Below are 50,815 nucleotides of genomic sequence, written 5' to 3'. Positions count from 1 at the left end.
AGTGGCGCAGCCACGTCTAGCTACTGAGACTCCAGACGCGACTGCGTCGCTTGCCAGATAAAGCGGGTAAAGAGCGGTCAGATCTTACATGTTGCAAAGCTGCACAATTACAGACCTGGCGCTAAGCACTCCCTCTGTGTTCTCGGTGTCCTTAGCATGTCCCCGGGGTACTGCGGTGAATCGCTTTTTCTAACTACTGCAAGTGGCGCAGCCACGTCTAGCTACTGAGACTCCAGACGCGACTGCGTCGCTTGCCAGATAAAGCGGGTAAAGAGCGGTCAGATCTTACATGTTGCAAAGCTGCACAATTACAGACCTGGCGCTAAGCTCTCCCTCTGTGTTCTCGGTGTCCTTAGCATGCCCCCTGGGTACTGTGGTGAGTCGCTTTTTCTAACTACTAGCAAGTGGCGCAGCCATGTCTAGCTACTGAGACTCCAGACGCGACTACGTCGCTTGCCAGATAAAAGCCGTGGCTCGTTGTTCGTCGCTCGAAACAGCAAAAAGGCTGCCGGGTTGTTGCCTTTAAGAATGCATTAAATACCAGAAAGCTCAGTATCACTACCGGGCTTTTCGCTTTTTCTAACTACTAGCAAGTGGCGCAGCCACGTCTAACGGCTAATCTTTTCCCCCTTGTAGCAAAACCCACAACAGCCCGGATCGATCAAATACTATCAATGTAGGCTTTCCAACAAACGCTGGAAATAGTCAGACATACATAATTTTTACCTATATTTATCAATTACTTATTTTTATAAAAATCATGGTACGTTAACTGCAATATTCCTCCTACCCACTTTTAATCAGCACTGTATACCTGTGCGTTGTGATGCGGTTTATCACGCACTTTAGTGCAAAAGGAGATTGATATGTCACGTATTGGTTTGTTTTTCGGCACCGACACCGGCAAGACACGTAAAGTAGCCAAGATGATCAAAAAGAAGTTTGACGATGAGGTAATGGCAAGCCCGTTAAACGTAAACCGTACAGATGCCTCTGCTTTTGCTGAGTATGAGTATCTGATTATCGGTTCCCCGACGCTGGGCGAAGGCTTGCTGCCAGGTCTGTCTGCAGACTGCGAAAATGAAAGCTGGGAAGAGTTTCTGCCAGAGATCGACGATATCGATCTGACAGGTAAAACCGTTGCCATTTTCGGTCTGGGCGATCAGGTAGGCTATCCTGATGAGTTTGTCGATGCCATGGGTGAACTGTACGATTTTGTCACCGAACGTGGCGCTAAAGTTGTGGGCTCATGGCCTACCGATGGTTACGAGTTCAACCACTCTGAAGCGGTGGGTGAGGATGGCAAGTTCGTCGGTCTGGCACTGGACCTGGATAACCAGTCCAATCTCACAGAAGAGCGACTTAATGCCTGGTTAGGTCAGATTGCGCCAGACTTTGATCTGCCACTCTGAACTCAGAACGGACTGCATTCATAGTTTCCTATTAGTTACGGTATTCCCTGCCGTACGCCTTTTATGCGTAGCTCTCAGGGCTACGCTTTTTTTTCGTCAGACAGCCTGATGAGCTGGCCTGCGTGTTCATGTGAGGTATTGCGATGATCAATCCCAACGGTTCCGGAACTGACATACTCAATGCGCTTGTCCCGATGGTGGTGGAACAATCCGCCAAGGGCGAGCGCGCCTACGATATCTATTCACGATTGTTAAAGGAGCGGGTCATTTTTCTGATCGGCCCGGTCGAAGACCACATGGCCAATCTGGTTGTTGCCCAACTGCTGTTTCTGGAAGCGGAAAACCCAGGCAAAGATATCCACCTCTACATCAACTCTCCGGGCGGCTCGGTCACCGCCGGGATGTCTATTTATGACACCATGCAGTTTATTAAACCGAATGTCAGCACGATGTGTATGGGTCAGGCCGCCAGCATGGGCGCGTTTCTGCTGGCCGGAGGTACCCGGGGTAAACGCTTTGCCCTGCCCAACGCCCGGGTAATGATCCACCAGCCGTTGGGCGGCTATCAGGGGCAGGCCTCTGATATTGAGATCCATACCAAAGAGATTCTCAGCATCCGCCACAAACTCAACAGTCTGCTGGCAAAACACACCGGGCAACCCCTGGAAACCATCAACCGGGATACCGACCGGGATAATTTTATGACCGCAGAGACGGCCAAAGCCTATGGTCTGATTGATGAAGTCCTGATTCAGCGGGGCTGACAGGGATGGCAGATCTTCACAAATATAACCGTTTTTATCTCAGTTACAGTGGCATCAGACTGCCGCTGAAGCTGGTCGGGCCGTTAGAACCATCTGAGATCGAAAACCGGAACACTTTTTTCGCCTCGAAAGAGGATGATCAGGGCCGGGTGACCGAGATCGCCAAAGTGGTTTACAACGAAATCGGGTTGCACCATCACTATCGCTATCACGATGATGACCAGAGTCTGGTTGAGGCGGTCATCACGACGGATGGGGAAACCCATACCATTCAGTATTGAGATCAGGGGAAGTCCTGTTTCATAACGGTGAAGATTCAAGACCACCGTTAATTACCGGAGATAAGATCATGCTTGAATCAGACTTTTTTGAAGTGTCCGATGAGTTTATCAACCTTGCCAATGATCTCGGCAACGAGTGGGCTCAGCCGATGCTCAGTGCATCGATAATGCATGCGGCGGCACGTTTTAATGCGTTCCACCTGATGTCTCAGAATGATACCGGGGATATCAATACCGCCATCGATTTTCTCACCACACAATACAAACAGATGCTGATAGAAAATCTGCGGGAACTGAAAAGCGGTCAGCCGGATATGCTCAATCATAGCTGATCACCTTTTTATCTTTAAAACCTGATATTCGTTACTTTTTGAAGGGGGGCTATTTTTCAGCCCACAGAGATCACTATCAGTGTCTTCGCCCCCCTTTCAACTAATACAAAAATTTAATCACATACTGAGTGATATTTGCACCACCACTATAGGTATCAATAAGCTTTGAACCGGAGTACAAGCGGATATCACATCCAGTGATCACTTTTCCAGAAGTCTCCCGGTAAAATTCAAATTCTGCCCGCAGCTTTGCATTCTCTTCAGGCTTAATATCCAGACTAGCCCCACAGCTACTGTCAAAACCATATCCGCCCTGCATCACATTCAGCACCATTTTCACATTTTTTTTCGCGGGAATGACGAATGTTTTTTCAGGCTCTCCTTGCTTTAAAACATAATTACCCCCCCAGGCGCCATCATTGCTGGACAGTTCAACCCACAGGTTTTCAATGTTGCTGACGATTGAGCGGTCTGGCGAAAAATTCACACCCACCACATCCAGATTTGCCACTGGGCCTTTGTCAGGTTTTGGCACCGATGCCGAACAACCATAGAGCCCTAGCATTAGCAGTATTGAGAATAGCTTCAGACAAAATTTCACGACGTTTTCCTTAACAGATCAGAGAGGAGTTAAATAAGAAAATCCGTAAGATTAATATCAAACATTGAATCAGTTTTCCATGTTAATAAACCAATTACACGCTGATTGAGTAACCTCGGGCAAAACAGGTGATCATTAACGAAGTCAACTTTTTTTCGACACATAATAGGCGATCAGACCGATACACAGGCCCCAGAATGCGCTGCTGATCCCCAGCAGGTTTAACCCGGATACAGTGACTAAAAAAGTCAGTAGCGCTGCTTCTCTGTCACCGGGATCAGCCAGTGCCGCCGACAGACTATTACCGATGGTACTCAACAGCGCCAGCCCGGCGATCGCCATCACCAGCGCCGTTGGAAACGCGGTAAACAGCGAAGCGATGGTCGAGCCAAACAGACCGGTTAACAGATAAAAGCCCCCGGCCCATACTGAAGCCATATAGCGTTTTGACCGATCCTGCCCGGCCTCATCGCCCATACAGATCGCCGCCGTGATCGCCGCCAGATTGTATGAGAACCCGCCAAAGGGTGCCAGCATCACCCCGGCAAAACCGGTCCAGGTGAGTAGCGGCGAAACCGGCGTTTCATAACCATTAGCCCGCAGCACAGCGACACCCGGTACATTCTGCGAGGCCATGGTGATAATGAACAGCGGTACCCCTACCCCAATCATGGTCTGCAGATTAAAGGTGGGCGTGACCCAGAGCGGCGTCGACAACTGCCAGTTAAGCACCTCAACATTCAGTTGCCCCTGAAACAACGCCGTGGCAGTACCCGCTAACAGTACAATGGGGATGGTATATCGCGGAAACAGACGTTTAACGGCGATAAAAACCGCTAACATCAGACCCACCAGCAGCAGACTGGATTGCATCACCTTAAACAGATCGATGCCAAACTGCAGCAGAACCCCTGCCAGCATCGCCCCGGCAAGTGGCATCGGCACGTGATGCATTATCTTTTCAAACCAGCCGGTAAGACCACACAACAGAATCAGCCCTGAGCTGAAAATAAAGATGCCGATCGCCTCATTGACCGGCACACCGGACAGCGCCGTTACCAGCAGCGCCGCCCCCGGTGTTGACCAGGCTGTCAGTACCGGAGTACGAAAGTAGAGGGACAAACCGGCACTGGTCAGCCCCATACCGATACCCAGTGCCCACAACCAGGAGCTGATTTCCGCTGTTGATGCCCCGGCAGCCGCGGCCGCCTGAAAGATAATCACCGCCGAACTGGTATAACCAACCAGTACGGCAACAAAGCCCGCAGACAGATGTGACAGGTTGAATAAACCTGCTATGCCCGGTCGGCTCTTTATTGATCCCATGCTACCAACTCCATACACCCGAAAACATTTTGTGCGTTATAACGCCCAAGCACAGCAAGCGTATCATTGTGCGTTATAGCGTACAATGATAATTTAAGACCTCTCTTCTAACCGGAAACCCCAATGCAGGAAATAAATCTTTATCTCGCCACCACATTGAAACAGCTCAGACAGGCAAAAGGCTGGAGCCTTGACCGTGCCGCCAGCGAAACCGGCGTCAGCAAAGCGATGCTGGGGCAGATTGAACGAGGCGAATCCAGCCCCACCATTGCAACGATGTGGAAGATATCAAAAGGGTTTCATAAATCGTTATCCAGCCTGTTAGAGCCGTCAGCAGACAACAACAGTCAAACCGTGATCCGCCCGCCAAATAAGCAATCCAAAGTGCTGGACAGCAACAACAGTCCGATTGCACCGATATTTCCCTATGAGGAACAGTTTGGATTCGAAATGTTTGAGTTAACGCTGTTGCCGGGCTATGAGCGGATATCTGAACCCCACATTGATGGTGTCACGGAACATGTGATTGTCATCAGTGGAGAGATGGAACTCCTGATTAATGGTGAATGGATTAAACTGACTCAGGGATCATCGGTGCGGTTTGCCGGTGACACGCTTCATGGATACCGGAACAGCAGCGCCAGCCCCGCTGTTTTTCACAACATTCTTCACTATGCCCATGATGTTTCTGAATAAATAAGTTTCAAAGTAAGCTGGGTTCTGAATAAAGGGGCAAAGATAACCACTGCATTAACAATCGCCCACCCTCCTGCCATTTTTAGACTACGCTTAATCTGAACTCGATAATGGCCTGAAGGGATGGGAAGTAGCATGTCTGATCACCACACATACCGGAAAACAGAGATAGTAGGTTCATCACCTATCAGCAGTGACGAAGCGATTCGTAATGCACTGGCTGAATGCAGTAAAACGATCAGAAATATGGAGTGGTTTGAGGTAGTAGAAACCCGGGGACATATTGTCAACGGTCAGGTGGGCCACTTTCAGGTCACACTGAAAGTGGGCTTCAGGGTCGAAAGCAGCTGATACTTGCCGGCTCACATTCAAAGACAAGAGCTCAGGCATAACTCCCGGTGCTTATGCCAGACAAGCTGATTAATCAGCTAACCTCTTTGATTAGCTGATTAAACTTATCCGGATCTACAGCTTTAAGGGTCATCAGCGATGATTTCAGCGAGTTGATATTCGCTGACAGATGCTGTCGTTTAACCTGCTCTATATCTTCAGCTATCTTTTGCAGCTGATCTATGGATTCACTGGTCTGATGCTTTGTCAGCTCCAATAACACATCGGTAATCACACCCAGTTGCTTACCATAGCTGGCCACATCCCGGACCACGGCGGTTTCGATAGGCCGGTTACCCGCAAAATTAACCTCAACCTGGGGAGACCACCAACTGGTAACGGGGGAGATATCCTGGGTCAGATCACCACTGAAAGGCGGCTTGAACATCCCCAGCCAGGGATTCATCCATAGGTTCATACTCAGTCTCTCCTCTGAATTCAGTCAATACCCATATCAAAACTCAGATCAGTATAGACAGATTTTCAGCGAACAACGCCTTGTATTACCTCGTCAGCCACTCAGCGACGCCGGGGTTTTCTGGCACTCCTGCCCGATTTACCTCGAGGACTTTCGCCGGATTTGGGGGAATAAGATGACGCGCCACCGGATCTGGATTTCTGTGAACCACGCTGCGATCCGCTCTTTTTATTTTGCCCGCCGGATTTTTTACTCTGACCACCGCCAGATCGTTTTTTCTGCCCAGCAGGTGCTTCCGATGACGAGGCGGCCGCCGCTTTTAAGATCTGCTTCAGTTCGTCCTCTGTCAGATCCCGCCACTCACCCACCGGCAAGCCTTTGAGATCGACATTCATGATCCGCACCCGCTCCAGTTTTGTCACTTCATAACTGAAGTGTTCACACATCCGGCGAATCTGGCGGTTTAACCCCTGAATCAGGGTGATACGAAACACCTTCGGTGCCTCTTTGGTGATCTTACATTTCTTGGTGATCACACCGAGCATCGGCACCCCGGCACTCATCCCGGCAATAAATTCATCGGTGATCGGCTTGTTCACCGTTACCAGATACTCTTTCTCATGCTTATTACCGGCGCGCAGAATCTTATTCACCAGGTCGCCATTGTTAGTGAGAAAAATCAGCCCCTGAGAGTCTTTATCCAAGCGGCCAATAGGAAAGATCCGGGTACTGTGATTGACAAAATCGACGATATTATTGCGTTCACTCCCCTCGGTGGTGCTGACAACGCCCACCGGTTTATTCAACGCAATAAACACAAGATCTTCCGCTTCTTCAGGATCAATCGCCTGACCGTTCACCTTCACCAGATCCCCCGGGAAAACCCGGTCACCGATAGCGGCGCGCTTACCATTGATAAACACATTACCCTGCTCAATAAACCGGTCAGCCTCTCTGCGGGAACAGATACCACTGTCACTGATATATTTATTCAAACGGGTTGATGTGTCACTCAACATAGATTGATGTCTCAAAAATGGGGGCTGAAATGGCTTATCAGATGAAATCTGAAGCGGGTAGCATCTGAATTATGCGTATTCTTGACCAAATGACCGGCAGGCGCCAGTCCTGTCGTAAAATTAAGAGGGAAATTAAGCGTTAAATTGAAAGGGATATTAAAGCTGAAACAGGTTTAGACCGTTTCTGCCATCTGCCTGAGTTTATTGATAGTGTTGAGATTCCTTCCCGTGGCGGGCACACCCAAACACTTTTCCAGACCAGCGACCAGTTTTGACCGGCCGATCCCATCCGGCGCCTGTAGATAGAAAACCTTGCCTTTTATCTCAAAACGCTCAGTTTCAGAGGCCAGCGCCATCAGTTTTGCCCTATCAGGCTGAGGCTCGTGCTGTAAAAAGTAAAAGTGAACCGATTTACCATCAGCCAGGTCATAGGGGTTATGTTCCACCGCCGCATCAAACTCATCCTCGCCCAGCACGATCATTTCAGGCCGGAAACCAAACCCCGCTTCAATCTCACGTATTACACTCTCTCCGGGTTTCGTTTTTCCCTTTAAAATAACATTGCCACTCTGAATATAGGTTTGCACCGCATCAAAGCCGTTCTGTTGCAACAGTAAACGCAGATCCGCCATTGGCAGGATATTTCGCCCGCCCACGTTAATGCCTCTGAACAGTAAAATATAGGTTTTCATCGTATTACAGAGTTCCCTTCAGCAAGAGAGCAGCCTGTTAACACCGCTCTCCCCTGATTGCTCCTGGACGAGCCTTAGTGATCAGGTTTACTCGGCCCTGGCGTCGGCCCCATGTTCAGATAACTGCGCACCAAACCAGCGATGAATCGCAGTTAACAGATGAAGATCGGTGGTTTCAAAACGGATCTGAGCCCCTGTCGTGAGGGGTGAGTAGGTGACCGCTATTCCCGCTGACCCGGCCTGAAGTTCTTTAAGTCCCGGCATCATGGCACCATGTAACATTGCCGGATCGGAATAGTCACCCTGCTGGAAACGTTCAGCCTCATGCCTGAGGTGTTGCTGAATCATAGCGATCTGATCATGCGCCGCGGCATCTTTAGCAACGACCTTTTGCACCCCTCCGAATTCGGTCATGGTGAACACATGCATAGTCTCCGACATTGTAAAGGGCATCACATGGTGAGACATCTGATGCACCTGCTCCTGGGTGGTTTGAGCGGATGCCGAAGCAACGCTTATCAGCAGCAGAAGCACAGCGGTTTGCAGGGCCTTTGCAATACAGCACACAGACTGTTTCATATCATCTCCGTCTTATTCAGGTGAGGAACAACAGCAAAGCAGCAGATCTGTCGGTCAGGCATCACTTATCCATTGAGCTTAAACCTATAAGCCTGCCATTAAAACGATTTAATCCTTACAAAACAGTGTTGCGAACAGCTGCGTTGATTCTTTCAAACCCGCTTCTGTCAGCACAACCGATTTAGTCTTGTTAACCGGATCATGAATATACCCCTTTTCATGCAACCGGTTCATGACCTCAAAATCCATCCCTTTCCAGGCACGAACTTCATCATGAAGCGTCAGCTGTAATAGCGCTAAAACGGTTTGGTCAATTTTATCTTCATCAATATTCATAGGGCCCCTCCATGATAGCGGCTAATGTCTCACAGGCGCATCGGATACTACGGGACTGGATTGTAGCCCGCTACGGCTACTTAGTGGCACCCGTGAAGAAGAGTATAGCCCGAATAAACCCGCCCCTCCGGACGCGGGACCGCTGAATGAAGATAATCGTTCGTCCGGTCGTTGAACAGCCCCCTGAACAGAGGCTGGAGTTAACCTGCTTGCACACCAGGTGAATGATTAGAGGGTACAGGCTCCGACATCACAGGTATCCATGTTGTCAGTGGCAGAGTTAAGAACCGATCGCTTACCTTTAAGGAGGAGATAATCCCCTCCTTTCCGGTCGTGAAAAATTGAGATCCAGGATCCTCCCCCCAGACTGCTCCTGCTTTTTCGAGCCATGAACAACAAGCCACGGTTTTTCCTTTACCCATCCACTGCTTCAGCCGATGCAGTATCCTCTTCTGAAGGGTCCAGCAACACCTCTCTGACGATCAGTTCGCTGGCGTCATCAACCCCGTCACGATCCACAATCACCTGTTTCAGCTGCGGATTGGATGGCATCTCGTACATACTTTTACGCAGCACCGATTCCATAATCGAGCGCAGCCCCCGGGCACCACTGCCCCGGGCGCAGGCCAGTTCGGCAATGCGGGTCAGCGCCTCATCGGTAAATACCAGATCAACCCCCTGATAGGCGTACAACTGGCGATACTGCTTCTGCAGTGAGTTTTTCGGCTCGGTCAGCACCCTAACCAGCGCTTCGGCGTCCAGCTCATGGAGAAAGGTGACCACCGGAAAACGCCCGACAAACTCAGGAATCAGACCAAACTTCTGCAGGTCTTCCGGTTTCAGTTCGGCCAGCAGTTCATCGTGGGTGTGCTCTTTATCGGCGACAAAGTCAGCCTGGAAACCGATGCCAACCCCATCGGGCCGCAACCGCCCTTTAACGTGCTCCTCCAGACCGGGGAAAGCGCCGCCGACAATAAACAGGATATTGGTGGTATTGATCATCTCATCACCGCTATCTCCGCGACGACCACTCTTCGGCAGTTTAACATCATGGCCTTCAACCATTTTCAGTAATGCCTGCTGTACACCTTCGCCGGAGACATCCCGGGTGGAAGCCGCCCCACCACTTTTGTCCGCCAGTTTGTCCACCTCATCAATATAGACAATACCCCACTGGGCCCGCTGTATATCTCCATCTGCGGCATCCACCAGCCGGCGCATAATGACATCAACATCTTCGCCGACATAACCGGCCTGGGTCAGGGTGGTAGCATCGGCCACCACAAAGGGCACACCGATCACCCGTGCCAGACTTTTCACCAGCAGTGTTTTACCGGTACCGGACGGGCCAACCATCAGGACATTGGATTTTTCCAGCTCGACGCCACCGTCAATATCGGTAATCGAATCGTTGCTGTTGAGATTCAGCAGCCGCTGATAGTGATTATAGATGGCGATGGAGAGAATCTCTTTGGCACCCTCCTGGTCGATCACGTACTGGTCCAGATGCGCTTTGGTCTCTTTTGGCGTCATCAGTGATTCCGAGAGGTCATGCTGCTGCGCCTTCTGCCCCCAGCTACTGGAGACTTTATAGGCCAGTTCGACACAGGCCGAGCAGATAAACCCCTCGTTACCGGATATCAGTGGCACTTCTGCAGATTGCTGAACACCACAAAATGAACATTTGATTTTCTCATTTTCACTCATGAATTCACCGCCTGTGGCATCTCAGTCTGATGCTTAAGTTGTTCTTTAATCCACTGCCGCTGATAGATAGATTGCTGTCGATCACGCAGTGAGGCCTTTAGCCTGGGCAGGACCTCTTCAAGGGGAAGCTTGCGCGGCTGTTCGATCGCTGTGCAGTACAGCAGATGGTAACCAATCGAGGAGAGCACCGGCTCACTGACCTCCCCGGCCTGCATAGCAAACAGCACCTCATCCAGTTCCGGATAGAGCTGTCCCCGTTCGACGTTGCCGATCATGCCGCCATGCAGCGCCGTGGGGCATTCGGAATGCTTCTGCGCCTGCTCGTTAAAACGGGTTTTCTTTTTCAGAATCCGTTCGCGGATCTCATTGATTCTGGCCAGTGCCCGGTCCGCCCGGTTCTCGTCATAGTCATCGTTGACCGTTATCAGAATATGGTGGGCGGTACGCCGCTCGGTGACGGAAAACTTATCCGGGTGAAAGTAGTAAAACAGTTCTGCTTCGGCGTCGGAGACCTCTGGAGTGCTGGCCGAGACCCGGTCTAGGGTGGCTTCCACCAGAAGATCGCGGCGAATCCCCTCTCTCAGCAGCGCCAGGGTCAGATCAGCCTGCTCCAGCGCCTGCTCAAATGCAGCCACGTTCTCATAGCGCTCGATAATCTCTTCCAGGGATTTTTTAACCTGTCCCTCGGAGATCACCACGCCCTGGCTTTGATCCGAACTGAGAATCACCCGTTCAATCTCCAGCTGATTGGCAATCAGGCTGGCGGCTTCACTTCTCTGTCGGGCATCCAGCTGATCCGGGGCACATTCAAACTGACTCCATGACAGCTTGAACAGCGCATAGATCGCTTCTGGGCTATCACCGTGGTTAACCATAATCACCTCCACGTGCCATTTGCGGGTCTGCGGTTGCTGCAGCAGGTTCCAGTGCCCGCTCCGGGATACAGATGCTCTGGCCATTGATATACAGGTTGTACTGAATATCGCTCTGGTCATCCCGCAGAACACCCTCGATCTCCCCCTGATCGCCTTTGCTGGCAATCAGTTGCCCCTCCATTCGCAGATCACAAAGAATCCGTACCTTATCCCTGAACTCGAAACGGTTCTGAATCCATTCGGCATCCGCCGGGATCAACTCCTCCTCGCGGCAGCCAACGGTGCGACCAGCCTCTAAAAAATGAACCCGGTAGATCAGTTGGTCCTGCAGATATGTTCCGACATCGTAAACGCAGCCCACCTCACCCCGTCGCATCAGCAGTTCGCCCACCTCTGTTCCGGGATAGGTGCCATCATTACGCACATTCCTGATCAGCCTGACTTCGCTTCCGTATTCATATTTTGGCCGCATAGGACATCACTCCAGAATCTGGTCCAGGGGGACAAAGGTGGTTTGCGGGCCTTTCATATGAAATACCCGGAACACCTTTTCAGTCAGCGCATCAGAATGCACAAAATCTTCATACGCTTGCTTCAGCAGCTCTTTATAGGCCGCTTTGTAACCATCGATATCAGCCACCTGATCGGCATCGGGCAGATCTTTCAGGTAATCATGGAAACGCTGCATGATATGCAAGCGGTTCACCTGAACCACACTCCTGTCGAACTCAATAGCGAAATATTCCAGAAAATCTTCAGCGGAGCTGAGTTCTTCCAGATCATCCATAAATGTCATATCACTCATCGTCTCACCTCATGCGCTCATTCGTTGTTCTAGCGAATAGATCCCTTTCTGGTTGTAAGCCACTTCCAGCAGTGAGCGGGCACCGAGACGATCCGGGCTATCCAGCGCCACGACTTTCTCCAGCCGTTCGATCCCCTCTTCAAGTTCTCCCAGGCGCAGACACAGATAACCACTGCCTTTCAGCGCCAGCAGGTAGAAACGCACCATACCGAACGACTCAACCATACCGTAGGAGAGGTGTTCCAGGGTCATACGCCGCCAGCCCAGATCAAAACCAAACATCTCGCCGGACACCTCAAGAGCGGTCCCGGCAACCTCCAGCGCCTCGGTATAGCGATGCTGGTAGTAATAAAACCGGTACAGTGCCACCAGCACCAGCAGATTCTGTGGCGCCATAAAGCGGGCTTTTATCAGGTAGGGTTCCGCCTGACCACGGCTGTAGGCGTCTGCTGCCTGATTGAGCAAAGCCATCACTTCAGGTGCCAGGGGGGCTTCAAAATAGAGGTCAGCCTCTTCAAAACTGTGCAGGTCCATAATTATTCTCCGTGCGCATGCGCATATCTTTTTCCGTCAGGGCACTCGTTATCGCAGATATCACTGCCGGGTTCACACTGACTGTAAAATTTAAACTGGTAGCCAGACTCAAGCGCACCCTGCTTTTCCAGCTGGGCTTCAAGCTTATCGATCCGCTCCAGCATGCAGGCCATCGCCCGGCCCACCGGGTCCGGGATCATATGATGATTGAGGTTTATTCCAGATGAACCGGTGCTGAGCTTCTGATCGGCAACCACCCGCCCCGGGATGCCAACCACGGTGCCATCTGCCGGTACATTAGCGACAACAACAGAGTTGGCGCCCACCCGGGCATCTGCACCAATTGTGATCGGTCCAAGAATTTTCGCGCCAGCGCCGACCAGCACCCGGTCACCCAGCGTCGGATGACGTTTACCTTTATTCCAGCTGGTGCCACCCAGAGTGACACCGTGATAAAGGGTTACATCATCGCCCAGCTCAGCGGTTTCACCGATAACAACACCGGCACCGTGATCGATAAACAGCCGGGCTCCGATACGGGCGCCAGGATGAATATCGACGTTGGTCAGCAGACGCACCAGGTATGCCAGCATGCGGGCAGTAAAAAACCACTTAGCTTTCCAGAGCTTATGCGACAGTCGATACAACAGGACTGCATGAACCCCGGGATAGGTGAGCAAAATCTCAAAGTAGTTTCGCGCAGCAGGATCACGCTCAAAGACGCAGTTCACATCCTCTTTCCAGGTCGCCCAAAGCCCCACTGGACCGTTGGTTATCATCGGAATAGCCTCCGTTTTCATGTTCATCAGCTTCTCCTTTCAGTCAGTAATAAAGCACAGCGCATGCCAGACTGGAGAGCATGCTTAAAGTGCAACAACTGAAGCTTCATAGATCTCACCTGTGACCGGTAACAGCTCTTCGCTGAGCCGGATCAGTTCCATCGAAGAGAGGGTGTGTTTATTCAGTGTGACCCGCTGACGAATCTCTGACAGTAATATTTCCGCCTGTTCACGACTGAGAGAGATTCCCAGTTCCTGATACACATGTTTCACCGTGTTCGCCCCGGAGTGCTTACCCAGCACCAGTTGATGCGAACGCCCCAGCTTAAGCGGATCAAGCCCCTGATAATTGCGCTGATCTTTTAGCAAGCCATCGGTATGGATACCGGATTCATGGGTAAAGACATGACTGCCAACCACACTTTTCTGACAGTGAACCAGCCGTCCGGATGCCTGTTCAACCATGGTTGAAAGGCTCGGCAGACGGGTGAAATCAACTCCACAATCGATGCCGTACAGCTGCGACAAACCGATCACGACCTCTTCAAGGGCGGCATTTCCAGCCCGTTCTCCCAGGCCGTTAACGGTGGTATTCACATGGGTGGCTCCGGCGCTGATCGCCGCTATGGAATTGGCTGTCGCCAGCCCCAGATCATCGTGGGCATGCATCTCGATCTCAAGATCGGTGGATGCCCTCAGATCGCTGATCACACTGAACAGGGAGAAGGGTTCCATCAACCCCAGGGTGTCAGCATAACGAACCCTTTTAGCGCCCGCCCTGGCGGCCACTTCGTACATCGTTTTAAGGAAATCGGCTTCTGCCCTGGATGAGTCTTCACAGCCGACACTGACACTGAAACCAAGATCTACTGCTGTCTTCACATAGTAATCGATCTGCTTTAACACCCACTCTGGGGTTTTACCCAGCTTATAGCGGATCTGCTGGGCAGAAGCGGCGATAGACAGGTTAAGAGTATCGACACCAGTCTCTTTAGCCGCGGCAATATCGCTGTCACACATCCGGCACCAGACCATCAGTTGAGGGCGCTGAGTCAGGGCAGCGATCGACCGGATCACCTCGCATTCTGCGCGTCCCATTGCCGGAATACCGATCTCAAGTTCAGGCACGCCCGCACGGTGCAGCGCCTGTGCAATCGCAACCTTCTCATCTGCATTGAAAGCCACACCAGCCGTCTGCTCGCCATCACGGAGCGTTGTATCATTGATGGTCACTATTCTGTTTGCAGACATCGGAAACCTCACCGCATCTATGTATCTGACTGAGCTTATTCACGCGCCTGCGTCAATAAACGTTTCTTACTGAGTGTTATTGCAAACTACATTCCAAGTTATAAATACTTAATAAACAGACAGTTACAAATATCGACCAGCGGGTTATCACGACAAAGCAGCCGATTTGTCACAAATGCTACATAGCTTAAAACGGGCAATCAGACAGGTTGTAAGACGCGTCCAGGAAATCATATACGCGGGGTATTGAAGCGACTGCCAGCCTGCAGAAGAGATTGTGGGGGATAAAGACCGGGTCAGCGCGGCGATACAAAATCAGAAACGCCCGGCATAGACTGATGGCAGTAAAACAGTCCCACCGGGCGCCCTGAAAAAGCGGTAAGTTTCGCTGACCAAAAACGCTTATAACGCCAGTTTCAGCAGTTCGGCCAGATGCAGCGTCTGACGATCAGCATAATGCAAGATCTGTGAGCGGCAGGAGAATCCATTCGCCACCACCAGTGCTTCGGGTTCCGCTGCCAAAGCGGGTTGCAGAGCGAGATTGAACATCTTTTCAGAGTCCTGCTGATGCTCTTTCTCGTAGGCAAAACTACCACCCCCGCCACAACAGCTGGCATCGATAAATTCAAACTCCAGTTCAGGTATCAGTTTCAATACCTTACGCATGGATTTCATCGCCCCCACCGCTTTCTGGTGGCAATGCCCATGCACAACGACCTTTTTCCTGATCGGCGTCGACAGTGCCAGCATGAAACGTCCGGCACTGATCTCCCGGGCGATAAACTCTTCAAACAGATAAACCTGTTTAGCCAGATCTGGCGCTTTATCCGTCAGCCCCAATTGCTGATATTCGTCCCTCAGCATCAGTGCAGATGAGGGTTCCAGTCCAATAATCGGCACCTGTTTGTCAATATAGGGGGTAAGATCATCCAGCAAACGGCTGGCTTTCTCCCGGGCTTTATCCAGATATCCAGATGAAAACCAGCTACGCCCTTCCATCGCCCCGCCTTTTGCTCCGATAAAACGAACATCATAACCCGCCCGGGCCAGCACCTCCTGTGCCGCCATAAAGATCTGCGGTGAGAACCCCCGGGACAGACTGTCCGCCAGTATCACCACCGTATTGCTTTTTATCTCTGCCCAACCATTGCTAACGGCAGGCGTCTCTGTCAGTTGATGATCACTGGGCAACGGCAGCGCCACTCTGGCACTGATACCGATAGAGTGCTCCATCCAGCGACGGATAAGCGGACTGCGGTTTCGCAGGGTTAAACTGATACGCAGCAAATGGGGAAACCTGAGCAACAGAGGCAGGTTGGCAAATAGCCGGTCGCGCAGCGAATAGCGGCCCCGGTTATCGGATTGCGACAGATATTCTGAACGAATCGTAGCCAGATCCAGGCCACTTTCACACTCCCGCTTGCACCCCTTACAGCCAACGCAGGCGCGCATCGCATCATCCAGTTGCTGCTTTTCCTCTGCGGAGATCTCACCATTAAGCAGCCGTTTCAGCAACCGGCTGCGGCCACCCGGAGAGTAAGCAGCATCCTGTCGCACCCGAAAACTGGGACACATAACACTCTTTGTCACAGGTCTCAGACATACCAGGCTGTTGATACACACGGATACCGCTTTGGCAAAATTGCCACCAGTTCTGGGGATATCCGCATAGGCATCGCCCAGCCCCGCACTTTCATAATCAGACCAGTCTAAATTGGGTTTCATACTTCGGCTTCTGTCAGGAGTTGATCACTGTTCTTTTGGCAAAACACAGATCAGCAACCTGCAAAACATACGCCAGCAACTAAAAACAGATTAACTGATTGATCTGCATAGCGTTGTCCGATGCGTAACAAAGATAGACCCCAGCCGGTACGTCAGAGGTTTGTCATGTTTATGACAATCACACTTAGCCCGGCTTCTCTTATCAGTGCTTAACGGCGCATCGCTTAACTGATCAGCGTCGAGCTGAGCTTTGCTTCTGTTGTTTGTAGATAGAGCTGATCTGCCAGCGACAGCAAAAATGTTTTCTGATACAGCAGATCAAGCCAGGAGGTTCTGATACCGTTGACACCGTAATATGCCCCGGCGATCTGACCACACACCGCCGCGGTGGTATCTGCATCATCCCCCAGATTAGCCGCCATCAATACCGCATCGTTAAAGCTATCTGTGTGAAAAAAGCACCACAACGCCGCCTCAAGACAATCGATCACATAGCCGCTCCCCCGGATCTCGGCAATCGGTTTTTGCAGAAACTCCTCGGTTGCGATCAGCCTGACCTTCTTACTCTGCGGCAGATAACCGGCAGATGACATCAACATATTTTTATTGGCGCCGCGAATGCAGCGGGCAATGATGGCCGCAAAATAACAGCAGGCATCAATGCACTCAGGCGCCCCATGGGTCGTGCGGGAAGCATCACTGACATACCCCATCAAGCCCGGGTGTTCGCTGTAATAGAGCACCACCGGCGCCAGCCGCATCAGCGAACCATTACCGGCGGACATCGGATGGGTATCACCACTGAAAGGCTCTGCCGATGACTCAAACAGATGCAACGCGTTTGCCACCGTTGCACCGATATCGAAGCAACGTCCGGTGCTACTGTGCCGTCCCTCCTTCCACCAGCGAGTGTAGCGCTGCATCTGATCTCTGGCGTCAAAACCGTTGCACTCAATCAGTGACTCCGCCAGACAGATCGCCATCGAGGTATCATCGGTCCACTGCCCCGGTTGCAGATAAAACGGGCCTCCCCCCAACATATCGTCAATCGGTGTAAAACTGCCAGGCGGTTTAAACTCCAGCGTTGTGCCGATAGCATCGCCCACCGCCAGCCCGAGCAAGCAGCCCTGATAACGCTCATTGAGTGAAACCATTTTCTCTCCTTATTGATTCAGATCAGCCAGCCAGTAACGATCACCCATATAATAGGTGCGAAACATGTCGACGAAGATTTAGCAGCACATGGCAGACTCACCGCTGGAACTGATCCAACATATAGCACCTGGCGAACCGACACTACCCGCTTACGCACGCCTGCCGGTGAACCATTGCAATTACCCTGCCATCATATTGGGCAGCCTGACATTTCAACGTTATCCGGAAGCGATCTTCCTTGATAATGTGGCAACCTTCCATCAACCCCTGTTTAACCGTTTGGATAACATTGAAGCGGCTGCTGACAGAGCAGTAGCGTTTGAGGCATATATGCAGGCGTCCTTCCTGCTTTCCGCCCCCGAAGAGGCGGGCTATCAAGCAACTGAACGGGAGTCCGACACGCTAAACGCTGTTCGACAAAACAACAAAAAAGCACGCCACAAGGCAGATTACCGGCGATTATTACGCGGCTGGCTGTTTGACTCAGACAGTCGTGAAGCGGCCGTTATGAAAGGCTGGGTAGAGTCACGTTTTGGCTTACTGGCCCGCAACCACAAAGGCCCACTGCGGGATTTCGAATCGGATACCTATATAAACTACACCCAGGAACGCAGCGCCGGTCTGTACAACACCAACAGCCTGGAAAGCCAGCTCGATCTGCTGTACAGCTATTGCCAGTATGAACTGCACCGACGATTGCCAAACCAGCGGCACTATCAGCTCTATCGTGCCACCAACCGGCTGAATGAATACGACACCCTGTTTCAGGGGTCAAAATCCAGCTCAGCGGTGATTCTTAACAACCTGACATCCTTCAGCAGCAACCTGGAACAGTGCGACAGTTTTGGCGACACCCTGCTGCAATGCCAGGTTCCCTTCAGCAAGATCCTGTTTTTCCCCGACCTGCTTCCCGGCGCATTCAGATGTGAGAGTGAATATATCGTGCTTGGTGGGTTGTATCAGGTCAGCAGGGTCGCGATTTAAGTTATATTGAACCTGACCTGGTTTGAAATATAAAATTCCTGAAAGGTTGGTTATTACTGTTTATGCGAGAACCGGAGGGACGAGTTCTCATCAGGCATGCAATACCCAGTCTTCCCGCATCATCCGATACAATCGCACCGCTCGGTTATGAAAATCCTGAAGCCTGTAGTTTACGAATCCAGCCTTCTCCGTCACTCTGACAGAGGCAGCATGCTCTGGCTCGATAATAACAACGACCGACTCACACTGTTTTTGCTCGAAAGCATACTGTAGAACCCCTTTAACCGCTTCTGTCGCAAACCCCTGATGCCAGAAACTGCGTGCCAAACGATACCCCAGATTGATCTCTTCTTTGTCTCCAACCCACTCAGGCCCAACACCACAGAAACCAATAAAATCGCCTGACGTTTTCTCGCACAATGCCCATGGCCCGATTCCATGTGATGCGTAACACTCAAGACACCAGTCTATAAATTTTCGGGCAGCTTCCTCATCGCAAACGCCGCGAACGGAAAACTTCATTACTGCCGGGTCGCTTAGAATTTCAGTGAGCGCCTGAACATCCTGATGGGATAACGGTCTTACAATCAACCTGTCTGTTTCAAATAGTTGCACCGGAATCTCCCTGTGCATTACGCCGTGTTAACCCGCAGTCAAAGCGGAGCCTAAGGCTTAGCGTTGGTTGAACACTTTGTTATATTGTGGAACTTTACGTACTCCTCAAAATACGCTTTTACTTCCTCGGAGGTAACCTTAAAGCCCTGACAGTGATCATAGTTGCGCTCAACGGGAGATACACGATTGGCAATAATATGCTGACATCCTCTCCCTATATTTTTACCACGACCCTCTTTTTCACACTGAGCCACCTCTTGCCAGTAGTGGTACGCATCTACCGACCCAGTACAATGACTATGGGACAGTCGCCCTTCGTTAAAAATCTACGAAGGCTATCGATACGTACGGCTAAGTAAGTTAATCCGGCTTTATCAGTATGGATGTTCACTTCATCACCATCCAGGCCAGTGCTAATGCTTAACAGATATTTGTCGTCTGACATTGGGGGCCTTCTAACGCCGCCCGAGCGGTAGCGAGGTCCAGCCCAATGCGTTTTTTCACATTGGGCGATTGTGCTTGGCCTTGCCAGGGCCTTTGCTATATAGTAGTACGGCATTTCCGTACATAATGGTGAACAGATGGATACCATAAGCGTAAACAAGTTTCGAGACAACCTGAAAAGTGTTGTAGAACAGGTGATTACTAGGCATGAACCCGTAAAAGTTACCCGTAGAGCAGGCGAGGCCTTTGTGGTTTTGAGCGCCGAAGACTGGGACCGCGAACAAGAAACGTTGTCTGTTCTGCAAAATCGTGACCTGATGCAGCAAATTGCAGCCTCTCTTGAAACTCACAAAGATGGTCAAGGCTACAAACCGACCAAAGAGCAGATGGATGAGATCACTAGTATTTGAAGGGAACACTTGGGAAGCCTATGAGCAAATGCGGGAAAAAGACAAGAGGCTGCATAAAACTCTGTGCAAACTCCTGAAAGAAATGCTTCGCTCTGAGGACCCGTCTTCAGGTCTAGGTAAGCCTGAACCTTTAAAGCATAATCTATCTGGGCTTTGGTCAAAGCGCTTATCCCAGAAGGATCGATTAATATATAGATTTGATGATAATTCCATTTATATCTTCGCTATTGGTGGGCACTACGACCAGCCCTAACGCCGCGCTCTTCGGAAAACCTGAAGCGCAGCGAAAAATTTGTCCGACAGCAGCGCCAGGTTAGATTTTTCTGGCACGATACTCAACTTCAACAATAAATTTTGTTGCAGCCGCAATTAGAATTGCATCCTGCATATTTATATTTGGACTATCTGTACTTCCATGCCCGGCGAAGGGTGTTTTACTTCGTAGGTTATAAATAGCACCAACGACGCTCTTTATCTCTTCCGGGAGCGCTGATTCATTTTTGTATTTATCAATAAAACTCCCCAGAGTCTGATTGGAAACCTTATCTGAAGCGATTATATCTTTGGCCGTTGTTTATATATCAGCAGGATAGACAGTCTTAAGAGAGGTTTGCCACAGAATTGGAGTATCTGTAGAGGCCGCGTCCCTGCCAACAACTTAACCACCTCATAGTATCCAATCTTATTAAATCACAGGGTTATATCACTACCCCCTGTTCACATTCACGCAACCCCAGCCTGTAACCAAAGCTATTTGTCTATCAACACAGCAGCCTGATGGCTTCAGTACTCTGCGATGGTTTTCCGCGTCAGCTTTATACCCATACTGACAGTTAGTTTATCTTATAAACGTTTACCAAACTAAACAGTTATGATTATATGCATTATTAAATTATAACAATAACAGAGGTTACCATCGGGAGATGTATGATGTCTAAGAGGCTTCTGACTGCTGCGGCAGCGATACTGTTTATCGGTGCATGGTGTTTTCTGGCTTATCGGATTAACAGTGACACGTCGGATAATAGGGGGATAGCAAGCGGGTTTATGCTCAGCTCGGCTGTGTGGGGAGTATCACTGCTTCTTGGTGTTGCAATCTGGTTGAGAGAACGACGCGATTTCCATGCAGAGTCTGGCGTAGAGGCGATGGTCGGACGTCTGGTCAGAAGCGATCTGACACAGGAAAAGATCCAGGACCAGCCCGACAGTGGAACGGCAGCGGATCTGAGCCAGGCTATCGAAAGATTAAAGCATACCCTGACCCAGTTTTCCCACAACAGTGTTCTGCTGGCCCACTCCGCTCAGGGGCTTGACGGTAATCTGAACAACATCGACCGGGCGACCGGTGAGATTGTCCACCAGCTGAGCACCTCGGCATCGGCAAGTGAGGAGTTATCAGCCGCCGCGTCTGAAGTATCTGAAAACTGTAAACGTGCATCCGATAATTCCCACGAAGCCAACGAAGTGGCACTCAGGGGGCAGTCGATCATTCGTCAGACCATCGGCAGCATGCATAAAACCACTGATATTGTCACCGATTCGGCGGCCGTCATCCGCAGCCTGGGTGAGCGTTCCGGCGAAATCGGACAGATTGTCGATCTTATCAGTAGTATCGCCGACCAGACCAACCTGCTAGCGCTGAACGCCGCAATTGAAGCGGCCAGAGCCGGTGATCAGGGACGCGGTTTCGCAGTTGTATCCGGTGAGGTGAGAGAGTTAGCCGAGAAAACCTCTCAGGCAACCGAAAAAATACGCCTGACCGTTGAAACGATGCAGAAGGAGCTGAAACAGGCAACCGGGATGATGGATCAGGGGGTTCTGATCGCCCAGCACGGCACCGAGTCTGCGCAGCAATCTGAAACCGCACTCAACGATATACTCAGCCATATCACCTCTCTGGTGGGAGAGGTCCAGCAGATCGCAGTCGCCTCACGGGAAACCACCGCCACCACCGAAGAGCTATCCAGAAGCCTGCATCAGGTAGCACAACTGATGGATGAAACAGCCGGTAACGTTAACCATAACAGTCTGATTGTGACCAAACTGTCGGAATCGGCCAGAGAGATGAAACACCTGATCGGGCAGTTTCGGCTGGTGAGCAAGGCGGACGCCGAGGCTCTGGTTCATCGAGCCCACGATTATGCCCGGGAACATGGCCGGGACAAAGCGATTGCAGCCTTTAACGATCACGAAGGTGATTTTGTGAAGGGAGAGCTCTACGTGCTGGTGCAGGATTTCAACGGCACCATGCTTGCGCATGGCGGCAACCCTGCACTGATCGGCAAGAATCTAGCCGAGGCCCGGGATGCCAGCGGTCAGCCGCTATGTCCGCCACTGGTAGCGATTGCAAGGGAACAGGGCCAGGGCTGGTATAGCTACGCCTACCTGAATCCACACACCGGTAAAGATGAGCCGAAGCACACCTTTGTGCGTCGGTTTGGTGAGGATTGTTATATCGCTTGCGGTATTTATCAGCCCCAGGCTTGAGAAACTGACAACCCAGAGAAACTAACAAACCTGAGTGGAGGTGATATGACACGTCATATCACCTCCACATCAGTTATAACGACTCTGTCAGCTGAATCCGCCCGATTTACACCCGCTGCTGACGATAGAAACGGCTGAGCACCCGCGCCAGGTTGACCGGGTCATCACTGCCAGCCAGTTCACGAATCGAGTGCATCGCCAGTTGCGGCACACCGATATCAATGGTTTTGACACCTATCTCAGCGGCCGTAATAGGACCGATCGTACTGCCACAGGCCATATCACTACGCACGACAAAGGATTGCAGCGTAACGTCTTCCTGCCGGGCAATATGACGAAACAGTGAAGAGGTTTCACTGTTAGACGCATAGCGCTGATTAGCATTGATCTTTATCACCGCACCGCTATTCATACGCGGGCCATGATTACTATCATGTTTATCGGCAAAGTTGGGATGCACCGCATGAGCGTTATCCACTGACACCATCATGGAGTTGGCAATCATCCGGTTGCGGGCCTCGGGATCGGGTACCAGGCGCTCCAGCAACTGCTTCAGCATCGGTCCCTGCGCCCCTGCGGCACTCATGCTGCCCACCTCTTCATGATCATTACACACCAGCAGGGTGTTCTGATCTGAGTTTGATTCAATCAAAGCCTGCATGCCGATAAAGCAGCTCAGCAGGTTATCGAGTCGCGCTGAGGCGAAAAACTCTTTATTCAGACCGATGTAAGCGGGTTTCTGCACATCATAGAAATACAGCTCATAATCGAGAATTTCAGCAATGTCATCGACATGGTTTGCCAGCAGTTCCTGTTTGAGTATCTCTCGCAGTCCGGCTTTATCATCCCCATGCAGCTGCGCCATCAGCGGCGGCATCTCGGTTTGCGGATTAACATTGCGCCCCTGATTGACTTCACGATCCAGATGGATCGCCAGACTGGGAATCACGGCTACCGGACGCTGAAAGTTCACCAGCTCGCTGCGCAGCCCACCATCGATGGCGACATAATTCACCCGGCCGGCCAGGGACAGATCACGGTCAAACCAGGGATTCAGCAGCGCTCCGCCATAAACCTCGACGCCCAGTCGCATACAGCCCTGACTGATGGTTTCAGGGTTAGGCTTAACCTTCAGGCAGGGGCTGTCAGTATGGGCACCCACCATGCGTATGCCGCTCGTGGCCAGATCTGAACCGGTTGCCATATTCCAGGCAATAATGGAGGATTCATTGCGCACAATAAAGTAGCGCCCACCGGGCCATACATTCCAGGGGTTCTGTTCTTCCAGCTCGATAAAACCGGCTTCCTGCAGTCGCGCCCGCATCTCATATACCGCATGAAAAGGGGTTGGCGATGCCGCCAGAAAATCAAACAGTTGCTCATTAAACTCATGTTTTTGCATTATTGATCAGCCTTTTCCTGAGGCAGGATTTCTAACAACTCAATTTCAAAAATAAGGGCGGAGTTGGCCGGTACCATCCCCCCCGGGCTTCGTGCACCATAGCCCAGCTCTGAGGGCAGATAGACCTTCCAGCGGGCTCCCGGGGACATTTTCAGCAACGCTTCTCGCCAGCCTTTAATCACATCCTTTACGGTAAACACTGGTTGTTTCTCTTTGCCGACTGAACTTTCAAACGGCTCGCCGTCTACGGTCCAGCCAGTGTAACTCACCCGGACCTGACTGAGTACATTTGGCTGGGGCCCCTCGGCTGCCTGTAACACCTCATATTGCAGGCCTGAAGGGGTGACCACAACCCCATCCCTCTGGGCATTTTCCTGCAGAAACTGCATCCCTGCTTTTTTAGTCCCATCGTTCAGTGCTTTATCCAGCAACTGCTGATGAAACTGCTTTTCCTCTTCAGTTTCGCCACAACCGCTGGTGATGGCGACGAACAGCGACAAAACGACAACACTAACAACCCGCATAACCACAATAGCTGTACCTGCTTCAATTAATAAACTGGGATAAGCCGTTGATTTTACATCAGCACGCGACAAGACTACACTCAGATTTTCTGAGTTACGGAACCAAGCTGGTTATTTGTCGGTCTCAGAACCTATCAGTAGTAGCAAAACAGGAACATACAGCTTGATCTACACACGCCACTTACGTCGATTGCTTACCGCGTCTTCACTCATCCTGGGGCTGATGACAGCGCTGCCAGCAAGCGCACTGACCAGCTCTGTTTTGCAACCGGATTCCATCCACAGCCAGACGATCACCGATATTGTCACATCCCTTAACCGGGATCACTATACTAATATCGTACTGAATGATGAACTATCGGGCAAAGTACTAGATCAGTATCTGGATAGTCTCGATCCTTCAAAGGCTTTTTTCTACCGCTCCGACATTGATGAGTTCCAACAATACCGGACAGAGATCGACGATGAGATCAATAGCGGAGATCTCACCGCCGCTTATGCTATCTTCAACCGCTATCAGCAGCGTACTCAGGAACGTTTAAGCAAGCTGATCGCAACCCTCGAAAGCCCCGACTATAAGGTCGACTTCAATCGCGATGAAACCATCATCACCGACCGTGAAACCAGTCAGTGGCCCGCCAGCGAAGCGGAGATGGATGAGTTCTGGCGCAAGCGTCTGAAGAGTGCATTACTGGGACTAAAACTGGCTGACAAGCCGGTTGAGGAAGCCAGAAAACTACTGATAAAACGCTACAAAAGCCAGTTAAACCGCGCATTGCAGACCAACAATGAAGATGTTTTCCAGAGTTTTGCCAACGCACTGACAATGCAGTTTGATCCACATACCCAGTATTTTTCACCCCGTCTGTCGGAAAATTTCAATATCAATATGAGCCTGTCACTGGAGGGTATAGGCGCGGTGTTGCAGAGTGAGAATGACAATACCAAAGTGGTGCGTCTGGTGCCTGCCGGACCCGCCGATAAAGCCGGACAGTTAAAGCCCGCCGACCTGATTGTGGGTGTGGGCCAGGGTGAAGACGGTGAGATTGAAGATGTTGTCGGCTGGCGCCTCGATGAAGTGGTGGCACTGATCCGCGGGCCGAAAGACACCGTGGTGCGCCTGGATATTATTCCCGCCGATGGAGATGACAGCCAGCACAAAATTATTAAGATCACCCGCAACAAGGTGAAGCTTGAAGAGCAGGCCGCTCAGAGCAAGGTGATCGAGATCGAACACCAGGGTAAGCCATACAAACTGGGGGTCATCAGTATTCCGGCTTTCTATATCGATTTTGCCGCCCTGCAGCGCGGCGAACGCGACTATAAGAGCACCACCCGTGATACCGCCCGTCTGATCAAAGAACTGACCAATGAAGGTATCGACGGACTGATCATCGATCTGCGCAACAATGGTGGTGGCTCACTGCGTGAAGCCAATGAGCTGGTCGGACTGTTTATCAGTCGCGGGCCGACAGTTCAGATAAGAGACCCTCAGGGCCGGGTCAATATTCAGGGGGATGCCGATCCTAAAGTCGCCTATAGCGGCCCGATGGCGGTTCTGGTGAACCGGCTCAGCGCTTCGGCTTCAGAGATCTTTGCCGGGGCCATTCAGGATTATCAGCGCGGTCTGATTGTCGGTAGTCAGACATTTGGCAAGGGCACCGTACAGACCCTCTCGCCCCTGCACCATGGGCAGATAAAACTGACCCATGCGAAGTTTTACCGTATCTCCGGCGAGAGCACTCAGCATAAAGGGGTGATTCCCGATGTAACGCTGCCAACGCTGTATGACACCGACGAGATTGGCGAAAGCTCGCTGGAGGGTGCCCTGCCCTGGGATATGGTGCATGAGGTGCCCCATCAGCGCTATGTCAACTTCAGCACTATCCTGCCGGAACTGAACAAGCGTCATCTTGAACGCACCAAATTCAACCCCGATTTCCTCTATATGAACGCCCAGATCAAGCGGATGCATGAGAATAAGCAGGATAAAGAGCTATCCCTGAATGAAGCAACCCTCAAGGCTGAGCGCGACAAATCTGAGCAGTGGCTGCTGGATCAGGAAAACCAGCGCCGCGAAGCGAAAAAACTGCCCACCATCAAAGCGCTTTCAGAGCTGGATGATCTGCTGGAGAAAGACTCTCAGGGACGCACCATCAGTCCTGAGCAGGAAGCGATTCTCACCGAAACGGGTAATGTACTGCTTGATATGATTGAACTGACCCATAACTATATGGCGCTTAAGAACTGATCCGACAGGGATAGATTTAATGCAGTTAAGCAGGCTCAAGCTTGGACTTCTGATTGGTGCTCCGGTGTTGCTGATCATCGCCTGTGTGACCGGGTATTTCGTCTATCACGTGATCAGCGAGCAACAGGCAGAAAACCGTAAAAAAGTTGAAGGCTTTGGTGAACTGGTCATCCCTCTCGATACCACAACACCGCAGGCAACCGACGATCCCAGCCTCAACCCCACCATCGCCCAGGATGCGATGACGCCGGTAGAGAAGGTGATTTCCACCCTCAAAGAGGAGCGCTTTAAGCTGCTAAATGAGGCGGAGGTGATGCGGGAACAGATTACTACCCTGCAGGCTAAAGTGGATGAGCTGGAGCGTTACAAACGCACCAATGAACGCTATGCCCCACACACCTTCGATGAGGAGGTGTCCACCATTCATACCCGCATGAGGCAGCTCCTCGCCAGTCAGGAGGAATCCAAACGGTTCAACAGTAATCAGCTGAAAGGGATGGCCGCCGCCTCAGCACAGGAGTACCGCCGCTATCTGACGATGAATAAACTGTTACTCGACCAGGATCAGATCGACGACGTCGTTAACCACCACCTGCCAGTGTTTGCCTACTGTATCGGCGATGGTATGGATATCGCGGCCAATAACCGTGCTGAAGAGTTGCAGGTTGTCGAGTATTTCAAAACCGAAAGAACCGATCTGATGAGCAGCCGCCTGAAGAGTGACCTTAAAGCGGTTCTGGAGCCCTGTCAGGAGCTGTTTGCCGAGCGCATGAGCAGCTTCAGCAACTAAAAATCCTCCCCTTAATTCCCCCTCTACGCCTCCCCGTTCAGACAGCCAAAAGTGGCTGCCCTTTAATCAAAACGTCAAATTCTGTATAATTTGCGGTCCTGTCCTGATGCCTGCTGTTATTTTCGTCAGCCAACACGGCCGCCATCGGGCTATCCAAACTGACCCTGTGTCCGGCTGACGATGCGGGTGTAAACATGGCAGTCCCCCGGTTTATCAGGGGCAGGCCAATAGGAATATACATGTCCGAAAGCTTTGCTGAATTATTTGAAGAATCCCTGCAACATATCGATATGAAGCCCGGTACCCTGGTGATGGGTGAGGTTGTCGATATCGATAGCGACTGGGTCACTGTCAACGCTGGCCTGAAATCTGAAGCGGTTATTGATCGCAGCCAGTTCCTGAACGATGCTAACGAACTTGAAATTCAAGTGGGCGATATGGTTAAAGTTGCCCTGGAAAGCGTTGAAGATGGTAGCGGTGAGACCCGCTTATCCCGAGAGAAAGCCAAGCGTGCGGAAGCCTGGGAAGTCCTGCAGGGCGCATTTGATGCAGAAGAAACGGTCAAAGGCTATATCAGCGGCAAGGTCAAAGGTGGTTTCACTGTTAACGTTAATAACATTCAGGGGTTCCTGCCTGGCTCTCTGGTCGATGTACGCCCAGTCCGGGATGTCGACCACCTGGAAGGTAAAGAGCTTGAGTTCAAGCTGATCAAACTCGACCCTAAGCGCAACAACATTGTTGTCTCTCGCCGCGCCGTGCTTCAGGAAGCCAACAGCGCACAACGCGATGAACTGCTGGAAACTCTGGAAGAGGGTCAGGATGTTAAGGGTTATGTGAAGAACCTGACCAACTACGGTGCATTTATCGATCTGGGCGGTGTTGACGGCCTGCTGCATATCACCGATATGGCGTGGAAGCGAATCTCTCATCCAAGTGAGATGCTCAACCCCGGTGATGAGATCACCGTCAGAATCATCAAGTTTGATAAAGAAACCAACCGCCTGTCTCTGGGCCTGAAACAGCTAAGCGAAGACCCATGGTCCTCCATTAAAGCGCGTTACCCATCTGGTGCTATCGTACCGGCACGGGTCACTAACCTGACCGATTATGGCTGTTTCGCATCGATTGAAGATGGTGTTGAAGGCCTGGTGCACGTTTCAGAGATGTCCTGGACCAATAAAAATGTTCACCCATCCAAGGTGGTACAGGTTGGTGACGAAGTGAACGTGATGATCCTGGAAGTGGACGAGGAGCGTCGTCGTATCTCACTGGGTATCAAGCAGTGCACGCCTAACCCGTGGGCCAGCTTCGCTGAGCAGTATGCTGCTGGCGATAAGGTGACCGGCGCGATCAAAACCATCACCGACTTCGGTATTTTTGTCGGTCTGGAAAATGATCTGGATGGTCTGGTGCATATGTCGGACATCTCCTGGGATGCTGACGGTGAAACAGCGCTGCGTGAATATAAGAAAGGTGACGATGTCGAAGCGGTTATCCTCTCTATCGATTCTGAAAAAGAGCGTATCTCACTGGGTATTAAGCAACTGGGCGGCGACCCGTTCTCTGACTATGTTGCGGTTCATGACAAGAACGCCATTGTGAAGGGTACAGTTAAGTCTGTGGATCCGAAAGGTGCGACTATCGAGCTGGCAGAGGGCGTCGAAGGCTACCTGAAAGTCGCGGACATCAGCATCGACCGCATCGAAGATGCGACAACTGCCTTGAAAAACGGTGAAGAGGTTGAAGCGAAGATCGTCAATCTGGACCGCCGTAATCGTTCAATCACGCTGTCTGTCAAGGCTAAAGACCAGGCTGATGAGAAAGCGGCTATCAAGGCTGTTGCTGATGCGCCCGTTGAGCTTTCCGGCCCAACCACGATCGGTGATCTGATCAAAGCACAGCTGGAAGCGAAGAAGTAACTTTGCGGCCTGAACCGCAACACAAAAAAGGAGCGCAATGCGCTCCTTTTTATATTCCTGGCAATTGTCTGTAACACCAGCGTTAGTCGATCAGATAGTCAAAGTAATCATCATCGGTTTCAATCTTGTCATCGGTAATCTCATACCAGCTCAGTACCGAAGCACCCGCTTCCTTCACCGATTCCCGACGTCCACTGACTAACGGATGCCATTCGGGCAGCTCTTTCCCCTCATGCACCAGCCGGTAGGCGCAGCTGGGCGGCAACCAGTGAAACGCTTCGACATCTTCCGGCCGCAGTTTGACGCACTGAGGCACCAGCGAACAACGCTTTTCATACTGCGTACAATACAGCGTCTCCATATCCAGCAGATGGCAAACCACGCTGGTGTAATGCACCTCGCCGGTATCTTCATCCTCAAGCTTATGCAGACAGCAGAGTGAGCAGCCATCACAGAGAGATTCCCATTCCGGGGGAGACATCTGCTGCAGTGACTTGCTGCGCCAGAATACCTGATCGGCCACTAGCGCACTCCGGTTTCTGGCCGGTCCTGATACAGATCGAGCAGATAATCATCTTTCGGGGGCGGCATCTGCAGGAAGTAACCCTTTTCACGGATATCTTCCAGCACCTTTGCCGCATCGACCCGGGACAGCTCTTTTTCCGGCGTTAACAACATATCAAAGACATGGACTGGGGCACCAAACATCTCTTTCAGAGGATCAGGCACCCGTGTCATTTTTTCCATCTTATCCACATAAAGATACATCTCATCTTTTTTGGAACTGCGGAACACACTACAAATCTTTTTCATAAACTCTCTGTTTATACTTCCAGGCTCTGCAATTTTTCCAACAATGCATCGCCAATCACCGCTTTTCGCCAGCCTGACAGGCTCGGCGGCAGACTGAACTTGCCCTGATTTTCCGTTCGTATCAGGGCATCAAGATCTTTTTTACGCAACAGTATCTCAGGCGCTATATTCAGCTCTTCCGCTTTACTGCGCGCCATCGCTTTCAGCTGTTTAAGGGGTTTGTTCCACTTATAACTCAATGGCTGCTGGATCGGCTCCGGCGGTTTTGCTACCGCAGACTGGGCTGCGGTTTTAAGAAAACCCAGTATCACCTCACCATCCTGCTTAACCTGCTGCGTACGGATATCTTCTACCTTCCCCAGGGCTCGCAGATCCGTGGGCCATTTATGCACGATATCCAGCAGAGCATGATTTCTCAACACCCGGTTACGGGGCACATCCCGCTGCCGGGAGATCCGCTCACGCCAGGCGGTCAGGTCACGCAGGGCGGCTATTTTTTCCGGCGGAAGCTTCCAGGCCTGACTAAAACGCTGGTAATAAGTGACGCCATCCGGATCGCTGTCCGGCGTCTGCTGCAGTAACAGTGCGGTCTCCTCTTCAACCCACTGGCGCATCCCCCGGCTTTCAAGTTCCGCTATCTGGCGCTGACACAGCACCGGCAGATAGGCCACATCCAGAGCGGCATAGAGTTGCTGCGACGCGCTCAATGGACGCTGCAACCAGTCTGAGGTGGTTTCACCCTTATCCAGCTTAACATCCAGCGCATACTCAACCAAACGCTGATAGCCCATGGAAAAACCCCAGCCAAGAAAACCGGCAGCAATCTGAGTATCAAAGATCGGCTGCGGCAGCTCACCAAGCATATAGAGGAACAGCTCCAGATCCTCATTACCCGCATGCAGTACTTTAAGCACTGATGGGTTACGAAACAATTGCACCAAGGGGGCATAGTTTTCGATTTTAAGCGGATCAATGAGGTAACAGCCGGTATCATCAGCGATCTGTATCAGGCCAGGCACCGGGTAAAAGGTATCCACCCGGATAAACTCGGTATCCAGCGCAATCAGAGGCAGGGTTTGCCACTGCTTGCAGTAATCGGCAAGCGTTTCATCATCAGTGATCCAGACCGGCTCAGCTGCAGCAGTTTCAAGTCGCTGCCAGTTATACGCTTGTGTCATCAGTACCTCAGTTCATCGACCGGCGACCGGCCATTGCATGGGCGAGTGTTCCGCCATCGACATATTCCAGTTCACCACCCACCGGCACGCCATGAGCGATACGGGTCACCCGGATATCCAGATGCTTTATCTGTTCGGCTATAAAGTGCGCCGTTGCTTCACCTTCCACGGTTGGATTGGTTGCCAGAATCATCTCTTTGACCGCACCGGATTCCAGCCGTTTAAACAGAAGGTCCAGCCCCAGATCATCGGGACCAATACCATCAATCGGCGAGAGGTGGCCCATCAGTACAAAATAACCACCATTGAAGCCCCCGGTCTGCTCAATGGCGAGCATATCCACCGGCGATTCCAGTACACAGATCTGCGATTCATCACGACTGTTGTCGGCACAGATCGAACACAGCTCGTTCTCGGACAGGGTGCGACAGCAACTGCAATGGCCCACCTTCTCTGCCGCCACCGTCAGTGCTGATGCCAGCGTACTGGCGCCGCTGCGATCACGTTCCAGCAGATGAAAAGCCATCCGTTGAGCCGTCTTCGGACCGACACCGGGCAGCACACGAAATGCATCTATCAGATCCTGAATCAGAGGGCTAAACGACATCGTCAGTACTCAGCCTCAGAACGGCATATTGAAGCCCGGTGGCATACCCATGCCGCCGGTGACTTTCGCCATACGCTCCTGGGTGTTCGCTTCCACCTTACGCACAGCATCGTTCACTGCGGCTGCAATCAGGTCTTCCAGGATCTCTTTATCCTCTTCCATCAGGCTGTCATCGATCGCCACACTGCGCACATCGTGACGACCGTTCATCACGATTTTCACCAGACCAGCACCGGACTCGCCATTCACCTCGGCCTTGGCGATCTCTTCCTGCGCTTTCTGCATCTCAGCCTGCATCTTCTGGGCCTGTTTCATCAGGTTACCCATGCCACCTTTCATCATATTCGTCCTCGCCTTTTTTAAAGCCCGGCGCCCACGTCCGGGTTAAATCTGTTCGCAAAATAATCGGGTTTACCCCTGACTCAATCGATGGGCTGCACCGACTGAAGATCGATAGTGGCGGCAAACCGTTCAATCACCGAATGTACAACCGGGTCATTCTGAATTGAGCTGACGGCCTGCGCCAGACGTTCAGCGCGTTTGCGGTCACGATACTGGCTGGGAGTCTCACGACCATAACTGCCTAAACTGAATTCTACCTCAACCGGCTGGTTAAAATAATGACCAATCGATTCGCGTATACGTTCAATATGGGTCTCACTGATCAGCGCTTTCTGTTCGTTGGTGTAATGAAAACACCAGCGATCACCGACCGACTCCAGTGAAGTGTTGGATGCGATACTGTAGGTCATCCCGGTCAGGCCGATCAGTTCAACCAGCAACACCCATTGCTCAGGCATGAACTGGCCGATCTCCTTACTGACGTCAGCTTCCGGACCTGCAACCGTTGCCGGTGTTGGAGCGCCCTTTTCCACCGCTGAAACAGCAGGGTTGGCAAATGACGGCTGAGAAGTCATCGGCGGTTCGGGCTGGTCAGCCAGCTCCGGACGGTCTACAGACGCTGAATCCACCTGAGGACTGGCAATTGACTCAGCGGGACTCACCGCCGGTTGCGCAGGCTCCTCATCAGCGTGACGCCCAATAGAATGAACCACAGTTTCTGATTGCGATGGCAGCGGGGAGCTCTCCTCCCAGGGAAGGTCGACCCCAGGCTGCGACACCTGCGTCGTTACGGCTGTGTGCCCCGCATCAACGGGCGGTTCGGAATCAGTTTCAGGCTTTTTTCCCGGTAGTGCCTCATCATCACCCTGCAGATAGGATTCGTCATAATCCGGAGGGGAATCCTGTGGCCCCTGCGGTGCAGACGGGTCAGACACAGGCTGAATCTGCGGCTCAGTCTGTCGGGCTACGGCTGGCGACGGATCTGCAGGCGGATGCTCAGCAACCGGTGTCGCGGCACGCGGCTCTTCAGCAGCTGCAGCAGAAGCCGAGTCAGTCTCGCTGGGCTGGCTCAGCCCCTGATGGCTCACCGATACTGGCCGGAACGCCAGCATCCGCATCAGGGTCATCTCAACCCCTTCCCTGGCATCCGGGACAAAGGGCAGATCTTTACGCCCCATCAGAGCCGTCTGATAAAACAGCTGAACATCTTCAGCGGTCAGCTTGCCTGCCAGATCCAGCACCAGATCCCGGTCTCCCAGGCCATTGTCTACCGCATCCGGAACGATCTGAGCCAGCGCGATCCGGTGCATCAGACTGATCAGATCACCGAGCACCGCATTGTAATCAGGGGAGTAACGGGCCAGCTCTTCAACGGTGGTCAGCAGCCCTTTTGCATCGTGTGCGGCCAGGCTGTCCACCAAACGGTATACCAGTCGCTGATCGATGCTACCGAGCATCGCCCGGACATCAGCCTCAACCACCGAACCGGCACCAAAGGCGATCGCCTGATCGGTCAGACTCAGCGCGTCCCGCATCGAACCATCCGCAGAGCGGGCTAACAGCCACAACGCGGGTTCTTCATAGGGGATATTCTCCGCCGTCAGCACGTGACACAGGTGCTCAACGATGCGCTCCGGAATCATATTCTTCAGATTAAACTGCAGACAACGGGACAGAATCGTCACCGGCAGCTTCTGCGGATCAGTAGTCGCCAGCAAAAACTTAACGTGTGGAGGCGGCTCTTCCAGCGTTTTCAGCAGCGCATTGAACGAGTGTGTCGACAACATATGCACCTCATCAATGAGGTACACTTTGAAGCGGCCATGGGTTGGAGCATACTGCACATTCTCCATCAGCTCGCGGGTGTCTTCCACCTTGGTACGGGATGCCGCATCCACTTCGATCAGATCGACAAACCGGCCTTCACTGATCTCCCGGCAGGCTGAGCATTCGCCGCATGGAGTGGAGGAGACACCTGTCTCACAGTTCAGTGATTTGGCAAACAATCGGGCAATCGACGTTTTACCAACCCCGCGGGTGCCGGTAAACAGATAGGCATGGTGCAGCCGGTCATCGTCCAGAGCATTCACCAGTGCCTTGAGCACGTGCTCCTGACCAACCATTTCCTGAAACTTAGCGGGACGCCATTTACGCGCCAGTACCTGATAACTCATCGCTGCAAATCTATATGAGAGGGGTGTTTATTCATGGCTACCAATGCTAACGGTAACCGCCTGATATCGCCAGCGAAACCGGCCAATATGTGATAACTAAATTGCGTTTTATCAAGTGATTCAGGTTTTACATGAAAACTGTTCTTTAGCGAACCCGGAATAAATAGACTAACTTAAACGAACAACAACAATCTTCTAACCGGCGAGGATGTGGAGATGCAAAAAGCGAACAGTGCAAACGAGTACAGGATACGCAACCATCGTTTAATCGAACAACAGGAGATCATCCGCTTTCAGGACCGCCACTGCCCGATTGAGATCCTCACAGAAGAAGCCCCCTGCTGGATCAGCAGCGATGAACCGGTGTCTCTGGAGGACAACGGTTACCCCGGCCATTAACAACGATCGATTAACCAGACTATGCCGAAAATTACCTCCGGGTAATATTTCAGGCATAGCTGGTTATTTATCATTCTGATAGCCGCAGCCTCAAAACTGAGGGTATTGATATTCTGCTTGCCACGACTCTGTCACAACGACCTTGAGAGAGCTTTAAGATAAAGACTCCCTCCTGAATAAGCCCTGAAAATAAGCCCTGAAGATGAGCGATTAAGATAAACACTCAGAACAAACCCGGAGCGGTATGGTTTCAAGGTCAGAAGTTAAGCGCCAGTCCCACAGAAACCAGATCCATACTACTGTCGCCTATTTCAAAACGCTCCATTTCTGCACGGACTGTTACAACATCCAGTGTATACTCAGCACCAACACCAAAGGTTATATCATTGCCATCATTACCAGCAGTCCCTCCGATATTAGAAGTCGCATCGATGCTCCATCTCATCACTCCGGCCTTGGCAAACAGATCAATATTTTCAGTTACCGGTAAGAGACCTACTGCAGATAAACCGTAACCCGATGTTTCCTCCGAGACCGTAACTGCGCCATTAGAAAGCTCAAGATCACCAAAGTCGGCATAAAAAGCCTCAACCGCAAAGTAATCGTTATAACGATAACCGCCAAATATCTTGTATCCCTGATCAGAATCATCTGTCACTGTAATACCAAAGCTATTTAAGGCAGCCTTTTCTGTATTACTCAGTTCCAGCTTCGTGTATCCATATGAAGCGCCCAGATACCCTCCCCCTGCATTGGCAACAGCTGGTGAAAGAAAAGCAACAACCCCTAAACCCAAAAGAAACTTTTTCATAATCTTAATCCCTGACAATATTTCTAATAAAACGCAGGTAAGATACAGCTCAGTAAATGGTTGTATATGAGAGTTTTTCCTATTTATGAAAAACCTCATCATTAAATGATTGATAGATCGAACGATAATGATCAATAAAGATAATTTTCGTTAACTCAATGGGAAGTAATCGGATCAGATTCGGGCTAAGGTAATGAGTTTTCAGGTTTGATCCTGTAATGTCTACTCCTCTTAATGAGAGAATGAATTCGTAAGACTCTCTCAAGGAAAAGCTATTCCCGTGAACATGAGCACAGTCCAATGTTTTTTATCGTCGCCTTCCACCGATCGCTATCATCCGTAGCCGCTCAATGGCTGCATCATTCAGGGCTCAGTATGGGAACAGAGCTGATGCCTCCCGCGATCTCAAATCCAGATGGTCACTTTGAGGATATGCCACTGGTCAACCTTCATGATCGCCTTTTACGCCTCAACGACACCGACTGGCGTTTCAGTGATGAGTCAGCTTTTGATCCTTCACTGCGAATAGATCTGTTATCACGCTACCTGCACCACAGAAACACCAGCGAATCAGGCCCATGGGGGGCCAAAGATCCCAGAGCCTGCCTTTTTTTACCGGCATGGCGACAACTACTGGGCAAGCAAGGTCAATATCTGGTGATACTTCGCCACTGGAGCGGAAGCATTCAATCATTGTGGGACCGACACAGTAAAGAGCTGGCATTCGGTCTGGGGAACATGGACGTACACCTGAGCTTCTGGCAATCCCCAGAACTGGCAGCGCATATATGGCTCGCGTATCACCAGCGCATCATATCACTATTAGAAGAAACCCCTGAACAGTGTCTGGTAGTGTCTCACCGTTCTTTATTGCAAGGATTGCCACTGATCAACGAAGTAAGCAGCTGCTTCGGACTTGAACTGAATGCAACAACACCCTCTCCTATTCGCCATGAACTGAGCCAGGATTCTGTCGATAACCGTGTGCGCAACCTCCTGCCAGACGCGTTGATAGATGAACTCGAAGCCGTATGGAACAACCTGCTTGCTTATATTGATCACCGTGCCCAGGATGAATCCCCTCACTGGACAGATAAAACGCCACTACAACAAAATAAGCAGGTAAAAGAACTGCTCCACTTAGCAGAATCACAACCGCTGAACACTGATAAAGATAACCTATCCCTCCCAGAGAGTTTGCTGGATCAACTAAAGGTACTTGCAGCTAACCCGCAGTTACCACTTGAGGCAGCTCAATATAACAGACGCATTATTAATGAAGCGCGGTTTTCAGGTAAACACTGGGAGCAACTGGCCCGGGCACAACTCAGGCGGGGCGATGCCCGCGGGGCTAAGCATTCACTGATACAGGTGATGACCAGTGGCCAATGTCCTCCCTATGTATACATGTTGCTGGGCGACTGTTTCAAGGCTGAACTGGATTATGCAGGAGCAGAACATAGCTACCAGCAAGCGATTAAGCTCAATCGTAACAATCCAATGTTTCATACCAGGTTAGCTGGAACGCTTCTGGTGCAGGGGCGAAACAGCGAAGCCATTGAAGTCCTCCAACAGGCGATATCACACCTTCCAGAGCAACCCACTTTAGCAAAAGAGCTGGCAAACTGCTTAGACCAACAGGGCGATACCGATCAGGCATTAACGTTACTCCAGTCATATCCTGAGCCTCCTCATCCCATTGAAAATCTGCTTATCGCGTTAACAATGAAAACGGATTATACCCTCGGAAAGCCACTCTTTGACGCACTGATGCGCGAAAAAATGGAAGACCCGGTCCTTAAAGAAACTATCGCATATACACTGTCTAGTGTGACAGGTCTGGCTGCCCGGGAAGATCTTGCCCAGAGAATATCAGCACATTGGGGGGCTGTCAGAGCCGCTGAAAACCGTTAACCGAACGGGGAAAGTAGCTTGCGGCTGTTTCCGATTAGCTATCACTCTGCGTTTTTCAAAATCAGTGAAAAACAGATATTGGTCTGCTGGGCAAACAGTGTAAACGCCATAAAGTCATCCTCACTCAGTTGCCGCTGAGCCGCATTGCCTGCTGATTCATTACGATCGGCATAAAACAGACCGACACAGTGCCGCCCCCAGATAATGGGGGCGATAAAAAATCCATCACTACTGACCTGCTGTCGCAGTGAGCTGTCCAGATAGGCCCGCCACTTTGGCACATTAAGATTCTCTACCCAGACCGGTTGCCGGCTATTAAGAACATGGGTGAAGATATTAGGCGAACCGCCAAGACTGACGACAAACTCCCGCTTAATCTGATTAAAATTAACCGCGGAGATAAACCGGGGCATCAGACAGCCTCGCTCCCGTGACTTAAGGAACACGATAGTCCGGCGCATCCGGATACCCCGGTGAATCCCCTCTAATGCGGTCTGTACAACCAGGTTAAAATCCGCATTCTCATTGGGTAAAAACGCCAGCTCCCTCAGAATCCGCAGCTGCAGCGCCTGATCACTCAGCGGCTCCACAACCGGCCCGCTGTCCCCGTGCACCTGAGTGGCCAGATCATGACGGATATAGCGGGTTAAAACTCCGGCGCCATAAGTACGTAACAGCTCAACCGTCTCAGCAGAACACTGCTCTACCCGGGCCATCAGGTCCCGCTTATCCCACTGCGTCAGGTCAGCCATACCTGTCAGCAGCTTATCCAGCTCGTTGCGACTATAGTGAGGCGTTGCCAGTACCTCACTCACTTTCACTGCCAGACTGACACAACGCAGCTCCGGAGTACGCAGTTCCGGTTCTTCCAGAGTGCTGATCAGCACACTGCCCATATTCCAGGAACTGGCCAGCCCCAGACTCATCTCCTCAAAGCTGGTACCCAGCTTCTGACGCACAATATAGGCTATATCGTCATGTCTGACACACTGCTTTTGGCGCAGCTGCTTATCCAGCTCGGCGGTGACCGGCCCCCCCATACTCCAGAAAGCACTCTCACCAAAACGATTCAGCAGGGCGGCAATAAAAGCCTCCTCCTGAACATCGTCCTCATAATCCTGCATCATCATCTTGGCAATCATTCCGGCATGGAATGACTGCGCCATCAGCTTTAACAGTCGCTCGTATACTCCGGGAGTCAGCTTTCTGTTTTTCAGCAGACTGTTGAGCATTTTGGCGGTGATACAAATATTCTTAATCCGGGTCAGTCCCAGCACAACCGACGCCCGACTTACCGTAGTGACCGGATTGTGCCCCATATAACCAGCACTATTGGCCACTTTGAGAACCGCCGTGGTCAGTGCATGATCGTGTAAAATCGCCTGCCCCAGCCTGGCCAGTGAAGAGGTATCATCTTTGGAAATCTTCTCAATCTCCCGAATAGTCGAACACAGCGCGGGCAACTCATGCTCACTGATCCGCTCAACCCATTCGCGTGTCCCATGAGGCGTAATATTTGCCGACATTCTGACTACCCCTGATACAGACAAATGATAACAACATCCAGTTTAAAACAGGCAGAGATAAGTGTGCATCGTGAAGGTGTGATTTTGAGTAATGGAATAAAACGCAGAAAGCTATTAATCAGTCAGGCTTTATACAGCTTATCGCGACATACTCAAAACTAACGCTTCATTTACTCAGCACAATTAAAGCCGTTTCAAATATCCATTGGGGTTATAGGTAGCATTAATACCGTAGTGATCACAAAGATCAGTGTCTATTTCATAGCTATCTCCGTGAGCGAGCAAGAACTCTTTAACAGCCCGATTCGGGCCATTATCATATACCCGATAGCGAGACTCGGAAAACTGCGCGCATACACCATCTTCAACAACAATATAATCGCCTTTCTGCAGATAACCATGGAAGAAATTTAAAACGGCCATGCTATGATGATATAAATGACTACTATCCTCTATTATGAGCATGGGCCGGGGCAGGCTATTCATCAGACTTTCGCTCAAAACCTCATCCAAATGACCAGCATCACCCGTTATGAAATCAATCCGTTCATCGGAAAAATCAGCTAACAGTTCAATATCAATCGATAAAACTTTAGGTGACTCAACCCCATAAGCAGAAAGCATATCAGCAAACCACAAGGCGCTCCCTCCAAACTTAGAACCAATCTCGATAACAGTTTTTGGCAACACCTTATCAAACAACTTATAATAAATACCGATATCCAATGGACTTTTTAAAAAGGTTATATTCCGATAAGTGGTATTCATAACGCCTTTTTGAATTTCTGCTAGCAGAGATGGAGGGAATTTAGAATTAAATGACCGCTCCTGCACCTCAAGATTACTCGTTGGTAATTTATTAAAATCCGGCAATGATTTAAACAAAGACTCCAGCAAGCTCGCCCTTTGGTTATCCTGAATACTACCAAAATAAGATACATTCACATTTCCAGGTCGTTTATAATCACATCCTCTAATACTTTTATACTCTTTATTAAACGCATCCCAGGCAGACGTTATTGCATTCGTCGCTGTACCTCCATGAAATTGATGAAACGTCCCTTCACCCAATAACATCACCACATCAAAATAGGAGTCACAACAAACCCTGCGCCATGTATCCAGGTTCGCAAGCCCTCCTCCCGGTTGCTGGAAACGCTCGTCATAGCCACCTATCTTTATCCAATCGTTTGCGCGTAAAAAAAGTGCATTAGTTTCAGCCGGCAGATCAAACCAGCCACCACTGGATGAACCTGCAAAAACTGAAACATCAAAAAGCTTATAGCCGTCCTCTTCCCATCCCACACTATTAAGCAGCTCATCCTCAACAGTCTGATTGTAACCGGCAAGAACTGACTTCATTTGAACATCCTCGCCTAAATGAAACGCTAACGTTCCAATGGCGGCATGAGGTGAAGACTTTGATGCAGACAGAGCCTTGTTTAATAAACCTGGAGATGCCATGCGGGCTCCGTCAATCATCACCCCCACCAACTCACCACGCGCAACGTTCAATCCGTGATTAATCGCTCTTACAGGTGAGACAGAGCATCCATCAGTTACAATAAAGCGTATATTGGGAGAGATTGCCTGACACATCACCTTATCTAAATTATCAGATGAACCGTTATCGACTACAATAATCTCATAATCATCAACAGATATATTTTTTTGAAAAGGCGGACTCAGGCTCTTTAATGTACGAGGCAACTCTCGCGCCATGTTATAAGAGATCACAATGACACTCATAGCAAGCTGCTTCGATTTTTCTGATGACTTATTCGAGTCCCGATTTAAAAGACGATCATACACTTCCGATTGTGATTTATAAGGAAGTTTAAGACGCCTGGCTCGATAAATAACCTGAAACAATTGACGCATATTTTCTTCAGAGGGTGACAAGGCCCCCTCACGATTAATAGTACCCTGATCAGGCGTATCTAACGAATACAGGGCTTCACGGACTATTGGGTTATATCGACTCGTCAGGACTTTATTTCTGAAGTTCAGCCCAAGAATAACCAGCAAGCCTGTTGGGCTTGTATTGATAGGAATTAATGTTAGATCAGGACGATATTTTTTAAGTATCGTATGTAATTTCCAAACATCGCCAGTCCAGACCCTTGTATTTCGTTCTCTCGCAGCCTGCTTTGGATGATTTGGATAAATATCATCTACTACTACAACTGTATGCGGACCACTTACCCTTTCTACATTGATAAAATCTCTTAGGACATTCTCAAATAAATGCATTCCGTCAATAAATACAAGATCCGGTTTTCTTTGTAACACCGGATCGATGGCCTGCTCAAAAAAATAGTCACTTGTTTGACTCACAACCCGGGTATTATCGCCTAGCTCATGAGTTATTTCTGGATCCGGATCAACACCAACGGCATCACAACTTGCTAAAGATAAACTACGGCCATTTCGTACACCGATTTCAAGATAGCAATCAGGTAATATACTTTCATGGATAAATTTAAGAAGCTCTGTATATGGCAATTCACCTTTTACTATATCAAATTCAGTAGATAATATACCTGCTTTTGAATTATTTTCTAAAACAAGAGAAATATCATTTTCTGAATCCTTTTCAACACCTTCACTCTTTTTAAAAACACCAACCAAATCGTCCCACGGGCCACGATCATCATGCCACACTTCAACCAAATGACAACCAGTATACTTTGCTAAAGCACGGTATGAATCAGGGTAAAATCTATAGCAATCCACTGGGAATTTATGTATAGGGCCGGAAGACGGTGCTATTAAAAAAATATATCCATCATCTTTCAAGACCCTGACAAACTCAGCAAAAATTTCCCAAAAAAACTCACAATGTTCAAGCATCTGACCAGAAATAACTATATCAACGGAACTATCTTCCAGCGGTAATGTATTTGGGTCATCCAGCACAACGGAGACACCTGCTCCGGGAGCCAGATCAGCCCCAAGATACTGAATATTAGAACCCGAAAAAATATCAGAATAGCTACCATTAACATCTGCACCACCCACATCCAACACCAGCAGTGGGGTTCGTTGTTCGAGTTCGCTACCGACAATATATTTCTGATAGCATTTTTTCATATTTTCGAACGAACTTGCATGCATTATCAGGATCCTTTATAAGCTAACATATATATGCACACTATACTTCAGGAAGGTATGAGAGAAAAGTATATAGTAATCATACATTATCAATCAGCAATAAATTTAAAAAGATCATTCCATTTATACGCCAATAAAACTTAATAGAAGTGCAACAATCAGAGTATATTCATTAAGACATATTCAATCTGCTTGAAATATAAAATCATTTCAAACTCTCTAAGAAAAACCAAAACCATCAACGAAAACTTCACATTACATGTTTTATTTATAGCCACATCCCGGCACACGAATCCACCGCCTCGCAGGGGTTAGCCTGCTCCCTTCCGGGTCGACGCTTCTAAGCCGAAAACGACTATGCACATAAATACAATCGCAAAAACACCAGTGCTTAAAACAGAATATATGGGGGATTGGGGGCAGCTCCACCAGCCAGATCCCGGCACACGAATCCACCGCCTCGCAGGGGTTAGCCTGCTCCCTACGGATCAACGTTTTGAACCGGAACCGATCGAGCACATAAATAGAGCCGCAAAAAATTTGCAGTGCTTAAAACAGAAGATATGGGAGATTGGGGGCAGCTCCACCAGCCACATCCCGGCACACGAATCCACCGCCTCGCAGGGGTTAGCCTGCTCCCTTCCGGGTCGACGCTTCTAAGCCGAAAACGACTATGCACATAAATACAATCGCAAAAACACCAGTGCTTAAAACAGAATATATGGGGGATTGGGGGCAGCTCCACCAGCCAGATCCCGGCACACGAATCCACCGCCTCGCAGGGGTTAGCCTGCTCCCTACGGATCAACGTTTTGAACCGGAACCGATCGAGCACATAAATAGAGCCGCAAAAAATTTGCAGTGCTTAAAACAGAAGATATGGGGATTGGGGGCAGCTCCACCAGCCATATCCCGGCACACGAATCCACCGTCTCGCAGGGGTTAGCCTGCTCCCTTCCGGGTCGACGCTTCTAAGCCGAAAACGACTATGCACATAAATACGATCGCAAAAATGCCAGTGCTTAAAATAGAAGATATGGGGATTGGGGGCAGCTCCACCAGCCAGATCCCGGCACACGAATCCACCGCCTCGCAGGGGTTAGCCTGCTCCCTTCCGCATCGACGCTTCTAAGCCGAAAACGACTATGCACATAAATCCAATCGCAAAAATGCCAGTGCTTAAAATAGAAGATATGGGGGATTGGGGGCAGCTCCACCAGCCACATCCCGGCACACGAATCCACCGCCTCGCAGGGGTTAGCCTGCTCCCTACGGATCAACGTTTTGAACCGGAACCAATCGAGCACATAAATAGAGCCGCAAAAAATTTGCAGTGCTTAAAACAGAAGATATGGGGATTGGGGGCAGCTCCACCAGCCACATCCCGGCACACGAATCCACCGCCTCGCAGGGGTTAGCCTGCTCCCTTCCGGGTCGACGCTTCTAAGCCGAAAACGACTATGCACATAAATCCAATCGCAAAAATGCCAGTGCTTAAAATAGAAGATATGGTGATTGGGGGCAGCTCCACCAGCCACATCCCGGCACACGAATCCACCGCCTCGCAGGGGTTAGCCTGCTCCCTACGGATCAACGTTTTGAACCGGAACCAATCGAGCACATAAATAGAGCCGCAAAAAATTTGCAGTGCTTAAAACAGAAGATATGGGGATTGGGGGCAGCTCCACCAGCCACATCCCGGCACACGAATCCACCGCCTCGCAGGGGTTAGCCTGCTCCCTTCCGGGTCGACGCTTCTAAGCCGAAAACGACTATGCACATAAATCCAATCGCAAAAATGCCAGTGCTTAAAATAGAAGATATGGTGATTGGGGGCAGCTCCACCAGCCACATCCCGGCACACGAATCCACCGCTGTGGCTGCTCCCTTCCGGGCCTGACCAGGTTCACGGCTTATCGTTGCGGGAGGACCAATGGAGCCACCATAACGTGACCACTCAAGGTCGTCTCGAACGAGACAGGCGCGCAGTATAACAGCCTGTCCGGCAGATGCAAACAGGATTGCAGGCAAGACTGAAAACTACCGCTATGCGATGAAGAATATGTTTAAAAAACAACCATTAATCATCCGATTCAAACTCTTTGGTAATGCGCCGCACATACCACCAGACCAGCAGAACAACGGCTGGCAGAGAGTAACTCAACCAGTGAATCGCCATATCGCGGGGCTCGCCTGAAGTCAGATGGCGAATGGTGCGCTCCACCAGGTCGAAAACATAATAGGTGACGACAATAATGGAGAAGGTTTCCAGCTTTGCCTGCAGATTCAGCTGCCGGCGGGTACGTTTGTTCATCGAGCTGAGCAGCCCGTGAATTTTCTGCTCGGTTGACAGATCCACCCGTGAACGCAGCAGATCACTGGAGCGGGCTATACGCTGGGACAAACGCTCAAGCCGCTGGGCCGCAGCCTGCCAGGTACGCATCGCCGGGTCGACCCTTCGCTCAATAAACTGCTCCAGAGTTTGCAGGCCCTCGATACGGATCTCCTCCAGCTCTGAGATTCTCATTCTTACCAGAGCATAATAGGCATCGGATGCTGAAAACCGGTTTACCGTATCTGCTGAGATCTCTTCTGCCTGGGCCGACAGTGACATCAAAGCATCCAGTGTCTCGGACTCATCCCCCTTATCCAGCGCACTTAGCTTCAGGGTTATCTCGGCCAGCTCCCGGTCAAGCCGGGACACTTTTCTCATGGTCTCGCGGGCGGGTTCCAAACCTAGCAGGGCGACCGCACGATAGGTATCAATCTCGCAGAGACGCTGTATCAGCCGGCCACACTGATAGCCATGCATGTGGATGTTTTTCACCAGCATCCGGTCCAGATAGAACTCACCTTCGGCACGAAAATCGGTCCACACCCGGGCAGCGCCCCGCATCACCCGGGAACCTATCAACTGATGATTTCTGAACAACTCCCGTGCCCTCTCCTCATCGCCTTCGGCGGAAGGCTCCATAACCTGTATCTGCACCCCGGTGATCAGCTCGCCGGGAAGCTGATCACTCCAGTTTTCCGGCAAGCCCGATAAGGTCTGCTGCCAGCGGCTATCCAGCTGATTCTGATACAGGGTCAGGGTATAAAACTCAGTATGCGCTTCCCAGCGTAGCGCCAGTGATTCAAGTTGCTGGTAACAGAAGCTGGCTTCCGGCTCCATAGCCTGCCCGCCACACCGGAGAAAAAACGCAGAGATATCATCACGCACCTCGGCGATCCCTTTCTCCCCCAGCATCAGAGCAAAATGCAGCACTTTTAACGGGGGACTCAGCTGCTGAAATGGCCGGGCGTGAACTTCATCGGCAATCATCTGCCGCTGTGAATGAAACAGCACTATCTCTCTCCCATCTACTCTCTCGGTTAATAACTCAGATCAACCTGACACTAAGGCTATCCTTTTTCGGCTCGCATATGCTAAAAATGAACCGGCTATATTCTCTGGCGTCTGACTCAGAGAGGGGAGACAAGATCTACCGCCCCTATCAGACTAAAGTCTACAGTCAGACCTAATATACAGGAGCAATATGAAACAGGATAGCAGCCGGCACTTTGTTGGCCGACTCTTTGCCCATCTCACCTGGATTACGCTTCTGGGGGTGTTCTATCTGATTTTTCAGGGCCGCCTGCTACAGCAGAATGACCCCAACCACGCATTGCAGGTTTCAGACAACCATCAGCCTGTCGTGCTGCAACGCAACCGTCAGGGGCATTATGTGGCCCCCGGAACCATCAACGGCCAGCCGGTTCAATTTCTGCTTGATACCGGTGCCACCGACATCAGCATCCCCGGAACGCTGGCCGATACACTCCGGCTAACACCCGGCAGAGTCTCATATGCCAGCACCGCAAATGGCACCATTAAGGTTTATGACACCCGGTTGGATTCTGTCGCACTGGGAGGGTTGTCGCTGGCAGATGTATCCGCCCACATCAATCCACATATGCAGGGGGAAACGGTACTACTGGGAATGAGTTTTTTGCAGCATCTGGAGCTGATTCAGCGCGGTGACACCCTGACCCTGAAACGTTAAACAGAGCAACGCCAATGTTAAGAAAAACACCTGCTGGCATTGCACTGGAAATACCTCTGATTTAGAATGCCTGTCAGTTAATTTTTTACATCAAGAGAAGGGCTGACGTCCTCGCCAACCTGCCTGCCTGGGCAAGGTGGTTGTTTTGACCGCTGTAACAAACAGCAGCAAAACGATGTGGTCATTACCGACAAAAATCAGGTAACCCCCACGTATCAACGTCAGCTCTCATGAAAATGGGAGCAGATCCATGTTTGAAGCACATATCTATTCAGAATCACCCCGTACGGAAACCGTTGCGGCAATTCGCCAGGTTAAACTCAACTCACCTGCCTGTTGCTGGCACAACCATTATCAGTGCAATATTCGTTACTGGATCACCCAGGGCAAACGCCAGTCGCGGGAACATCTGTTTCTCTATATCGAATTTCGTCAGCGTGACAACAGCCATGGCTACAAGGTGCTAGAACTGCCCGGCAACAGCCTTACCACAGAAGCAGTACAGAAAATCATCTGTAACACATCTTTAAGCTTACAGCTTGATCCATTGAAAACTGAACAGTGGTGTCGCTCACTTTGAGCGCAGTCCGTTCTCGGGTCATTAAAACGACGGGACGCAACGCAGACAGAAACCGTGATAATCCCTCCCTGCCTCCAGCACTGTTTCTGTCTGCATCCATGGAAAACCCAGTTCGGGAGGTTAAATACTTTAAAATCAAGTTCTTTTGCCGATACTATGGCGCATCAGCTCAACTTTTATCAGGTTTCACATGATCTCCAGACGCAAACTAACATACGAAATTCTCGATATCGGCAATAAGCAGCACACGCTGGGAAAAATCGTTGATATCTTCCTGATCCTGCTGATCTCACTGAATGTACTGTTCGTTATACTGGAAACCCTGCCAGCCATTACAGCCCTGGAGCATCAATGGTTTTACTGGTTTGAAGTCTTTTCGGTTATTGTATTCAGCATTGAATATGTAGCGCGGGTGTGGAGCTGTGTAGAGGATGAAAAGATAGCCCATAAGCATCCGGTTTGGGGACGACTGCGTTATATGCTGACCCCATTGGCGCTGATTGATCTGATTGTTATTCTGCCATTTTATCTGAGTATGATGCTGGTTGTAGACCTTCGCTTCATGCGGGTGTTACGTCTGTTGCGGGTTTTTAAACTCACCCGCTACTCCTCCTCGATGTCATTGTTATTGCAGGTGTTACAGCGGGAAGCTCGATCCATCGGCGCAGCACTGTTTGTGCTGTTTATGCTGATCATTGTTGCTTCCAGCCTGATCTATTTTGCAGAGCATCATGCCCAGCCTGAAGCTTTCAGCAGCATTCCCGCGGCCATGTGGTGGGCTATCGTCACCATGACAACCTTAGGCTATGGCGATGTTATTCCCATTACTGTGATGGGTAAGATCATGGCTTCGATAATCAGTATCATGAGCCTTGGCATCGTTGCCCTCCCCGCCGGTTTGCTGGCATCGGGATTTAGCGAGGCAATTCGGGAGCGACGCCGGACCTATGAAAAAATGGTGAATCTGGCACTTCAGGACGGTGAAATTGACTCGATTGAGCATAAAGCTCTGAACCAGATGCGGGAAACCCTGGGTATCAGTAAAGAAGATGCCGCCCATATTCTTCACGCCAATATAGACCGTAAGATGGAACAGGACGTTAGTCGCGACCTGAACCAGTTGCGTCAGGAGATCGATGCGGTGCTGCACGACCGTTGCCCCCATTGTAATCACAGCGTCAAATGGCTGGAGCGACGAGGCCGCAGTAAAGAGCGATCATAAAAAACGGAGGCTGGGCCTCCGTTTCCTGCAACAGCAGCTGGCTTAATCCAGGCCGTTAAACTCCTCTTCATGCAACCAGGCCGCATGTTTCGGTGCCTTCTTAGTCCGGGACCACTCTTCCAGCATTAGCGGTGCAACCCGCTGCAGTTCGCTCATCTGCTCATCAGTGCCTTTCACATACGTCAGCTCGAGACGATGACCATTCGGATCAAAAAAGTAGATTGAACGAATAATACCATGCTCGGTAGGTCCGATAACGCTGATCCCTTTTGACTCAATCTCTGCTTTTGCGGCCAGTAAAGCGGCCTCATCTTTTACCCGGAAAGCGATATGCTGCACCCACGCCGGAGTATTCTGATCCCGGTCCATTTTTGGCTTGGTTGGCAACTCAAAAAACGCCAGAATGTTGCCATTTCCGGCATCCAGAAACAGATGCATATAGGGATCAGGCTCTTTGGTAGAGGGAACACGGTCTTCCGCTATCGCGACCAGAAAGTCCATATTCAGCACATCTTTATAAAACTCAACGGTCTCTTTCGCATCGTTGCAACGGTATGCAACGTGATGTATCTGTTCAATCTGAATCATGACAAAGCCTCTCATAGTTAATTGTTATTATTAGGTTTTAGTTATCCCCAAAGTAGCATCTCACTACAGATCAGACCAGACAGGTAACAGCCGTGACTATTATCAGGACGTAAGTCTCTATCAATAACTCACTGTTTTTATGATGTAAATTAAAGAAAGTTTGATTATTCAATAACTGGAAATTGTCTTTTTCTATAATAACCATATAAAATAAATGTTATTTCTGGCCCATTAGAGATATACCTTAGTGAACGATAAACATGCCACTCAGGACACTAAAGAACAGCATCTGGATCTGAGCCATTATTTTCCCTACCAGTTAGCAACCCTGGATACAGCGGTCAGCCAGTCGATATCCCAGCTCTATTCAGGGCGTTTTAATCTCAATCGTCAGGAGTGGCGGATCATGGCTGCCCTTGGCAATAAGAATGCGATGTCTGCGAAAGAGATAGCAGCTCATTGCAATCTGGAAAAGATGCAGGTCAGCCGCACTATCTCACGGCTGAGAGATTCAGAGTTAATACATCAGCAGGAAGACCATGATGACCGCCGTTACACCCGGCTCAGCCTGACCGAAAAAGGCAGGGGAATCTACAAAAAACTTGTGCCGCTGATACTCGCCCGGGAAGCGTTTATCCTCTCTGCACTCTCAGATGAGGAGCTGCATCAACTGCTGGGTCTGATGGAAAAGATTCGCCACAAAGCACTTGAACTGCAGCAGTGGGGTTAGCTTTTTCCCCTTGAAATACAGTGTCAGATTAGATAAATGACTGAATAGGCGGTATTTTCAGCCACTATCATCAACAAATATAAAGTCGCCACCCACCCGCTTACCCCGCTTTAATGCAAGATCTGCACGGTCCAGAATCGACTCAGGAGTATCCCCCCGCCGGTAGGTGGTCAGCCCCACGGTTGTGGTCATGGCAAAGGTTGAATCCTGCCAGCAAAAGGTATGTGCACGCACCCCCTGCCAGGCTTTCTGAATCACCTGCCGTGCGATTCCCGGGTTATCTTCACGCATCAACACGACAAAATCAGCGCCATTCCAGCGGGCCAGACAATCAACACCGCTCAGCGCTGTGCGGATAATATCAACAGTGGTGATTAAAACCTGATCACCGCAGTTATGACCATAGTGATCATTCACATCCTTAAAAAAATCGAGATCAAACATCATCAGGGTAAAACCTGTACCGCTCGACTGTGCCCGCTCAACCTCTGCGGCAAGCCTTCTAAGCAGATGGTGCTGATTAAAAACGCCGGTCAACTGATCGATCTCTGACTGTTGCTTCAGCTGCTCAATCTCAGCGGTAAAGCGGGTTACCTCCTGAAAAGTGATCAGGTAATGATCCTGGATAACTGTGCAGTTATCTCCTGTCACCTGAAAGTCACGCTCGTTGCCATCACTGCAACGGACCTGTAACCGCTCCTGGACGCTACCATGCGCTTCCCTTAGCTGCTGGACAATGCTGCGGCAAAACAGCAACATTTTTTCCTGCGGCTGAGTCTCAGAAGGCGCGACCACCATCCCGTCGTCCTGGCTGGGCATCAGATCGAGAGGCAAACCTATCAGTTGCTGATATTTTTGATTGACGTAGACAATGCTCTGCCGACCCGGCTCTCTCAGCGAATCTTCGTTGAACATCAGCACCATTGCAGCCACTGGCAGACAATCCAGAATATGAAGGAAATTTTCTAAATCGCCTTCCAAAATACAGTCCCCGCCTACAAAATTCCAGGATGCTCTTAAGTGTAGCCTATTCTGAGCGGCAGAACCGGATGCCTATTCAGCCCGGGAGCCCGTTAACCGGGTGACAATGCTGATCTCCCCTTCAAGGGTTTTATGCACCGGACAGCGATCAGCAATTTCAAGCAAGCGTTGACGCTGCTCGTCTGACAGTTCGCCGGTCAGGGTAATCAGCCGTTCAAACTGATCGACTTTACCGTTAACAGTGTCACAGGAAGCACAGTCGTCAGCATGAACTTTAGCGTGTGATACAT

Annotated in this window: 51 protein-coding genes, 1 other RNA gene and 1 riboswitch (1 of these 53 running past the window's edge); of the genes, 19 read left to right on the top strand and 33 right to left on the bottom strand. The window is 50.5% G+C overall.

The window, feature by feature from the left end:
- Positions 1-866: 866 nt before the first annotated feature.
- The 4 genes from JW499_RS09945 to JW499_RS09930 all read left to right on the top strand — a co-directional run bounded on the left by JW499_RS09945 (position 867) and on the right by JW499_RS09930 (position 2,789).
- Entirely contained in the window at positions 867-1,412 is a 546-nt protein-coding gene (locus tag JW499_RS09945; protein WP_205210452.1) for a flavodoxin, read from the top strand.
- 143 nt (positions 1,413-1,555) lie between these two features.
- The gene (clpP, locus tag JW499_RS09940; RefSeq protein ID WP_205210451.1) at positions 1,556-2,176 is read left to right on the top strand and encodes an ATP-dependent Clp endopeptidase proteolytic subunit ClpP; all 621 of its coding nucleotides are present in this window, start codon (positions 1,556-1,558) and stop codon (positions 2,174-2,176) included.
- Positions 2,177-2,181: 5 nt separating this feature from the next.
- Positions 2,182-2,457 (top strand): DUF6156 family protein, encoded by a 276-nt coding sequence (locus tag JW499_RS09935; protein ID WP_205210450.1) that lies wholly within the window; start codon positions 2,182-2,184, stop codon positions 2,455-2,457.
- A 68-nt stretch (positions 2,458-2,525) separates the two neighbouring features.
- Positions 2,526-2,789, top strand: coding sequence for a DUF3144 domain-containing protein (locus JW499_RS09930; protein WP_205210449.1), 264 nt, complete (start codon positions 2,526-2,528; stop codon positions 2,787-2,789).
- A gap of 100 nt (positions 2,790-2,889) precedes the next feature.
- Here the strand turns inward: JW499_RS09930 and JW499_RS09925 are convergent, their stop codons facing one another.
- Together JW499_RS09925 and JW499_RS09920 are read right to left on the bottom strand one after the other, a co-directional pair.
- Positions 2,890-3,390, bottom strand: a complete 501-nt coding sequence (locus JW499_RS09925) for a hypothetical protein (RefSeq protein WP_205210448.1) — start codon at positions 3,388-3,390, stop codon at positions 2,890-2,892.
- Between the two features lie 144 nt (positions 3,391-3,534).
- Positions 3,535-4,716 (bottom strand): benzoate/H(+) symporter BenE family transporter, encoded by a 1,182-nt coding sequence (locus JW499_RS09920; RefSeq protein ID WP_205210447.1) that lies wholly within the window; start codon positions 4,714-4,716, stop codon positions 3,535-3,537.
- 123 nt (positions 4,717-4,839) lie between these two features.
- Here JW499_RS09920 and JW499_RS09915 point away from each other — a divergent pair, with 123 nt between their 5' ends.
- Both JW499_RS09915 and JW499_RS09910 read left to right on the top strand, forming a co-directional pair.
- Entirely contained in the window at positions 4,840-5,412 is a 573-nt protein-coding gene (locus tag JW499_RS09915; protein ID WP_205210446.1) for a helix-turn-helix domain-containing protein, read from the top strand.
- 135 nt (positions 5,413-5,547) lie between these two features.
- Positions 5,548-5,763, top strand: a complete 216-nt coding sequence (locus JW499_RS09910; RefSeq protein WP_091360887.1) for a dodecin — start codon at positions 5,548-5,550, stop codon at positions 5,761-5,763.
- Between the two features lie 73 nt (positions 5,764-5,836).
- Here the strand turns inward: JW499_RS09910 and JW499_RS09905 are convergent, their stop codons facing one another.
- The 14 genes from JW499_RS09905 to JW499_RS09840 form a co-directional block, all read right to left on the bottom strand.
- Positions 5,837-6,220: a hypothetical protein gene (locus JW499_RS09905; RefSeq protein WP_205210445.1), complete on the bottom strand. Its 384-nt coding sequence runs from the start codon at positions 6,218-6,220 to the stop codon at positions 5,837-5,839.
- Between the two features lie 101 nt (positions 6,221-6,321).
- On the bottom strand, positions 6,322-7,239 hold the full coding sequence (rluF, locus tag JW499_RS09900; RefSeq protein WP_205210444.1) for a 23S rRNA pseudouridine(2604) synthase RluF: 918 nt from the start codon (positions 7,237-7,239) through the stop codon (positions 6,322-6,324).
- A gap of 173 nt (positions 7,240-7,412) precedes the next feature.
- Positions 7,413-7,931 carry a DUF1697 domain-containing protein gene (locus JW499_RS09895; RefSeq protein ID WP_205210443.1) on the bottom strand — a complete coding sequence of 173 codons (519 nt, stop codon included), beginning with the start codon at positions 7,929-7,931 and terminating at the stop codon, positions 7,413-7,415.
- 87 nt (positions 7,932-8,018) lie between these two features.
- Positions 8,019-8,510: a hypothetical protein gene (locus JW499_RS09890; protein ID WP_205210442.1), complete on the bottom strand. Its 492-nt coding sequence runs from the start codon at positions 8,508-8,510 to the stop codon at positions 8,019-8,021.
- Positions 8,511-8,618: 108 nt separating this feature from the next.
- The gene (locus JW499_RS09885) at positions 8,619-8,846 is read right to left on the bottom strand and encodes a DUF6429 family protein (protein ID WP_091360900.1); all 228 of its coding nucleotides are present in this window, start codon (positions 8,844-8,846) and stop codon (positions 8,619-8,621) included.
- A 414-nt stretch (positions 8,847-9,260) separates the two neighbouring features.
- A complete protein-coding gene (gene clpX, locus JW499_RS09880) occupies positions 9,261-10,553 on the bottom strand; it encodes an ATP-dependent Clp protease ATP-binding subunit ClpX (RefSeq protein WP_205210441.1) in 1,293 nt (430 codons plus the stop codon).
- Positions 10,550-11,428, bottom strand: coding sequence for a nitrogen fixation protein NifM (gene nifM, locus JW499_RS09875; RefSeq protein WP_205210440.1), 879 nt, complete (start codon positions 11,426-11,428; stop codon positions 10,550-10,552). The genes clpX and nifM overlap by 4 nt, the downstream gene beginning before the upstream one ends.
- Positions 11,421-11,900: a nitrogen fixation protein NifZ gene (locus JW499_RS09870; RefSeq protein WP_205210439.1), complete on the bottom strand. Its 480-nt coding sequence runs from the start codon at positions 11,898-11,900 to the stop codon at positions 11,421-11,423. The genes nifM and JW499_RS09870 overlap by 8 nt, the downstream gene beginning before the upstream one ends.
- 6 nt (positions 11,901-11,906) lie before the next feature.
- The gene (nifW, locus tag JW499_RS09865; RefSeq protein WP_205210438.1) at positions 11,907-12,233 is read right to left on the bottom strand and encodes a nitrogenase-stabilizing/protective protein NifW; all 327 of its coding nucleotides are present in this window, start codon (positions 12,231-12,233) and stop codon (positions 11,907-11,909) included.
- Between the two features lie 9 nt (positions 12,234-12,242).
- Positions 12,243-12,767, bottom strand: a complete 525-nt coding sequence (locus JW499_RS09860; protein WP_205210437.1) for a hypothetical protein — start codon at positions 12,765-12,767, stop codon at positions 12,243-12,245.
- Positions 12,768-12,769: 2 nt separating this feature from the next.
- The gene (gene cysE / locus JW499_RS09855) at positions 12,770-13,573 is read right to left on the bottom strand and encodes a serine O-acetyltransferase (RefSeq protein WP_332874036.1); all 804 of its coding nucleotides are present in this window, start codon (positions 13,571-13,573) and stop codon (positions 12,770-12,772) included.
- Positions 13,574-13,630: 57 nt separating this feature from the next.
- Positions 13,631-14,797, bottom strand: a complete 1,167-nt coding sequence (nifV, locus tag JW499_RS09850; protein WP_205210436.1) for a homocitrate synthase — start codon at positions 14,795-14,797, stop codon at positions 13,631-13,633.
- A gap of 402 nt (positions 14,798-15,199) precedes the next feature.
- Positions 15,200-16,522 carry a (Fe-S)-binding protein gene (locus JW499_RS09845; RefSeq protein WP_205210435.1) on the bottom strand — a complete coding sequence of 441 codons (1,323 nt, stop codon included), beginning with the start codon at positions 16,520-16,522 and terminating at the stop codon, positions 15,200-15,202.
- A gap of 224 nt (positions 16,523-16,746) precedes the next feature.
- A complete protein-coding gene (locus JW499_RS09840; RefSeq protein ID WP_205210434.1) occupies positions 16,747-17,676 on the bottom strand; it encodes an ADP-ribosylglycohydrolase family protein in 930 nt (309 codons plus the stop codon).
- 88 nt (positions 17,677-17,764) lie between these two features.
- Between JW499_RS09840 and JW499_RS09835 the strand changes: the two genes are divergently transcribed.
- Positions 17,765-18,661, top strand: a complete 897-nt coding sequence (locus tag JW499_RS09835) for an NAD(+)--dinitrogen-reductase ADP-D-ribosyltransferase (protein ID WP_205210433.1) — start codon at positions 17,765-17,767, stop codon at positions 18,659-18,661.
- Positions 18,662-18,751: 90 nt separating this feature from the next.
- Here JW499_RS09835 and JW499_RS09830 read toward each other — a convergent pair whose 3' ends face one another.
- Complete coding sequence (locus tag JW499_RS09830) at positions 18,752-19,276, bottom strand: GNAT family N-acetyltransferase (RefSeq protein WP_332874424.1); 525 nt, start codon at positions 19,274-19,276, stop codon at positions 18,752-18,754.
- 581 nt (positions 19,277-19,857) lie between these two features.
- Between JW499_RS09830 and JW499_RS09825 the strand changes: the two genes are divergently transcribed.
- From JW499_RS09825 to JW499_RS09815, 3 genes are all read left to right on the top strand, one after another.
- Positions 19,858-20,130, top strand: coding sequence for a type II toxin-antitoxin system Phd/YefM family antitoxin (locus JW499_RS09825; RefSeq protein ID WP_205210431.1), 273 nt, complete (start codon positions 19,858-19,860; stop codon positions 20,128-20,130).
- A complete protein-coding gene (locus tag JW499_RS09820; protein WP_332874034.1) occupies positions 20,075-20,383 on the top strand; it encodes a Txe/YoeB family addiction module toxin in 309 nt (102 codons plus the stop codon). The genes JW499_RS09825 and JW499_RS09820 overlap by 56 nt, the downstream gene beginning before the upstream one ends.
- A gap of 677 nt (positions 20,384-21,060) precedes the next feature.
- Entirely contained in the window at positions 21,061-22,617 is a 1,557-nt protein-coding gene (locus JW499_RS09815) for a methyl-accepting chemotaxis protein (RefSeq protein ID WP_205210429.1), read from the top strand.
- Between the two features lie 106 nt (positions 22,618-22,723).
- On the opposite strand, the gene JW499_RS09810 is transcribed toward JW499_RS09815, so the two are convergent.
- Complete coding sequence (locus JW499_RS09810; protein ID WP_205210428.1) at positions 22,724-24,019, bottom strand: M18 family aminopeptidase; 1,296 nt, start codon at positions 24,017-24,019, stop codon at positions 22,724-22,726.
- On the bottom strand, positions 24,019-24,543 hold the full coding sequence (locus tag JW499_RS09805) for an FKBP-type peptidyl-prolyl cis-trans isomerase (protein ID WP_232846326.1): 525 nt from the start codon (positions 24,541-24,543) through the stop codon (positions 24,019-24,021). Before JW499_RS09805 ends, JW499_RS09810 begins: the two co-directional genes overlap by 1 nt.
- A gap of 163 nt (positions 24,544-24,706) precedes the next feature.
- Here JW499_RS09805 and JW499_RS09800 point away from each other — a divergent pair, with 163 nt between their 5' ends.
- The 3 genes from JW499_RS09800 to rpsA all read left to right on the top strand — a co-directional run bounded on the left by JW499_RS09800 (position 24,707) and on the right by rpsA (position 29,503).
- On the top strand, positions 24,707-26,794 hold the full coding sequence (locus JW499_RS09800; RefSeq protein ID WP_332874423.1) for a carboxy terminal-processing peptidase: 2,088 nt from the start codon (positions 24,707-24,709) through the stop codon (positions 26,792-26,794).
- A 19-nt stretch (positions 26,795-26,813) separates the two neighbouring features.
- Complete coding sequence (locus JW499_RS09795; RefSeq protein WP_205210426.1) at positions 26,814-27,584, top strand: hypothetical protein; 771 nt, start codon at positions 26,814-26,816, stop codon at positions 27,582-27,584.
- A gap of 239 nt (positions 27,585-27,823) precedes the next feature.
- Positions 27,824-29,503, top strand: coding sequence for a 30S ribosomal protein S1 (gene rpsA / locus JW499_RS09790; protein WP_205210425.1), 1,680 nt, complete (start codon positions 27,824-27,826; stop codon positions 29,501-29,503).
- A gap of 82 nt (positions 29,504-29,585) precedes the next feature.
- Here rpsA and JW499_RS09785 read toward each other — a convergent pair whose 3' ends face one another.
- From JW499_RS09785 to dnaX, 6 genes are all read right to left on the bottom strand, one after another.
- Positions 29,586-30,026, bottom strand: a complete 441-nt coding sequence (locus JW499_RS09785; protein ID WP_205210424.1) for a YcgN family cysteine cluster protein — start codon at positions 30,024-30,026, stop codon at positions 29,586-29,588.
- A complete protein-coding gene (locus tag JW499_RS09780; protein WP_091360941.1) occupies positions 30,026-30,316 on the bottom strand; it encodes a YcgL domain-containing protein in 291 nt (96 codons plus the stop codon). Before JW499_RS09780 ends, JW499_RS09785 begins: the two co-directional genes overlap by 1 nt.
- An 11-nt stretch (positions 30,317-30,327) precedes the next feature.
- Complete coding sequence (rnd, locus tag JW499_RS09775; protein WP_205210423.1) at positions 30,328-31,494, bottom strand: ribonuclease D; 1,167 nt, start codon at positions 31,492-31,494, stop codon at positions 30,328-30,330.
- A 7-nt stretch (positions 31,495-31,501) separates the two neighbouring features.
- Positions 31,502-32,101: a recombination mediator RecR gene (gene recR, locus JW499_RS09770; protein ID WP_205210422.1), complete on the bottom strand. Its 600-nt coding sequence runs from the start codon at positions 32,099-32,101 to the stop codon at positions 31,502-31,504.
- A gap of 15 nt (positions 32,102-32,116) precedes the next feature.
- A complete protein-coding gene (locus tag JW499_RS09765; RefSeq protein WP_091360948.1) occupies positions 32,117-32,443 on the bottom strand; it encodes a YbaB/EbfC family nucleoid-associated protein in 327 nt (108 codons plus the stop codon).
- Between the two features lie 80 nt (positions 32,444-32,523).
- Positions 32,524-34,617, bottom strand: a complete 2,094-nt coding sequence (dnaX, locus tag JW499_RS09760; protein ID WP_205210421.1) for a DNA polymerase III subunit gamma/tau — start codon at positions 34,615-34,617, stop codon at positions 32,524-32,526.
- A 216-nt stretch (positions 34,618-34,833) separates the two neighbouring features.
- Here dnaX and JW499_RS09755 point away from each other — a divergent pair, with 216 nt between their 5' ends.
- Entirely contained in the window at positions 34,834-35,016 is a 183-nt protein-coding gene (locus JW499_RS09755; RefSeq protein ID WP_205210420.1) for a hypothetical protein, read from the top strand.
- 256 nt (positions 35,017-35,272) lie between these two features.
- Here JW499_RS09755 and JW499_RS09750 read toward each other — a convergent pair whose 3' ends face one another.
- Positions 35,273-35,827, bottom strand: coding sequence for an outer membrane beta-barrel protein (locus JW499_RS09750; protein WP_205210419.1), 555 nt, complete (start codon positions 35,825-35,827; stop codon positions 35,273-35,275).
- 375 nt (positions 35,828-36,202) lie between these two features.
- Here JW499_RS09750 and JW499_RS09745 point away from each other — a divergent pair, with 375 nt between their 5' ends.
- Positions 36,203-37,741 (top strand): tetratricopeptide repeat protein, encoded by a 1,539-nt coding sequence (locus JW499_RS09745; RefSeq protein ID WP_205210418.1) that lies wholly within the window; start codon positions 36,203-36,205, stop codon positions 37,739-37,741.
- 41 nt (positions 37,742-37,782) lie between these two features.
- Here the strand turns inward: JW499_RS09745 and JW499_RS09740 are convergent, their stop codons facing one another.
- From JW499_RS09740 to JW499_RS09725, 4 genes are all read right to left on the bottom strand, one after another.
- Positions 37,783-39,267, bottom strand: a complete 1,485-nt coding sequence (locus JW499_RS09740) for an HDOD domain-containing protein (protein ID WP_205210417.1) — start codon at positions 39,265-39,267, stop codon at positions 37,783-37,785.
- A gap of 183 nt (positions 39,268-39,450) precedes the next feature.
- Positions 39,451-42,384, bottom strand: a complete 2,934-nt coding sequence (locus JW499_RS09735) for a CmcI family methyltransferase (RefSeq protein ID WP_205210416.1) — start codon at positions 42,382-42,384, stop codon at positions 39,451-39,453.
- A gap of 1,836 nt (positions 42,385-44,220) precedes the next feature.
- Positions 44,221-44,317: signal recognition particle sRNA small type (gene ffs, locus JW499_RS09730), an RNA gene on the bottom strand.
- A gap of 144 nt (positions 44,318-44,461) precedes the next feature.
- A complete protein-coding gene (locus JW499_RS09725) occupies positions 44,462-45,727 on the bottom strand; it encodes a DUF3422 family protein (RefSeq protein WP_205210415.1) in 1,266 nt (421 codons plus the stop codon).
- A gap of 190 nt (positions 45,728-45,917) precedes the next feature.
- Between JW499_RS09725 and JW499_RS09720 the strand changes: the two genes are divergently transcribed.
- The 3 genes from JW499_RS09720 to JW499_RS09710 all read left to right on the top strand — a co-directional run bounded on the left by JW499_RS09720 (position 45,918) and on the right by JW499_RS09710 (position 48,226).
- Positions 45,918-46,424 carry a retropepsin-like aspartic protease family protein gene (locus JW499_RS09720; protein ID WP_205210414.1) on the top strand — a complete coding sequence of 169 codons (507 nt, stop codon included), beginning with the start codon at positions 45,918-45,920 and terminating at the stop codon, positions 46,422-46,424.
- 82 nt (positions 46,425-46,506) lie between these two features.
- Positions 46,507-46,632: riboswitch (SAM-I-IV-variant riboswitch) on the top strand.
- A 42-nt stretch (positions 46,633-46,674) separates the two neighbouring features.
- Positions 46,675-47,004 carry a hypothetical protein gene (locus JW499_RS09715; protein WP_205210413.1) on the top strand — a complete coding sequence of 110 codons (330 nt, stop codon included), beginning with the start codon at positions 46,675-46,677 and terminating at the stop codon, positions 47,002-47,004.
- 190 nt (positions 47,005-47,194) lie between these two features.
- The gene (locus tag JW499_RS09710; RefSeq protein ID WP_205210412.1) at positions 47,195-48,226 is read left to right on the top strand and encodes an ion transporter; all 1,032 of its coding nucleotides are present in this window, start codon (positions 47,195-47,197) and stop codon (positions 48,224-48,226) included.
- A gap of 42 nt (positions 48,227-48,268) precedes the next feature.
- Here JW499_RS09710 and JW499_RS09705 read toward each other — a convergent pair whose 3' ends face one another.
- On the bottom strand, positions 48,269-48,814 hold the full coding sequence (locus tag JW499_RS09705; RefSeq protein WP_205210411.1) for a VOC family protein: 546 nt from the start codon (positions 48,812-48,814) through the stop codon (positions 48,269-48,271).
- Between the two features lie 247 nt (positions 48,815-49,061).
- Between JW499_RS09705 and JW499_RS22435 the strand changes: the two genes are divergently transcribed.
- Positions 49,062-49,544 (top strand): MarR family winged helix-turn-helix transcriptional regulator, encoded by a 483-nt coding sequence (locus tag JW499_RS22435; protein WP_205210410.1) that lies wholly within the window; start codon positions 49,062-49,064, stop codon positions 49,542-49,544.
- 57 nt (positions 49,545-49,601) lie between these two features.
- On the opposite strand, the gene JW499_RS09695 is transcribed toward JW499_RS22435, so the two are convergent.
- Positions 49,602-50,525: a sensor domain-containing diguanylate cyclase gene (locus JW499_RS09695; RefSeq protein ID WP_205210409.1), complete on the bottom strand. Its 924-nt coding sequence runs from the start codon at positions 50,523-50,525 to the stop codon at positions 49,602-49,604.
- Positions 50,526-50,597: 72 nt separating this feature from the next.
- A protein-coding gene (locus JW499_RS09690) for a bifunctional alpha/beta hydrolase/OsmC family protein (protein ID WP_205210408.1) crosses the window boundary here: on the bottom strand, positions 50,598-50,815 show its 3' end. Its footprint extends 1,012 nt past the window's final position; 218 of the gene's 1,230 nt are visible here — the last part of the coding sequence; the start codon falls outside the window, past its right edge; the stop codon is at positions 50,598-50,600.

The sequence above is a fragment of the Amphritea pacifica genome, assembly GCF_016924145.1.
In the GTDB taxonomy this organism is placed as follows: domain Bacteria; phylum Pseudomonadota; class Gammaproteobacteria; order Pseudomonadales; family Balneatricaceae; genus Amphritea; species Amphritea pacifica.
This window is presented reverse-complemented; position numbering and strand designations above follow the sequence as displayed.

Coding starts and splice junctions, on each gene's coding strand:
- nifW (WP_205210438.1), bottom strand. CDS start 12,233: ATGAGTGATATGACATTTATGGATGATCTGGAAGAACTCAGCTCCGCT.
- JW499_RS09705 (WP_205210411.1), bottom strand. CDS start 48,814: ATGATTCAGATTGAACAGATACATCACGTTGCATACCGTTGCAACGAT.
- JW499_RS09805 (WP_232846326.1), bottom strand. CDS start 24,543: ATGCGGGTTGTTAGTGTTGTCGTTTTGTCGCTGTTCGTCGCCATCACC.
- JW499_RS09870 (WP_205210439.1), bottom strand. CDS start 11,900: ATGCGGCCAAAATATGAATACGGAAGCGAAGTCAGGCTGATCAGGAAT.
- rnd (WP_205210423.1), bottom strand. CDS start 31,494: ATGACACAAGCGTATAACTGGCAGCGACTTGAAACTGCTGCAGCTGAG.
- JW499_RS09825 (WP_205210431.1), top strand. CDS start 19,858: ATGGATACCATAAGCGTAAACAAGTTTCGAGACAACCTGAAAAGTGTT.
- JW499_RS09945 (WP_205210452.1), top strand. CDS start 867: ATGTCACGTATTGGTTTGTTTTTCGGCACCGACACCGGCAAGACACGT.
- JW499_RS09795 (WP_205210426.1), top strand. CDS start 26,814: ATGCAGTTAAGCAGGCTCAAGCTTGGACTTCTGATTGGTGCTCCGGTG.
- JW499_RS09715 (WP_205210413.1), top strand. CDS start 46,675: ATGTTTGAAGCACATATCTATTCAGAATCACCCCGTACGGAAACCGTT.
- JW499_RS09840 (WP_205210434.1), bottom strand. CDS start 17,676: ATGGTTTCACTCAATGAGCGTTATCAGGGCTGCTTGCTCGGGCTGGCG.
- JW499_RS09810 (WP_205210428.1), bottom strand. CDS start 24,019: ATGCAAAAACATGAGTTTAATGAGCAACTGTTTGATTTTCTGGCGGCA.
- JW499_RS09780 (WP_091360941.1), bottom strand. CDS start 30,316: ATGAAAAAGATTTGTAGTGTGTTCCGCAGTTCCAAAAAAGATGAGATG.
- JW499_RS09750 (WP_205210419.1), bottom strand. CDS start 35,827: ATGAAAAAGTTTCTTTTGGGTTTAGGGGTTGTTGCTTTTCTTTCACCA.
- JW499_RS09905 (WP_205210445.1), bottom strand. CDS start 6,220: ATGAACCTATGGATGAATCCCTGGCTGGGGATGTTCAAGCCGCCTTTC.
- JW499_RS09845 (WP_205210435.1), bottom strand. CDS start 16,522: ATGAAACCCAATTTAGACTGGTCTGATTATGAAAGTGCGGGGCTGGGC.
- rpsA (WP_205210425.1), top strand. CDS start 27,824: ATGTCCGAAAGCTTTGCTGAATTATTTGAAGAATCCCTGCAACATATC.
- clpP (WP_205210451.1), top strand. CDS start 1,556: ATGATCAATCCCAACGGTTCCGGAACTGACATACTCAATGCGCTTGTC.
- nifM (WP_205210440.1), bottom strand. CDS start 11,428: ATGGTTAACCACGGTGATAGCCCAGAAGCGATCTATGCGCTGTTCAAG.
- clpX (WP_205210441.1), bottom strand. CDS start 10,553: ATGAGTGAAAATGAGAAAATCAAATGTTCATTTTGTGGTGTTCAGCAA.
- dnaX (WP_205210421.1), bottom strand. CDS start 34,617: ATGAGTTATCAGGTACTGGCGCGTAAATGGCGTCCCGCTAAGTTTCAG.
- JW499_RS09745 (WP_205210418.1), top strand. CDS start 36,203: ATGGGAACAGAGCTGATGCCTCCCGCGATCTCAAATCCAGATGGTCAC.
- JW499_RS09895 (WP_205210443.1), bottom strand. CDS start 7,931: ATGAAAACCTATATTTTACTGTTCAGAGGCATTAACGTGGGCGGGCGA.
- JW499_RS09885 (WP_091360900.1), bottom strand. CDS start 8,846: ATGAATATTGATGAAGATAAAATTGACCAAACCGTTTTAGCGCTATTA.
- JW499_RS09820 (WP_332874034.1), top strand. CDS start 20,075: ATGGTCAAGGCTACAAACCGACCAAAGAGCAGATGGATGAGATCACTA.
- JW499_RS09935 (WP_205210450.1), top strand. CDS start 2,182: ATGGCAGATCTTCACAAATATAACCGTTTTTATCTCAGTTACAGTGGC.
- JW499_RS09765 (WP_091360948.1), bottom strand. CDS start 32,443: ATGATGAAAGGTGGCATGGGTAACCTGATGAAACAGGCCCAGAAGATG.
- JW499_RS09890 (WP_205210442.1), bottom strand. CDS start 8,510: ATGAAACAGTCTGTGTGCTGTATTGCAAAGGCCCTGCAAACCGCTGTG.
- JW499_RS09720 (WP_205210414.1), top strand. CDS start 45,918: ATGAAACAGGATAGCAGCCGGCACTTTGTTGGCCGACTCTTTGCCCAT.
- JW499_RS09815 (WP_205210429.1), top strand. CDS start 21,061: ATGTCTAAGAGGCTTCTGACTGCTGCGGCAGCGATACTGTTTATCGGT.
- cysE (WP_332874036.1), bottom strand. CDS start 13,573: ATGAACATGAAAACGGAGGCTATTCCGATGATAACCAACGGTCCAGTG.
- nifV (WP_205210436.1), bottom strand. CDS start 14,797: ATGTCTGCAAACAGAATAGTGACCATCAATGATACAACGCTCCGTGAT.
- JW499_RS09860 (WP_205210437.1), bottom strand. CDS start 12,767: ATGGACCTGCACAGTTTTGAAGAGGCTGACCTCTATTTTGAAGCCCCC.
- JW499_RS09915 (WP_205210446.1), top strand. CDS start 4,840: ATGCAGGAAATAAATCTTTATCTCGCCACCACATTGAAACAGCTCAGA.
- JW499_RS09740 (WP_205210417.1), bottom strand. CDS start 39,267: ATGTCGGCAAATATTACGCCTCATGGGACACGCGAATGGGTTGAGCGG.
- JW499_RS09735 (WP_205210416.1), bottom strand. CDS start 42,384: ATGCATGCAAGTTCGTTCGAAAATATGAAAAAATGCTATCAGAAATAT.
- recR (WP_205210422.1), bottom strand. CDS start 32,101: ATGTCGTTTAGCCCTCTGATTCAGGATCTGATAGATGCATTTCGTGTG.
- JW499_RS09710 (WP_205210412.1), top strand. CDS start 47,195: ATGATCTCCAGACGCAAACTAACATACGAAATTCTCGATATCGGCAAT.
- rluF (WP_205210444.1), bottom strand. CDS start 7,239: ATGTTGAGTGACACATCAACCCGTTTGAATAAATATATCAGTGACAGT.
- JW499_RS09930 (WP_205210449.1), top strand. CDS start 2,526: ATGCTTGAATCAGACTTTTTTGAAGTGTCCGATGAGTTTATCAACCTT.
- JW499_RS09910 (WP_091360887.1), top strand. CDS start 5,548: ATGTCTGATCACCACACATACCGGAAAACAGAGATAGTAGGTTCATCA.
- JW499_RS09755 (WP_205210420.1), top strand. CDS start 34,834: ATGCAAAAAGCGAACAGTGCAAACGAGTACAGGATACGCAACCATCGT.
- JW499_RS09920 (WP_205210447.1), bottom strand. CDS start 4,716: ATGGGATCAATAAAGAGCCGACCGGGCATAGCAGGTTTATTCAACCTG.
- JW499_RS09835 (WP_205210433.1), top strand. CDS start 17,765: ATGGCAGACTCACCGCTGGAACTGATCCAACATATAGCACCTGGCGAA.